Source organism: Mesomycoplasma molare, from assembly GCF_024918955.1.
Lineage (GTDB): Bacteria > Bacillota_I > Bacilli_A > Mycoplasmatales > Metamycoplasmataceae > Mesomycoplasma_A > Mesomycoplasma_A molare.
On sequence record NZ_CP103423.1, the window covers coordinates 807,400 to 865,070 of the forward strand.

At 24.7% G+C, this 57,671-nt stretch carries 44 protein-coding genes and 1 pseudogene (1 of these 45 running past the window's edge); 14 read left to right on the top strand and 31 right to left on the bottom strand.

All coding sequences use genetic code 4. The annotated features are described in order from the left end of the window. Together NX772_RS03700 and NX772_RS03705 are read left to right on the top strand one after the other, a co-directional pair. Positions 1–234 carry the 3' portion of an ABC transporter permease gene (locus NX772_RS03700; protein WP_259429368.1) on the top strand. The gene continues 7,575 nt to the left of window position 1, outside the view, so only the last 234 of its 7,809 coding nucleotides appear in the window; its start codon lies off the left edge, out of view; it ends in the stop codon at positions 232–234. Continuing rightward, complete coding sequence (locus NX772_RS03705) at positions 234–1,049, top strand: ABC transporter ATP-binding protein (RefSeq protein ID WP_051542216.1); 816 nt, start codon at positions 234–236, stop codon at positions 1,047–1,049. The genes NX772_RS03700 and NX772_RS03705 overlap by 1 nt, the downstream gene beginning before the upstream one ends. Positions 1,050–1,080: 31 nt before the next feature. Here the strand turns inward: NX772_RS03705 and NX772_RS03710 are convergent, their stop codons facing one another. The 7 genes from NX772_RS03710 to NX772_RS03740 all read right to left on the bottom strand — a co-directional run bounded on the left by NX772_RS03710 (position 1,081) and on the right by NX772_RS03740 (position 10,727). Further along, on the bottom strand, positions 1,081–1,539 hold the full coding sequence (locus NX772_RS03710) for a hypothetical protein (protein WP_027123587.1): 459 nt from the start codon (positions 1,537–1,539) through the stop codon (positions 1,081–1,083). Continuing rightward, complete coding sequence (gene secA / locus NX772_RS03715) at positions 1,529–4,165, bottom strand: preprotein translocase subunit SecA (RefSeq protein WP_027123588.1); 2,637 nt, start codon at positions 4,163–4,165, stop codon at positions 1,529–1,531. Before secA ends, NX772_RS03710 begins: the two co-directional genes overlap by 11 nt. Positions 4,166–4,252: 87 nt before the next feature. After that, positions 4,253–5,653 (bottom strand): trigger factor, encoded by a 1,401-nt coding sequence (tig, locus tag NX772_RS03720; RefSeq protein WP_259429369.1) that lies wholly within the window; start codon positions 5,651–5,653, stop codon positions 4,253–4,255. Between the two features lie 74 nt (positions 5,654–5,727). After that, positions 5,728–6,951 (bottom strand): CNNM domain-containing protein, encoded by a 1,224-nt coding sequence (locus tag NX772_RS03725; RefSeq protein ID WP_027123589.1) that lies wholly within the window; start codon positions 6,949–6,951, stop codon positions 5,728–5,730. Between the two features lie 3 nt (positions 6,952–6,954). Beyond that, on the bottom strand, positions 6,955–8,292 hold the full coding sequence (gene dnaB / locus NX772_RS03730) for a replicative DNA helicase (RefSeq protein WP_027123590.1): 1,338 nt from the start codon (positions 8,290–8,292) through the stop codon (positions 6,955–6,957). Continuing rightward, positions 8,285–8,725 (bottom strand): 50S ribosomal protein L9, encoded by a 441-nt coding sequence (gene rplI / locus NX772_RS03735; RefSeq protein ID WP_027123591.1) that lies wholly within the window; start codon positions 8,723–8,725, stop codon positions 8,285–8,287. The genes dnaB and rplI overlap by 8 nt, the downstream gene beginning before the upstream one ends. Beyond that, positions 8,706–10,727, bottom strand: a complete 2,022-nt coding sequence (locus NX772_RS03740) for a GGDEF domain-containing protein (RefSeq protein ID WP_036450367.1) — start codon at positions 10,725–10,727, stop codon at positions 8,706–8,708. The genes rplI and NX772_RS03740 overlap by 20 nt, the downstream gene beginning before the upstream one ends. Before the next feature lie 81 nt (positions 10,728–10,808). Between NX772_RS03740 and NX772_RS03745 the strand changes: the two genes are divergently transcribed. Together NX772_RS03745 and rpsT are read left to right on the top strand one after the other, a co-directional pair. Next, positions 10,809–12,392, top strand: coding sequence for a DUF31 family putative serine protease (locus NX772_RS03745; protein ID WP_027123593.1), 1,584 nt, complete (start codon positions 10,809–10,811; stop codon positions 12,390–12,392). Positions 12,393–12,461: 69 nt separating this feature from the next. Then, positions 12,462–12,737 carry a 30S ribosomal protein S20 gene (rpsT, locus tag NX772_RS03750; RefSeq protein WP_027123594.1) on the top strand — a complete coding sequence of 92 codons (276 nt, stop codon included), beginning with the start codon at positions 12,462–12,464 and terminating at the stop codon, positions 12,735–12,737. Positions 12,738–12,774: 37 nt separating this feature from the next. Here the strand turns inward: rpsT and NX772_RS03755 are convergent, their stop codons facing one another. Both NX772_RS03755 and NX772_RS03760 read right to left on the bottom strand, forming a co-directional pair. Continuing rightward, complete coding sequence (locus tag NX772_RS03755; protein ID WP_027123595.1) at positions 12,775–13,290, bottom strand: DUF402 domain-containing protein; 516 nt, start codon at positions 13,288–13,290, stop codon at positions 12,775–12,777. Next, on the bottom strand, positions 13,280–14,761 hold the full coding sequence (locus NX772_RS03760) for an MYPU_1760 family metalloprotease (RefSeq protein ID WP_027123596.1): 1,482 nt from the start codon (positions 14,759–14,761) through the stop codon (positions 13,280–13,282). Before NX772_RS03760 ends, NX772_RS03755 begins: the two co-directional genes overlap by 11 nt. A gap of 72 nt (positions 14,762–14,833) precedes the next feature. Here NX772_RS03760 and trmB point away from each other — a divergent pair, with 72 nt between their 5' ends. The 3 genes from trmB (at position 14,834) to NX772_RS03775 (ending at position 22,016) form a co-directional block, all read left to right on the top strand. Then, positions 14,834–15,439, top strand: coding sequence for a tRNA (guanosine(46)-N7)-methyltransferase TrmB (gene trmB, locus NX772_RS03765; RefSeq protein ID WP_027123597.1), 606 nt, complete (start codon positions 14,834–14,836; stop codon positions 15,437–15,439). Between the two features lie 37 nt (positions 15,440–15,476). Continuing rightward, the gene (locus NX772_RS03770) at positions 15,477–16,841 is read left to right on the top strand and encodes a M17 family metallopeptidase (RefSeq protein WP_027123598.1); all 1,365 of its coding nucleotides are present in this window, start codon (positions 15,477–15,479) and stop codon (positions 16,839–16,841) included. 438 nt (positions 16,842–17,279) lie between these two features. Then, a complete protein-coding gene (locus tag NX772_RS03775) occupies positions 17,280–22,016 on the top strand; it encodes a hypothetical protein (protein ID WP_027123599.1) in 4,737 nt (1,578 codons plus the stop codon). Positions 22,017–22,982: 966 nt separating this feature from the next. Here the strand turns inward: NX772_RS03775 and NX772_RS03780 are convergent. From NX772_RS03780 to NX772_RS03850, 15 genes are all read right to left on the bottom strand, one after another. Then, entirely contained in the window at positions 22,983–23,666 is a 684-nt protein-coding gene (locus NX772_RS03780) for a winged helix-turn-helix domain-containing protein (RefSeq protein WP_036450371.1), read from the bottom strand. 168 nt (positions 23,667–23,834) lie between these two features. After that, on the bottom strand, positions 23,835–23,996 hold the full coding sequence (locus NX772_RS03785; protein WP_156925623.1) for a hypothetical protein: 162 nt from the start codon (positions 23,994–23,996) through the stop codon (positions 23,835–23,837). A gap of 2 nt (positions 23,997–23,998) precedes the next feature. Continuing rightward, a complete protein-coding gene (locus NX772_RS03790) occupies positions 23,999–24,961 on the bottom strand; it encodes a carbohydrate ABC transporter permease (RefSeq protein WP_259429370.1) in 963 nt (320 codons plus the stop codon). Continuing rightward, complete coding sequence (locus tag NX772_RS03795) at positions 24,918–25,934, bottom strand: carbohydrate ABC transporter permease (RefSeq protein WP_036450373.1); 1,017 nt, start codon at positions 25,932–25,934, stop codon at positions 24,918–24,920. Before NX772_RS03795 ends, NX772_RS03790 begins: the two co-directional genes overlap by 44 nt. Next, positions 25,924–27,687, bottom strand: a complete 1,764-nt coding sequence (locus NX772_RS03800) for an ABC transporter ATP-binding protein (protein ID WP_084477580.1) — start codon at positions 27,685–27,687, stop codon at positions 25,924–25,926. Before NX772_RS03800 ends, NX772_RS03795 begins: the two co-directional genes overlap by 11 nt. A 1-nt stretch (position 27,688) precedes the next feature. Further along, a complete protein-coding gene (locus NX772_RS03805) occupies positions 27,689–28,441 on the bottom strand; it encodes a thermonuclease family protein (protein ID WP_051542218.1) in 753 nt (250 codons plus the stop codon). After that, a complete protein-coding gene (locus NX772_RS03810) occupies positions 28,441–30,666 on the bottom strand; it encodes a P68 family surface lipoprotein (protein WP_259429371.1) in 2,226 nt (741 codons plus the stop codon). The genes NX772_RS03805 and NX772_RS03810 overlap by 1 nt, the downstream gene beginning before the upstream one ends. Before the next feature lie 142 nt (positions 30,667–30,808). Then, on the bottom strand, positions 30,809–32,563 hold the full coding sequence (locus NX772_RS03815; RefSeq protein ID WP_051542220.1) for an alpha-amylase family glycosyl hydrolase: 1,755 nt from the start codon (positions 32,561–32,563) through the stop codon (positions 30,809–30,811). Then, entirely contained in the window at positions 32,538–33,086 is a 549-nt protein-coding gene (locus tag NX772_RS03820) for a hypothetical protein (protein ID WP_027123607.1), read from the bottom strand. The genes NX772_RS03815 and NX772_RS03820 overlap by 26 nt, the downstream gene beginning before the upstream one ends. After that, positions 33,086–34,288, bottom strand: a complete 1,203-nt coding sequence (locus NX772_RS03825) for an ABC transporter ATP-binding protein (protein ID WP_027123608.1) — start codon at positions 34,286–34,288, stop codon at positions 33,086–33,088. The genes NX772_RS03820 and NX772_RS03825 overlap by 1 nt, the downstream gene beginning before the upstream one ends. A gap of 1 nt (position 34,289) precedes the next feature. Further along, entirely contained in the window at positions 34,290–35,243 is a 954-nt protein-coding gene (locus tag NX772_RS03830) for a sugar ABC transporter permease (RefSeq protein WP_027123609.1), read from the bottom strand. After that, the gene (locus tag NX772_RS03835; RefSeq protein ID WP_027123610.1) at positions 35,243–38,383 is read right to left on the bottom strand and encodes an ABC transporter permease subunit; all 3,141 of its coding nucleotides are present in this window, start codon (positions 38,381–38,383) and stop codon (positions 35,243–35,245) included. The genes NX772_RS03830 and NX772_RS03835 overlap by 1 nt, the downstream gene beginning before the upstream one ends. Further along, the gene (locus NX772_RS03840; protein ID WP_027123611.1) at positions 38,384–38,872 is read right to left on the bottom strand and encodes a hypothetical protein; all 489 of its coding nucleotides are present in this window, start codon (positions 38,870–38,872) and stop codon (positions 38,384–38,386) included. A gap of 2 nt (positions 38,873–38,874) precedes the next feature. Next, on the bottom strand, positions 38,875–41,211 hold the full coding sequence (locus NX772_RS03845) for a type 2 periplasmic-binding domain-containing protein (protein ID WP_027123612.1): 2,337 nt from the start codon (positions 41,209–41,211) through the stop codon (positions 38,875–38,877). Between the two features lie 26 nt (positions 41,212–41,237). Next, positions 41,238–41,633 (bottom strand): hypothetical protein, encoded by a 396-nt coding sequence (locus NX772_RS03850; RefSeq protein WP_259429372.1) that lies wholly within the window; start codon positions 41,631–41,633, stop codon positions 41,238–41,240. Between the two features lie 349 nt (positions 41,634–41,982). Here NX772_RS03850 and NX772_RS03855 point away from each other — a divergent pair, with 349 nt between their 5' ends. The 7 genes and pseudogenes from NX772_RS03855 (at position 41,983) to NX772_RS03890 (ending at position 49,015) form a co-directional block, all read left to right on the top strand. Beyond that, positions 41,983–42,966, top strand: coding sequence for a bifunctional oligoribonuclease/PAP phosphatase NrnA (locus tag NX772_RS03855; protein WP_027123613.1), 984 nt, complete (start codon positions 41,983–41,985; stop codon positions 42,964–42,966). After that, a complete protein-coding gene (locus NX772_RS03860) occupies positions 42,953–43,918 on the top strand; it encodes a bifunctional oligoribonuclease/PAP phosphatase NrnA (protein ID WP_027123614.1) in 966 nt (321 codons plus the stop codon). The genes NX772_RS03855 and NX772_RS03860 overlap by 14 nt, the downstream gene beginning before the upstream one ends. An 83-nt stretch (positions 43,919–44,001) precedes the next feature. Continuing rightward, positions 44,002–45,378: an FAD-dependent oxidoreductase gene (locus NX772_RS03865; RefSeq protein WP_027123615.1), complete on the top strand. Its 1,377-nt coding sequence runs from the start codon at positions 44,002–44,004 to the stop codon at positions 45,376–45,378. A 171-nt stretch (positions 45,379–45,549) separates the two neighbouring features. Further along, a pseudogene (locus tag NX772_RS04055) lies at positions 45,550–46,540 on the top strand (IS30 family transposase). 346 nt (positions 46,541–46,886) lie between these two features. Further along, complete coding sequence (locus NX772_RS03880; protein ID WP_027123616.1) at positions 46,887–47,210, top strand: hypothetical protein; 324 nt, start codon at positions 46,887–46,889, stop codon at positions 47,208–47,210. After that, entirely contained in the window at positions 47,211–48,188 is a 978-nt protein-coding gene (locus NX772_RS03885) for a lipoate--protein ligase (RefSeq protein WP_027123617.1), read from the top strand. It abuts the gene before it with no gap. Between the two features lie 2 nt (positions 48,189–48,190). After that, positions 48,191–49,015: an alpha/beta fold hydrolase gene (locus NX772_RS03890; RefSeq protein ID WP_036450380.1), complete on the top strand. Its 825-nt coding sequence runs from the start codon at positions 48,191–48,193 to the stop codon at positions 49,013–49,015. 36 nt (positions 49,016–49,051) lie between these two features. On the opposite strand, the gene NX772_RS03895 is transcribed toward NX772_RS03890, so the two are convergent. The 7 genes from NX772_RS03895 to NX772_RS03925 form a co-directional block, all read right to left on the bottom strand. After that, positions 49,052–49,783, bottom strand: coding sequence for a sugar phosphate nucleotidyltransferase (locus tag NX772_RS03895; RefSeq protein ID WP_027123619.1), 732 nt, complete (start codon positions 49,781–49,783; stop codon positions 49,052–49,054). Further along, the gene (locus NX772_RS03900) at positions 49,767–50,129 is read right to left on the bottom strand and encodes an NIF family HAD-type phosphatase (protein WP_027123620.1); all 363 of its coding nucleotides are present in this window, start codon (positions 50,127–50,129) and stop codon (positions 49,767–49,769) included. Before NX772_RS03900 ends, NX772_RS03895 begins: the two co-directional genes overlap by 17 nt. After that, positions 50,120–51,103, bottom strand: a complete 984-nt coding sequence (locus NX772_RS03905) for a phosphotransferase (RefSeq protein ID WP_027123621.1) — start codon at positions 51,101–51,103, stop codon at positions 50,120–50,122. Before NX772_RS03905 ends, NX772_RS03900 begins: the two co-directional genes overlap by 10 nt. Positions 51,104–51,145: 42 nt before the next feature. After that, entirely contained in the window at positions 51,146–52,246 is a 1,101-nt protein-coding gene (locus NX772_RS03910) for a WavE lipopolysaccharide synthesis family protein (RefSeq protein WP_027123622.1), read from the bottom strand. A 20-nt stretch (positions 52,247–52,266) separates the two neighbouring features. Then, positions 52,267–54,660: a leucine--tRNA ligase gene (leuS, locus tag NX772_RS03915; RefSeq protein WP_027123623.1), complete on the bottom strand. Its 2,394-nt coding sequence runs from the start codon at positions 54,658–54,660 to the stop codon at positions 52,267–52,269. Positions 54,661–54,735: 75 nt separating this feature from the next. Then, entirely contained in the window at positions 54,736–55,884 is a 1,149-nt protein-coding gene (gene thiI / locus NX772_RS03920) for a tRNA uracil 4-sulfurtransferase ThiI (RefSeq protein WP_027123624.1), read from the bottom strand. After that, positions 55,884–57,497: a ligand-binding sensor domain-containing protein gene (locus tag NX772_RS03925; protein ID WP_027123625.1), complete on the bottom strand. Its 1,614-nt coding sequence runs from the start codon at positions 57,495–57,497 to the stop codon at positions 55,884–55,886. The genes thiI and NX772_RS03925 overlap by 1 nt, the downstream gene beginning before the upstream one ends. Positions 57,498–57,671: the final 174 nt, after the last annotated feature.

Consider the following 57,671-nt stretch of genomic DNA (forward strand, 5'->3'; position numbering starts at 1 on the left):
GTGCCTTTATTATTTATCTCTACTTTAATTGCTATTCCTATTGTTATAGGATTTATCGCCTTATTTAATGCATTTCTAATTTCTTCAAGTTCAATAGTGCTAGTATTATCATTACAATGAACCCATGTATTAATATCAATTTTTGCTCTTGCAATAGTTTATACATTAACTTCATTAATTGCTTGATTAAATTTAAACAAAATTAAAGCTATTTATTTATTGAAAGGAAAATAATGAAAGATAAAATTAAAGATAATCCTGTAATTTTAAGTAAATCAGAAATTAGGAAAATAAAAAAAGCTAATAATAAACCTAGAAAAAAAATTGGAGAAGTAATTAGCAAAAATACTAATAACAACATAATAGAAGTTATAAACGTTAGAAAATCTTATCTTTCAGGTTCTGTTATAACAGAGGTTTTAAAGGGAGTTACATTAAACATTGAAAAAGGTGACTTTGCTGTTTTATTTGGTAAATCAGGTTCAGGAAAAAGTACCCTTTTAAATATTATTTCAGGTTTAGATAGACCTTCTGAAGGAGAAGTAATTGTCGCAAATAATAATTTAGTTTATTATAAGGATTCACAATTAACTAAATTTAGAAGAGAAAATGTGAGCTTTATATTTCAAAGTTATAACTTGTTACAAAATCTTAATGGTTATGACAATGTAGAAACTGGAGCTTATTTACAAAAAAATAAAGAAAAAGTTTTGGATATTCATAAATTATTTGAAGAATTTGAAATAGAAGATATTAAATATAAATATCCCTCTCAAATGTCAGGTGGACAACAACAAAGAATTTCAATTTTAAGAGCTTTATCTAAAAATGCAGATATTATTTTTGCAGATGAACCAACAGGTGCTTTAGATGAAAAAACATCCCAAGCCGTATTAAAAGTGTTGCAATACATTAATAAACAATACGGAACAACTATTGTAATGGTTTCACACGATCCTTCTGTAGCTGAATTATGTAACAAAATAATAAAATTAAAATTAGGTAAAATAGATGAAATTAAAATAAATCAAAATCCTAAAATTTTATAATAAAACAAAAAAATCGAGAAATTCTCGATTTTTATTTTCTTGTTTTAAAATTAAATTTATTACACTTTTCTTGAAAATAAAAGTTTTGAAACAAAATAAAAGAAACATTTTCAACAATAAAACTCAAAACAATAATTTTAGGATTAAACATAAAATATTCTCGCACTAATATTCCATTTATTATAATTATTAGTAAAAATAAAGTCAATTTTGCTAAATTTATTTTATTTTTTTGTATTAATGAACAAAAATCTGAATATAATTTTATGTCTTTGATTATATGGTTTTTAAATTTTGGTAATATAAATTTAATAAATAGATAATAAAAAATTAAAATTAAAGGAAATGAAAAAATTAGTGTTCAATTTAAAAGTAGAAAATCTAATTTTATTTTATTTAATATTATATAAGTAATAATTTCTATTAAAGCTGCTAAAAAAGAAAAAAAGAATATAACTAAAAAAACATTTTTTCAAATTTTAGTTTTCATCTTTTTGTGTTTCTATACTTTTATTTTGCGATTCTAATATTCTAGCATTATGCTCATTAACTATTTTTTTTATAGTTTCTTCTGGTGTGGTTTTAGAGAGAGATAAAATACTTCCATCAACTAATTCAATTCTAACATATTCATTTGCTTCTCTTTCTAATTGAATTCTTTGCTCTTCTTTTTCAATTATTTGCTGAATTTGAAACTCATTCATATCTTTATTTAAAGTTATAAATTCACCATTTGATAATTGAACATCAAAATACTCAATTTTTCTTCCATTATAATTATTAAATAAGGCTACTATAATTTGATCAGCACTTTCATTAATAAAGACTTCAAATTTCTTTGTTGCTTCTTCTGTAAAAATTTGAAAAGGATTTTTTTGAGAGTATTGAACTAAATTAGCAGAAGATCTCAATCTATCTAATATGTCAATATGATTTTGTCATTTATGATCTAATGCGGACAAAATAATTCTTCTTTCTTCATTTAAAACTTTTTCATCTTCTTTTAAATTTTCTTTTAAATTAACTCTAATAACATCAAAATAAGTTTTTTTCAATTTTTCATTAATATATTCTATTAAATCTTCAAAATGGTATTGACTTATTTCTTCATAAGTAAAGAAAACTTTAGAAATTCTTGAAAAGTTCTCATTTAGGAAATCTGTTAAGTATGAATAATTGATTTCTTTATTTGGTTTTAATATTTGTTCAAAATTAATAAAATTATTAATCGCTCTTGAAAATATTTTTTCTATATAATGGTCTAATGTTTCAGTTTCTAAAACTATATCTCTTTGAGTATAAACAAGATCCCTTTGTTGTCTTATTACATCATCAAAATTTAAAACATTTTTTCTGTTATCATAATTAAGACCTTCAATTTTTTTCTGAGCTCTTTTAAAAAATTTATAAATTGATTTCTCTTTAATTGGTTCTTCGCTTTCGCTTCCAAATGCCTCTTTTATTTGATCGTAATGAGCAAATCTTGTAATTAATTGGTCATCTATAGAAAGGAAAAACCTAGAATAACCAATATCTCCTTGTCTACCTGAACGACCTTTAAGTTGGTTATCAATTCTTCTGGATTCAGATTTATCCGTACCTAAAACATAAAGACCACCTTTTTCCAATGCTTCTTCTGTTGGTTTTATATCTGTTCCACGACCCGCCATATTAGTTGCTATTGTTACTGATCCTACATGACCTGCTTTGGCTATAATTTCAGCCTCTTGTTCATTTTGTTTAGCATTTAAAACTGTATGAGGAATGCCTTCTTTTTGAAGCAAAGAATGAATATATTCTGACTCATCTACTTGTGAAGTACCTACTAAAATTGGCTGTCCTAGTTTATGTTTTTCTTTTATTTCGTTAACTATTGCTTTATATTTTGCTTTAAAAGAACTAAATATAAGATCTTCATCATCTTTTCTTATAATAGGTCTATTTGTGTCTATAACATTTACCCTCATGTTATAGATATCAATAAATTCTTGCTCTTCAGTTTTGGCAGTTCCTGTCATACCACTTAACTTTTTAAACATTCTAAATAGATTCTGATATGTTATTGTAGCCATTGTTTTAGTTTCAGGTTCTATTTCAATCATTTCTTTAGCTTGAATAGCTTGTTGTAGTCCCTCTGAATAACTTCTTCCTTCCATTATTCTTCCTGTAAAGGTATCTACTAATTCAATTTTTCCGTCTCTTATTATGTATTCTACATCTTTTTTCATTATTTTATGAGCTCTAAGTGCATTTTGAATGCTATGAACTAAATGAGAATTTTGAATATGATATAAATTTTCTAAATTAAAAAAATTATTAGCTTTATTTATACCACTTTCAGTTAATTTAATTGCTTTACTTTCTAAATCTATTTCATAATCTTCACTTGCTAAAGTTCTTACAAATTGATCGGCAGGTAAATAATTATTCAAACTATGTTTTTCTCCTCCCGAAATAATTAAAGGGGTTTTAGCTTCATCTATTAAAATAGAATCTACCTCATCTATTAAAATATAATTTAACCCTCTTTGAACTTTTTGAGATTTATCAAAAACCATATTATCTCTTAAATAGTCAAAACCAAGTTCTGAATGAACAGAGTAGGTAATATCAGAATTATAAGCTTGTCTTTTTGATATTTTATCCATTTGAGCTTTATTTATACCAACGCTAAGACCCATTCAATTATGAACTCTCCCCATTTCTTCTGCGTCACGTTCTGAAAGATATTCATTTACTGTTGAAATAATAACACCTTTACCTTCTAAAGCATTTAAATAAGCGGGAGCAATAGAAGTAATAGTTTTTCCTTCACCAGTTTTCATTTCAGCAATTGATCCCATGTCTAAGATTAATCCACCTAAAATTTGAACGTCATAAGGAAATTTATTTAAAACTCTTCTAGTTGCTTCTCTTATTGCGGCAAAAGCTTCTACCCTTATATCTTCTAATGTTTCTCCGTTTTTTAATCTTTCCTTAAAAAGTTTAGTTTGACTTTGTAGATCAAAATCACTCATAGAAGAATATTTAGATCTTATACTATTAATTTCTTTAAGTAATTTTTTAGCCAACTTCATCTCAGCTGATGTATTAAAAAAATGTTTAATTCTCTTTATCATAAGTATTTAAATTTTACTCTATTATTTGCAAAAATAAAAATAAAAGGTTCTTTAAAACCTTTATATTTTCTTTATTTTTGATTATTATTTAGTATTTTCTTTTTTAGCAGTTTTAGAAGATGTGGATGATTTTTTAGTTGCAGTTTTTGTTGTTTTTTTAGCGGCAGTTTTTTTAGCAGCTTTAATTTTATCAGCTATTTTCCCTGTATTATATTGAATTAATCTATCAATAACTTTTCTATTTACTATAGGAATTTGAAGTTGTTCTCTAGTTATTACACCTTCTACACCTTTTGTATCTTTAAATCCATATAATTTAGCAATTTTGGCATATTCTTTCTGATAATCTTCTTCAACAGCATTAAGTTTTTCAATTCTAGATATTTCTGCAAAAGTTAATGATGTTTTTAAATTATTTAAAGCTTCTGCTTCAAATGTCTTTTCTAAATCTTCTGAATTAATTTTTAGTAATTCTGCATATTCTTTAATACTAAAACCTTGTTCTTTCAATTTATCTTCTGTAATCTTTTTAACTCTTTTTATTTCTTCTTTAATTAAAACTGATGAAACAGGAAATTCAGTTTTACTAAATAAATAGTCAAAAATTTCTTTTTGAAATGCCATTTTTGCTTTTTCATTATTTTCTTCTGTAAGAACGTTTTCATAATATTTATTTAATTCTGTAACAGAGTGGACATTAGGTATTTTTAAATCTGCAACAAATTGATCATTTAACTCAATTTTGTTAGCTCTTTTTACATCTTTAATTTTTAATTTGAAAACAGCTGGCTTACCTGCATATTCTTTTGCGTGATAGTCTTTAGGAAAGGAAACTTTAATTTCTTTTTCATCCCCTTTTTTAAATCCTATCATAGCTTCTTCAAAACCTTTAATAAAGTTGTTAGATCCTATTTTAAGTTCAAAATCTTGTGCCTCTCCACCTTCAAAAGGCTCATCATTTATAAATCCTTTAAAATCAAAAGTTACTATATCACCATTTTTTATTTCTTTTTCTATACTTTCATATAAAGAATGAGATTTAACTAATTTATCTACAGCTTCATTTATATCTGCTTTTGTAACTTTTTTAACTTTAAATTCAACTCCTGTAGTTTTGTAATCTGCTAATTTAAATTGAGGATAAATAGGATAAACGAATTCTAATTCGAATTCTTCTTTAGAAATTGAAACAGGTTTCACTTCAGGGTGTCAACTTAAAACTTGATCGCTTTCAACTATTTGTGAATTTGCAATTTTTTGCATATTTTCAACAATTAAATTCGCTGCTTCTGAAATAATTTGTTGTTCACTTATTAAGTTTTTAGCTTTATCTAAAGGAACTTTACCTTTTCTAAAACCTGGAATTTGTAAATTTTTAATTAATTTATTCTTCCCTTTTTTTTGAGCTTCTAATCACTCTGATTTTTCAGCTTTTACTTTTACTATTAATTCTGATGTTTTCGCTGAAACTTCTCTTTTAACCATAAAAAAACTCCTTATTTTAATATTTATAAATTATAAATTATTTTTATTATTTTTTGTGTATTTGCTTTTGTTTTTTAATCCTCTTTTCAAATTTCAATTTTTGGTTCTTCATTTCTCTTATTTTCGACAACTTTAAAATAAATATTATTTAATGAATATTTAAATTTTAATGTTAATTTTTTATTTGAAATTTTTACCAAAAAATCACCTATGGTTTTGAAATTTTCATCCAATTCTATATCTAAAATGTCATTTATTTTTTCAATTTCAGTAGAATAATTTACAATAATTTTAGAGGAATCTTCTATTTCATAAATATCTAATTTATCTCTAAAATCATGTTCATCATATATTTCTCCAACCAATTCTTCTAAAATATCTTCAAAAGTTAAAATTCCAATAACTTTTTTATCATCATTATTTTTTGTAATAAAAGCGAATTGACTTTTATTTTCTTTTAATTTTTTTAATGCGATTTTTAAAAGGGAATTTGAAGATATATAAGGAACTTCAACAATGAAATCATCAATTTTAAACTCTTTATTTTCTTCTAAATAGAATATATCTTTCAATAAAATAATTCCTATAAACTTATTATTTTTAGATACCGGAATTCGTGAAAAACCTGTATTTTTAAAGGTTTTTTTAATGTTTTCTAAAGATTCATCATATGAAACGAAAGTAGTATTTTTAATTCTTATAAAATGCTTATATACCTTTATAGAGTCAAAATCTAAAGCATTTTTTGCTAATATAGATTCTTCTTTTTCTAGCACACCCTCTTTATATCCAATATTTAATATTTGTTTTAGTTCGTTTTCTGTATTAGTAATTTGATTTGGTTTTACTATTTTAGAAATCAATATAGTTACTGGTCAAAACAAATAATAAAAAAACGATAAAATTAAATAATTTTTTTTCAAAAAGTGGACTGGATACTTTTGAGCAAAGATTTTGGGAATTATTTCACCGAATATAACTATTAAAGGTGTCATAATTAACGTAGAAATTACAATTTCTAAATTATCATCAGTAATAAATTCTGTAAGCAATGATGATAATAAAATAGATGCAGCTATGTTAACAATATTATTTCCAATTAAAATCGTTGATAATGTTGAAGGGAAGAATTCATATCTTTTAATAATTATTTTTTTTCGAAACGGTTTATTATCTTCTAAGTTTTCTTCTAGTTTAGCTCTTGATACTGAAGAGTAAGCAGTTTCAGATGCTGAAAAAAAGGCTGATAATATCAATAAGAAAATGAGAATAAAAATATAAATGATTTTTTTATCCATATATTAATAATAATCTCCCTTTTCTTCCTCAAAAAATAGTCCTATTTTAGGATTAAATTGCAATTTAAGAGTTCCTAAAGAACCATTTCTATGTTTAGCAATAATCAGTTGTGTTTCTTGTATTTCTTGCGGAGATACTTCCTTATTATAGTAATTAGGTCTATATAAAAATGTAATAATATCTGCATCTTGCTCTATTGCCCCAGATTCTCTTAAATCAGAAATCATAGGTCTTTTATCTTCTCTTTTTTCCACTTCTCTAGATAATTGAGATAAAGCAATTACTGGACAATTTATTTCTCTTGCTAATTGTTTTAAAGTTCTAGAAATTTTAGCAACTTCATTTTGTCTATTATTGCCATGCCCGCCTAAATCAATTAATTGTAAATAATCTACAACTATTAAATCTATTCTTTTCATTTTAGAAAGTAATTTTTTTGTTTTTCAAATCATTTCTGATAATTTTAAGCCTGCTGAATCATCAATAAAAAGATTATAATTACTTATTTTTTCATTTAAAACTGTAGAAATCTTTACTCAATCTCTGTCAACTAATAAATTAGGATTTTTTAAATATTCTCCATGTATTCCGGATTCTGCTGCTAAAATTCTAGTTACTAATTGTGAACTCGGCATTTCTAAAGAGAAAAAAACAACAACATTATTATCTTTTTCGACTACATTTTTAGTTAAATTTAAAGCAAAAGCAGTTTTACCCATAGCGGGTCTTGCGGCTAATATCATTAATTCACCTTTTTGCAATCCTGAAGTTATTGAATCTAGATTTTTAAAGCCAGTACTTATACCTTTTAAGTTGCTTGAGCCTTTTCTACTTAAAAGATCTCTTAATATTTCTTGTGATAGTTCTCTTATTTCTTTAAAACTATTATTAACAGTATTTCTACTTATTTCTACTAATTTAGCTTCAAATTCATTTAATACATCATCCGCAGTTTTGTTTATATTTTGTAGTTGTTCAAAACTGTGTTTAAGAGCAAAAGAAGCTTTTCTTAAATTTGACTTAGAAATTAAATCTTCCATTATTTCTCTAACAGTAGAATAGGCAGGAACATTTAAAGTAAAAGAGTAGATTGCTTCAGGTCCACCGAATTCCTCTAACATATCATTATCACTTAATTCTTTTAAAATACTAACAGGATTTATTTTTTTTGAGTTTTCAAAAAGATTATTAATTACTTCAAAAAGAATTTGATTTTGTTTATGATAAAAATCTCCTTTTTCTAAAAAAGGAATCATTTTATCTTGATCTTCTTCGATTGTTAATATATATGAAAGAACCGACTTTTCTATTTCTTGTTCTAAAAATAAATTTCTACTCATCTTTTTCAACCTTAACCCTTAAATGCGCAATTACTTCTTTATGTAATTTTACATTTAAAACAGTAAGTCCCATAGATGCTATATGAACATGTTCTTCTAAACTATGCTTTGGTAGTTTAATACCTTTTTCTTCTAAAGCTTTTAAAACTTTTTTTGCAGTTATAGAACCATGAATAACATTATTTGTTTCTTTCAATTTGAAAGTTAACATAACTTTATGTATTTCTTCCATTAATTTTTCTGCAACCGCTTTTTTTGCTTGTTCTTCTTTTTCTATATTTTCTAATTTTTTATTTAAAAATAAAGTTGTTTTTTTATTTACAGGAATAGCAAAACCATTTCTTATTAAATAGTTTTTGGCATATCCATCTGAAACTTCAATTACATCGTTTACTTTTCCATCTTTACAATCTTTAATTATTATTACTTTCATTTCTCACACTCACTATCGCTTGTCTTATATTATCAACAAATTCTTCTAAAGACTCTGTTGTACTTTCTGCTGCAGCAGCAGAGAAATGTCCTCCACCACCTACCGCTTCTGCAATTATTTGCACATTTGTATTATTTATACCTCTTGCTGACATTTTATATTTTTCTTTTCCAACCACTTTCGCTATTACAAATGTAGCTTTTCTACCTTGTATATTTAACATAAAATCAGCCGCCATTGAAACCACGTCTAAATCAATTTCTTCATTTGTATAAGATAAAAAGAATCCTGGCTTTACTTCTTCGCTTTTTTGGGAAATTTTATTAATTATATTAAAAATCTTTTCACTTATTTTTAACGTTTCAATAGATTTTGTACTTTCTGCACCTCATAAACTCAATATGGAAGCTGCATTAAATGTTTTCATACTTGTAGACTTTTTAAATTGATTTGTATCTAAATAAATACCATTTAAAAGCATTTGAGCAGCAAAAGGGGATAGAAACTTATATTCTCTATTTGAATTTAATGCAATTATTTCTGTAACTATTTCGGAAGCTGATGAAGCCATTGTATCTATATAATCATTTCCTTTAGAAAGAAATTCCGGACGACCTGAAACAACTCTATGATGGTCAAAAATAAATATTTTTTTAGGATCAGCATTTATAAAAGCATTGGGATTTTCTATTCTAGTTTCTTCAGCTGTGTCTAATACAATTATTAAAGTATTCTTATTTGTATATTTATTAGCCATTGAAGGCTTTATAAACATTTTTTTATCTAAAAAATCAGAGTTGGTTTCTAAAAAATGAAATGCTGTTGAATCAAATGTAACATTCTGAATATACATATTTTTAGTTAAATTATATTTATGTTTTGCATAATTCACTAAGAACTGTCCTAGAGCAAAACAAGAACCTAATGCATCTAAATCAGAGTTTTTATGACCATATAAAATAATATTTTCAACTTCTGGGTTAGATAAAACAGCTAATAAATTTTTGGAAATATAATTCAATTCACTTCTACTTGTACTTGAGTTTATTTCACTATTAGATCCATAAACCATAGGTTTATCACCGTATTTAAAAACTGTTATTTGATTTCCTCCTCTAGTTTTAGAGTACATTATTGCATCTTTAGCTAATTGATTTAATTTAGAAATATCGTTTATACCATACACAAATCCTGCAGAAAGTGAAATCATTTGTTTTGTTTCATAACCAAAATTATTTAATTCAATCTCTTTTTCATTAAACATATTGAAGTTCTTATTTCTTAGTTTAGAAAAAGTTTCATAGTTGGTAACTACCCAAAATTTTCCTTCAATATATTGTCTGTAAGAAAAATTGTATGTTTTAGTTAAATCATCAAGAGAATTTATAACAAATGTTTTAACTTTAAATAAATCTTCTTCACCTAATGTAGAAACTAGTAATTGAAAATTATCTATTTCGATTTCTCCAATTACAATTTTTTCTTTACTGTAATTTTGTAATACATTGTCATATAAAGTAATGTCTCTAATAGAAATAGCATTTTTATCTCTATACCTTTTTAGTGAATAAACATAACCCTTATCAGAATAAATTTCTCCATCTCCTGTTATGTTTTCTTCATTTATTTTAGTTCCTTTTTTAAATACATCATCAATATTTTTACCTATTCAATTTTCTGGAAATCTTTTTTTAATAAAAGAAGAAATTCAAATAATTTTTCCATTAGTGGCGTGAAGAATTAATCCTAAGTTGTTTTCATCAATAACTTCATCGATATATTTATAAAGTGATGAATGAATTTTGGAAGTTTTATGTAAAAATTTTCATAATATTCAAAGAAGGCCTATTAAAGAACTAATTAGTAAAAAAATAAATAAACCGAATAATAAAAAACTAGAAATTAATTTTAAATGATATAAAACAATAAAAGTTATTAAAAATAACAACATATATACTAAATTAATTAAAAAATAAAATCAAATTTTAGCCTTTTTATTCATATGTTATTAAATTATAAAACAAAAATTATTTTTATTTTAAAATAGTTTTTAATTTATAATTAATCCAATATACGGAGGAAAATGAAAAAAAATGTTTTTAAAAATTTGCTACTTTCTAGCTTAATAATTTCACCTATTAGTTTAACTTCTTGCAATATTCCTTTTATTTTTAAGGAAGAAGTTAAAGAAAATTCTCAGTCAACTACTTTTATTAGCCCTAATTTTGTACTTTCTCCAGATTTTTCTAATATTGATAATAAAAAATTAGAAGTTGTAAAAAATATTTTTAATAAAAATCTTGAAAATAAAGAAAGCGTAACAGAATTTATTAAAAATAGAACTTTTCAAATAGAATATGTAAAAACTTTTTTAGAACTATATTCTGATAATCCAAGAAGAAAATTTCTTGTTTCTAAACTCGAAACAGAATTAGGTACAGGGTGAGTTTTAGATAAAGATCCTAGTGAAAGTAATAGCTATTATGTTGCAACGAATATTCATGTTGCTAATTTTATAAATAAGCCAGAAATAAAAACTAACTCTCTAAAATTACTTGCTAAAAACAATAAAAATTACTTTTATAAGCAAATTACAAAGGAAGAATTAGATAGCATTAATTCTTTAGATATTTTTTCTAGTTCCTTTGAAAAAGAAATTCCCGAAAATTATTTTAGTTCGAAAGATATTAGGGCAATTTCTTTTAAAGGAACTGAAAATTACGAAAATTATAAAGATAATTCTTACTTAATAAATGATGTTGGAACTTCATTAGAAAAGATCACTAACGAAAGGTCTGATAATTTTTACAACATTGGTACAGCAGAATTTAAAGAAGTTTATGATAACAGTAATGAAAAAAATAATATTTTTGAATCTATTGAAGTTTTAACACCTTTAAAATATCAAAATACATTTTTAAATTACTCGGAAATTGAAAATGGTTATCCTAAAAGTAGTGCATATCCTTCGGGTTCAGACTTTGCAGTTATAAAAGTTAAATTTAAAGATAATATTGTAAAACCTAAAGCTTTTGAAGTTTATGATAATAGTCCAACCTTAGTAAACGTTGCTAAAGCTTCTTTAGGAGAAGAAAAGGGAGAAAAACTTTTTTCATTTGGTTTTCCAATTTTAAAAGAATCTACAAGTGATAATGCAACAACTAAAAGATTGGGTGTTACGCTCGAAGAAAGCGAATTATTTAAAGGTTTTTATAAACCAGCTATAAAAATAGAAAATGATCAATTATTGATTGATCCAATATATTCTAAAAATATTAAGTTTTCAAAATCTCCTCTCAAAATAGAATATGCTATTGATAAAAAGCAAGATAAAGTTGAAAATATTTTCATAGCTAATCAAGATAATGATTACTTTTTCGAAGTAGAAAATGATCATAAATTTTATAAAGGTGCTTCAGGATCTGGAGTCTTTAATAAAAATAAACAAGCTGTTGGAATTTTTTATTCATCTAATTCAATTCCAATAGAAACAGATAAAAACAGCAACAATAAAAGATTACTAAATATGCATAGATTATTAGAAAAAAACGAAAGTCAATCACCACTTATTTTTTATCTAAACAATGTTGCGACAGAAAAATCTTGACTAAAACAACATTGAAATGAAATTTTATATTTTAACTATCAATTAGAAAACAAAAAATAATCATTAAAAAGTTTACTAAATTAAATAAAAAATATTGTATAATTTAAAAACAAAACATTAAGGAGAATAATGGCAAATATTAAATCAAAAATAACAAGAATCAAAACTAATGAAAAATCAAGAATCAGAAACAATGCTATTAAATCAAGAGTTCGTGGAGCTATTAAAAAAGCTAAACTTGCTGTAATGGAAAATTCTGCAAATGTTAATGAATTAATCGCTAAAGCTCACAAAGAAATTAATACTGCTGTTTCCAAAGGTGTTCTACACAAAAATAATGGTTCTAGAAAAAATTCAAGACTTGATGCTTTTGTTAATAAACATTTAAATGCAAATGTTGCTTAATTAAAATAATAAAAAAGTTCCTTTTTTTAGGAACTTTTTATTTTTCGATTTTAGTTTTAACTTCTCTTAAATATTTTTTATTAAAAATATATTTTCCGTTAGCATACAGTCCTACAACGTACTTCAATTCATCTAAAATTAAATCAATTGTTTCATTAGGATAATTCATTTTTTTAGCATTAAGGAAAAATTCTTTTTGATCAATTATATTACACTCTTTACCAGGATAAACTTTGATATCTAAATCAAAATCAATGTATTTTATTGTATTTTCTTCAAAAAAATATGGGGATGCTAAATTTATATAAATATAAAAACAATCGTTTTTGATAGTTATTAATGCATTAAAAAAGTGTTTTTTATGGAAAAATCATAAAACTTGTTCTCTAATGGTTCATTTTTGATAATTTTTTTCCATAACTTTTGTTTTTTTATTCATATTAACAATTACATGTTCTGAATTTTCTTCTAATATCTTACATCCACTTCATTGTCTATATAACTTACCATTGTATTTATAAGCTTGAATATTTATAAAGTTTTTATATTGCATCTTTCCCCTTAGTTATTTTTTTATTTCTGATTTCTAGAAAATTTTTTTTATTAATCGAAGCTAAATAACTCCTATATGAAGAAGGTCCTAAATTGCTTTCAAAATTATTTAATTTAAATAATTCTAATTCTTCTTCAATTTTACCATTTTTATTTATATCTTTTCATAACTTAGGTTCATAATCTAAATTTATCTCGTCTATATTTAACGTTTTATTTGTTTTGTAAGAATAAAAAAATTCTGGAAAAATATTATATTCTTGATCATTTATATTCTTATGAGATTTTAAATTAGAAAAATTAGTATATTCTAGATTTAATAATTCTAAATCTCCAGAAATATTTTTGAAAACTAATGAATTATATATTTCTTTAGTATACCCACTAATAAAAAGTTCTTCACTTTCTTCTTGACCTTCAATTTTATTATTTAAAAAGGTTTGATTATTTTTAGTAAAAAAAGAGCTAATATTTAAACCATAATTCATTATTTTTAAATAATTATTAAAAAAATCTTGAGTTTTATTTTTGGTCTTGATTTTTTGATCTTTGGCTTGGATGTCAACTTCAAAAGCTGTATTATTTACAAATACTTTTTCTAAGTTTAAAATATTGTCTTTTTTTTCTATATTCGCAAAAGGGGAGCACTCTGAAAAAAATAGTCTTAATATAATCGGTATATTATTGGGTTTTTCTATGTAAAAATGCCTAAATGCATCAATCGCAATTCTTTCTTCTAATGAAAAGTAATAATTGGCATCTGACGGAAAAGTTTGAAGTCCGTGTTTTATGCTATTTTTAGTTAATAAATTTTTATCATTTATTTTATCATCTAAAATTTCATTATTAATTTTTTTCATGTACAAGGACTCTGGTTTTATGAAATTAAATATATTATTTTTATCTACAAACGAAGAATCTAAAACAAAACTTTGAAAATCATTATTTTTTAAATTCAAACTATCTAAAAACTTTTCAACAAAATCTTTGTTATAAATTTTATTTTCAATTTTATATCCTTTATCATAATTAGAAATATAAACAGAGTCAATGAAATGAAAATATTCATGGAAAATTAGTTGAAAAATTGCTTCAATTTTATCATTATTATTTTTTAAATTTTTAAACCTATCTGAATTTATAAAAATTTCTTTTGTATTAGACACAAAAAAAGCGCTTAAATTTTTATTATTAAAATTATTTAATTGCCTATCAATTATTATATTATTTAAAAATTGAATCTCTGAACCAAAAAACAATGATTCTTTCACTCTTTTTTCTAATAAATTTAAATCATTTTTATCCAGAAAAAAAGCATTATTTTTATTATATTGAATAATATTAAATCCAAACTCGGTCTTGTGCTTAATATATTCATTCACTTTATAATTAATATTTTGTATATTACAAGAAGTGGATAAAAAAAATCCTGATAAACTCAAAAATAACAATAAAAAATACTTTTTTTTCATAAAAAGAACCTCCTATTTACTTATTATTATAATATTTCTTTAATAAAAAACTAAATTTAGTATCATTTTGATATGAGACTAAGAAATATTCCAAACGCTTCTGAAATTCTTTTAGAAAGCGAATATTTAATTAAAGAATTTCCTTATAAATTAAATAATAAAACTGTTTTAGAAATGGGTATGGGAAAAGGGGAAATGCTTGTAGAGTTGGCTAAACAAAACCCAGACACAACTTTTATTGGTATTGAAAAATATCCAACAGTAGCTTTAAAATCGATGAAAAAAGCTAAAAAACTTAATTTAAAAAATTTTAAAATAATAAACCAAGACATTGCTAAACTTCCAGAATTATTAGAAGGAAAAGTGGATTTAATTTGATTAACTTTTTCTGATCCTTGACCCAAAAAAAGACACTTTAAAAGGAGACTTACTTATAAGGATTTTCTTTTAATTTATAAAAATCTACTAACCGACAATGGAATTCTAAAATTTAAAACTGATAATGATAGCTTGTTTGAATATAGCATAGAATCCATTGAAGAATTTGGAGCAAAAATATTAAATTTAACAAGAGATTTTCATAATAGTGATTTATCAAAAAACAACATCATGACGGGTTATGAAAAAAAATGATCTGAAAAAGGTAAAAATATCAATTATTTAGAAATAAAATTTTAAAAAGATATTAAAATTATTTATATTAAAGGAGATTAAGATGATTAAATTTATTGAAAAAGCAACTAATTCAAATTTTGTATTAGAAGCTGTTTTTAAAAACGAAAATTTAGATAAAAATATTATTGCAAAAAAATTTGTTATAACAGAATTTATTTCTGATAAAAAAGCTGTTATTTTTTTAGGAGATAAATCAGAATTTTCAGTTAATGATTTAGATGAATTAAGCACACAATTAAGTTCATTAAATAGAACTTTCGAAGTTAACTTAGATTCTTTTGTTACTGAAAATGTTTCATTATCAGTAATTGCTTCAAGAATATTAGAAAAAAATAAATTTTTAAATGCAAAAATTTATAATGTAAAAACCAACAAAAAAGAAGAAGAAAAAGAGCTTTTTGTTTTTACAAAAAACTTAAAAGAAATTGAAAAAGAATTAAAAAATACAGAAATAATTGTTGAATCTGTAAATTTTGCTAGAAACTTACAAGCAACACCACCAAATATCTGTAATTCAGAATGAATGGCAGAAGAAGTTAAAAAACAAGTTTCTCAATTTAGTAATTTAAAAGTAACTGTTTTAGATAAGAAAGAAATTGAAAAACTAAACATGGGATTATTATTATCTGTAAATAAAGGTTCAATGTACGAGCCAAGATTGGTTGTTATAGAATACAACGGTAATCCTGATTCAAAAGAAAAAACTGTTTTTGTTGGAAAAGGTATTACATTCGACTCTGGTGGATATAACATTAAAACTGGTAGAAGTATGCTAGGGATGAAATACGATATGTCTGGAGCTGCAATTGTAGCATCTGCTCTTAACGCAATCGGACAATTAAATCCAAAAGCAAATGTTGCCGCTGTTCTTTCTATAACAGATAATAGAGTTAATGGGGATGCAAACTTACCAGACGCTGTTTGAACATCAATGAACGGAAAAACAGTTGAAATCAACAATACAGACGCAGAAGGTAGATTGGTACTAGCTGACGGAATGACATATGCAATTAGAAAACTAAACGCTACAAACGTTATAACTGTTGCAACTTTAACTGGTGCTATTTTAGTTGCTTTAGGAACAACTTATACAGGAGCATTTTCTACATCAGATAAACTTTGATCAAACATAGAACAAGCTGCTAAAAGTCAAAATGAATTAGTATGAAGATTACCTCTACATGATGATTTTAGTAAATTTATTAAAAAATCAACTGTTGCTGATTTAAAAAATACAGATTTAACCGGTAATGGTGGTTCAATTTCAGCCGCTATGTTTTTAAAAGAATTTGCTGAAGATAAAAATTTTGCTCACTTAGATATCGCAGGTACAGCTGAAACAGGTGAAAAACCAATGGGAGTAATGGTAAAAACTCTAGTTCAACTTGCTTTAAATGAAAAATAATTTAATTACTAAACATATTATTTAATTAAATAAATTTAATCCATTAGTCTTATCTAATGGATTTTATTTTAATTATTAATAAAAAATAAAATCCATCCCTGAATGCAAAATCAAGTGCAAACACTTTTTAATTTTACATTATAGTGGCGCACTTGATTTTGCATTCAGGGAAACGCTGCCTTACGACAACGTTTTTATAATGCCGCCTATTTCTACTCCTTTACCTTTTAAAAATATAGATTCAAACCGCTCACTCTGCGGTTTTTTCTTTTGACTTGATCGAATATAAATTCAGCAAAAAAGTATCTAATAAAAAAAATAGACTAGCACATTTAAATAAATTATTTTCGCCAATTTTTCGCTAAATTTTCCTTATATATTCATTAAATAAATTTTTGAACTATAATATATTTATAAATATTTAATATTGGAGGCAATATGAAAAAATCAATATTAAAAAACTTTTTAAAATCAACAGCATTAGTTTCACTTCTCGCACTTAGTCCTCCTATCTTTAATTCTTGCATTGGAAGAAATAAAAATGAAAGCAAAATACCAGCCGTTGAAGATATTTCTTTTAACTCAATCACCGCAACATCTGCATCAGTTGTTATTCAATTAAATGAACCAACATTAATTGAAAAAACTGAATCAAATATTGAATTAACAAGTATTATAAATTCAGTTCATCATTCAATAAAAGTAGATGCGAGGGGCAAACAAGTTGTTTTTAACTTTAAAAACTTACACCCAGATTCAAGATATTTTATAACTTCAATAAATATCAATAATCAAAAAATTATTATTCCTCATAAATTAAAAATTGATTTTCAAACATTACCAAAACAGAAAGTTTTGTCAATAAAATCAATTGGCTTTTTTGATATTAAACAAAATGAAGCAAATTTAAGAATAAATTATGAAAGCGATAGTGCAATTGAATTTAATAAAATGAATATAATTTTTGATAATCCAGTAAATATTTCATTTATATCTAACGAAAATAATTTAGTAACATTTAAATTAAACGGGTTAACTTCAAATACAACTTATAAATTAAAGAATATAACATTAGAAAATTACAAAGTAAATTTCAATAGTAATAACAGCAGTTTCATTACACTTAAAAATCCTACTCCCGATTCTCCAAAACCAGATACAAAACCAACACCAAATCCAAATAATAATCATAACACTGGTGTAAATGATAAAGATAAACCTAACCCAAATCCCGAAACGCATCCAAATCCACAACCCGATGAAACACCTAAAAAGCAGTTTGCAATTAAAAATATTAAACTACTTGAAATAAAAACAAATAAAGCGAAAATAAGAGTTAATTTTTCAGAACTAGAACATCAAAGTCAAAACACCATATTTTCGATGACATTGTCAAATAATTATAAAAAAGACGGATTTAACTTTAATTACGCTGAACAATATGTCGACTTTGTCTTTGAAAACTTAACACCTAACACAAGCTACAATATTGTTAATTTAAAAGCAAGTGGCAAACCAATTCTAAATAACTTTTCGTTCTCTTTCAATACAGAAGAAAACACTACCGATATAACAGATAATACAGCCGATAAAGAACACAATGATAATAATAACGATGAAGATAATTCTACTTCATTCGAAGAACCTTCAATCGTTTCAAGATCTCCGTTTTATGAAAACGAAGCAAATATAATAGAAAAAAATGATAGCACATTCAGCGATATAAAAAACGATAGTGATCTTTCTAATTACTTCACTTTTATTGAAAGATCTAAAACAACAGAACCAAATGATAATTTTCCAAAATATTCACAGAATGAAATTATTAGCCACGAAATAAAAAATAATAATTTAACAATTAAGGTGAAACTTATTGAAGATTATGGTGATAATTTTGCCTTAAAAATTCAAAAGAGTGAATCAACTCAAAAAATAAGTCCAACCAAAAAAGAAAATAATATTGCAGAATTTTTAGTTTCAAACATCGCCAATGGAGAAAGTATTAAAATTATTGGATTGTTTAATGGTGATGACGAAATTCCTAAGTTCAAAAATAAAAATTACAATATAGAAACCAAAAAGACAACCGAAGAATCTGACAAATTCAATTTTACGAACTTCACTGATTGAAAACTTTGAGTAGCGAATACTCAGTTATATTCATTTTCTATAAATGCATACAAAACAGCTTCGAATATAGAATGACCGAATGCTTTTGCTTTAAAAATAGTTAATTATGACAATCAAATCGAATATATTGATTTAAGATTCAAAAATAGATCTGAAAACAGTCCAAGAACTGCAGAAGAATATTTTGAGAAAAGTAGAGTTAATAAAATATTAGGTCTAACGCTAAAAAAAGGCAGTCAATATTATGATATAACAAACTTAAATAACAAAATAGAAAAACCTGATGTAGGACAAAGTGAAGCAGTCTCAAATTTCAATATCAATTCAATTAATCTAGAAGGCAGCACAATAAAAATTAATTATCTAAATAGTATTGACACATCAATAAATTCAGTTAAATTTCTAATAAAGAGTTTAAATCCTTTTCAACCTTGATCAAAAATTATTACTGCGAACATTGATCACGGCAACAAAACTGCAACATTTTCTAATAATGAAATAGCAAAAAATATTTCAGAGTATATTATTGTTTCAACTCAATTGAAAAATGAAGTAATAGACTATGGATTAAATCCAAAATACAAATTTAAATTTGTTTCAAATGACAAATCAATTAATTTATTAGATCTTAAAATAATCAAAGATCAACAAAATAAACAACTATTTGCCTCCGCTAAATTTGATTTAAACAATAATGATATGGAATTTTTAAAAGGCAAATGAATTCAATTTGTATTTGAACCAGAAGTTAATGCAGGTCAAGAGGAATATTATGGGCTAAACTTTGTTAAAGATTATAAAATAAATGTACCATTTGAAAACTTATGAAAATTTGGGTTAAATGGTTTCTATGAAAACACTAAATATATTTTAAAATCAATCAAAGCTATTGAGCCATTTACTCAAAATGATTATTATGATAATTTTTCTATTTCAAATAGCGACAATAGTTTCATTTATAAATTTGATTATCAAAATATTACTAACAATAAACTTATTAAAAATAATAATTTTTCAGATTCCACTTTAAGTGATTCTGATTTAATAACTCGCAATAAAAATTTAACTAGACAGGATTTAATTAATTTTTGACTATCTAACGAAACAAAATCTAAAATACCTTATTCGCCTCAAAATCATTGAGCACTAATTGAATATGAACGTTATCACTTCTATAAAAGTGCTGCCGGAGATATAAAAAGAAGAAAGAACTTTATACTAGTTGATTATAACGGCAATGAAGTTCATCTACGTTTAATTGCCGGGCGTAAAATTTTAAATAATGCAATTCCGGTGATTAGTGAAGACCATAAAAAAGTAACAATAACTGAAGACCTTGGTCAATATACCGGTTTAGAAAATATAAAAGATAGTGCTATATTTATATTTAGAATGGAACTAGATAATCAAAAGAGAAAATTGACAGAAACAACTCCACTAGATCCAGCCTCAACATCTGCAAAATCATTTGTCAATGTTGCTATTAGCTATAAAGATTTAAAGGAAAAACGCGTTATTGAAGAAGCTCCTTTTTCATTTTTACAAACTCGTGGCGATATCAGAATTCATGAAACTATATACAAACAACTAAATGACAGATTTAAATTTACTGTTCGTTTAGAAGATAATAAAATTAAACTGGAAATAATTCCTAAATATAACAATGTTTTAATATTTGATACTCTATATGATCATTATTTCTCATTGGCAAATTCAACATTCATTGGTAACATTTCAACGACATTGCACTGAATAAAATCACAAGACCATAATAATGAAATAACATTCAGAGCTACACCATTAGATAATAATATTTCACTTGATTTAGAAGAAACATTTATTGACAACACTAACAAGGAAAACGATAAGTTATTCCAAAAAGAAATAAAATTAAAACATAAAGAACAAAGTGTAAAAAGATTATATAAAAAAGACGTTGCCGATCCTATAGATAATATGCGCAAACGTTCATTTAGTTTTCATAATGGTTCTAATGGAACATGAAGTGTTTTGGGTAAAGTTAAACCAGATGACGATACTGATTATAACTATTATGTAATAAGTAACTCTCACGTTTGAAAAGTTTTTCCGCCAGCATCAGGAATTACCGCAGATGGTAATGAATATAAAATATTAAGTAATACTCGTTTTAAAATACCAGTTGTACTTGAAGAACCTGCTGACAGGAGTTTGCCACATATTCAGCCTCATTTCAACTCAATTGATACGTTAAACTTAGATGGTGTAGATTTTAAACTTGAATCAGTTGTTGATTTTGATAATGATAATTTTTATCCTAATGCCAATATATTCAAAGATACTTATGGTGACTCAATAAAAATAAGTAACGGTCATGATCCTTGATTACTTGGACGTGCCGATTTAATTGTTGCCAAAGTAGATATGAGTTTCTTTTTCAAAAACTTTAACTTGGAAACACTTGACAGTGCTTATTATAATGGACGTCCATTAAATGATAGACAAAAAGAAATAGTTAAATTTTTCTTAAATTGAAAAACATTACCAATGGAAGAAATTAGCCCTTATAATTTACATTTAAGTGAATACTATAACCTTAACTGATTTACAGCAACATACCCTGGTCTAGCATCAAATAACAAAGATTCGCTTAAAGGAAAACGTTATCGTGAATATTTATTAGGTAATACAGATTTTATATTTGATAGTGTTAATTATTTAGGCGCAACATCTAGAAATTTATTAGTAAAATGAGATACAAAACTAATTGACTCAGCTGGTGGATCATCAGGAACAACTGTATATGATTCTAATGGAAAAATAGCAGGATTTATTGTTGAATCAACTCGTGGTGCTAAAAAAGACGAAGAAGGAGTGGCTGGTATATTTGCAATTGATGGACAAAAATACAAATTCTTTGGTGATGGAACAACTCCACAAAACCCCGCGTCATTTTACGAAAGAGCTAGATTATTATCTTATCTATATCCTGAAAGATATGACGGCAAAAACTTCACTAAAAAACCTAAATTTTATAATGCAATTGAAAAAAACAACGTAAATTAACAACCAATTTAAAAGCATGTTGCTAACCTATATGGTGGCCATGCTTTTAATTTTGCAAAAATAAATATAAAAACTGAAATAGGAATTTCCGCCTATAAAATGTTTATATAATTTAGATAGATAACAAAAAAATAATAAGGACTAATTATTAAAAAACCACTACTAAAAAGTATATTGTTGATATGGATTACATCTATTTTTTACAATTAGCAACATTGCCGCATTCAAACTATACTTACACAAAAATTCTTACAAAAATCAAGATGAAATAACAAAAAGATCTATAGGAACTTTAAAATATAGCCAGCTTCAAAAAGAATAACTGAATAAAATTAACTTTTAATGAGCATAAACACTATGAAAGTGATTATTTAGGTTCCTATATTTAAAATTTTTAACGAAATAAACAAAAACAAAGCTTCCCTAACATATAAGATATTAACATTTGACACTGATTTTCAAAAAGCAACAAAAAAATTATTAACAGTGAAATAAATTTTAGAGAAAATACAAACGAACAAAATAAATTAAATTACCTAAAATCCATTTTTAAATTATTGCCAATTTTAATTGGTAATTTAATTAAAGAAACTAGATTTAATTTTAAAAAATGGTAAAATAAAAAGGTTAAATATTAATGAAATAATTGAAAATTTAAGAAAAAATAGATCTGTCGCACCCATACTTATTGGTGAAATTTTATCAATAATTGGTATATTTATAGGTATTGCGATTGCGTTAGGTGGAATTGGAGCGCTAAATAACAATTGCTACATTAAATTCCCTAGCGTTGCTACGAATCAACCAAATATAAATATTGAAACGATTAAAAATATAGACGGACAAAAAGCACTATTAATGAATAAAACAAATTACAAGGGTAAAGATAGTGATGAAGTATTTAAATTCAAAAATTAAAGTATAAAAAACCAAATTGTCTTTGGTTTCTCTAAGTTATTAAAAATTTTATAAGTTTTTTTCTGTATGGAAAAATACAAAATAATCTGGATGAACTATATATCTTGATGCAACAGAAATACCTGTATCATCATAACCCCAAGCATATATTACAACCAAATATTCAAATCCCCATTTATCTACTTTTTCATATTTCAATTTATAAGCCATTTTTCTAATTGCATTTGTTTTCTTAGTTAAATGCTCTAATATAGAAAATCTACCATCCATTTCTTCTGGTAGTTCATATTTTCTAGACACATAATGATCTGCGAACATTATTTCTTCTTTTTTGTCATTAAAATATATTTTTTTAAAAGATTTATGACCTAATAGAAAAATAATATTTAAACGATAAAATCATTGTGGTTCATCACCTTCATATCTTTCTATTTTATTAGTTTCAGAATATTCATATTTTATTAATGAAGAATATGCCTTAGCCAAACCACTAAAGTTTTCCGCTACATATCTCCCTAGTTTATTTCTTGTATAAATGGCCCCTATACCCTCTAATTGTTGATAAGCATTAATTGCTGTAATTCTAGATACATTAAATTTGTCCATTAAAAAATGTTCAGAAGGCATTAATTCATTTGGTTCTAAATGTTTTTTTTCAATCAAATCTATTAGAAAATGAATTATTTTAGCCTTTTTAGTTTGCTCATTTTGTTGATTAAATTTTTCTTTCATAATATTATTATAAAATAAAATATATCTTTTGTTATATACAATGATATTTTTTTATATATATTAAACTCTTTAAATTTTATTTTTACTTCTATTTATTGTTTAATTCATAAGATTAACTTTTAAAAAAAGATACCTCTTAGTAAAGAGATATCTTTTAATTTCTCAATTTTAATTTAAATTTCCGCTTGCTATTTCGATTAATAATTTAGTTAGTCCTCAAAAGGATAATGCAGTAAAAATTAATCCTAATAATATAGTAAAACCTATTAAAGATCATTTAATAATAGATTCTAAATTCTTTTTAATTTTATTTTTCTTAATTGTTTTCATTTTTACCCTTTAATTGTAGAACCTTGTCTAGAAATAGCATTTAAAATTCTTTTTCTAAATGAAAAGTAGGCAATAAACATAGGAATTATTGCTAATATAGAACCTGCTAATTTTACATTTTTTAATACTTTAATAGGTGATTCTATATCTGGATTGTGCCCTACGTCTAATAAATAAATATTTATTAAGGTAACTGGCGAGTCTTTTCCTAATAATAGAAGTGGTCATAATAAAGAATTTCAGGCTGCAAAAGCAGTTAATATACCAACAGTTCAAATAGTAGGCGTTACCATCGGTAACGCTACTTTAAAAAAGAAATTTATTCCAGTACATCCATCAATCATTGATGCTTCTTTAATTCTATCAGGAATTGCTTCAAAAGCATTTCTAAACATAAAACCAGAAAATACAGAAGCTGCAAATGGCATTATTAAAGAAACTGCTAAAAGCAATGTATTTCTTTCTCATTCTAATAAAATAATTGCCCTATATTGTCCTATAAATAATGCGATTTCAGGAAGAATTAAAATTGAAAGGAAAAATAATCAAGAAGCTTTTTTATATTTTCATTTTTTTATAGAAAAAGCATATCCGAAAGTTGTTGAAAAGAAGAGTTTTACTATAACAGAAACAAATGTTGTTAAAGTTGTTCACCATAAAGCAGATCAATATCCATCATTTAAAGCTAATAAAAAGTTATTTCATTCTCAACTTTCGGGCCATAAAAGAACTTCATTAACCCTACCATTAGCTTGGTCGTTTGGCGCAAACGCAATTACCACCATAAAATAAAAAGGAAAAATTATTATTACACCAAATACTAGTAACACCAACATTTTTCAAAATATTGATAGAAAAGATTTTAAAAAGGAAATATCTCTTACTTCTGTAGAAATCTTTTCGATTCTTGACTTAGCATATTTATTTGATAGGAAGTTTTGTAGCTTTAATTGTATTCAAAACATGTTTTTCTCCTAACTTATTCATTATCATTAAACTAATTTTTATAGTTTGTTTTAAAAATGTTGATAAGGCAATTCCTAAAATAAATAATATAATTGTAGCTGCCCCTGCTAAAGAATAATTTCCTTGTTTAACAGCTCCGTAAATATAAAGAATAATTGTTGATCCACCATTAGTATTTGCTGCATTTAAATCATTGTTAAAGATTGCGATCGGAAATACTTTAATACCTCCAATTATCCCTATAGTTATTAAAAAATTTAATGTTTTTGTAATTGAAGGTAATGTAATTCTAAAAAATTGTTTTACTTTTGAAGCTCCATCAATAGAAGCTGCTTTATATAACGTTTTATCTACAGCTAACATCGCTGTTGTAATAATAAGAATTTGAAATGCTAAATTCTTTCATACACCATAAATTAACATAACAAATATTGCTAAATAACTGTCACTTTGACCTGAATCTAATCATTTTGTATTAATATTAAATATTTTATTTATGATACCAAACTCTGTATCAAATATATAAGCAAAAGCGATAGAAATAGCGATTGCGCTTGTTACATAAGGTAAAAAGAAAACAGTTTGTCAAAATCCTTTAGCTCATTTTCTATATAATGAAGCAATTGCGCTAGAAATTAAAATAGCTATTATCAATGTTATTGGAAGCGAAGCGATTGCATAAATTAACGAATTTCTAATTCCAATTTGAAATGCTGTTTCTGATAAAACATCTTTAAATGATCCAATACCGTATTCTACTGTAGTTGCATCATTAGGATCTGGTAAATAAGTTACTGATTGAATAGATGCATAAATAAAAGGTATTATTGTAAATAAAATAATAATAATTAAAGAAGGAAAAAGTAATAAAAATGGTTTTCAAAAACTAACTTTTTTTTCTAAAATTCCTAATTCATGTTTTTTTACTTTAATTTTTTTACTTAAAAAATAAGTGTTTATTTTATTGAACATCACTAAGTTCTATTCTTTCTTTAGTTTCTGGATCAAATAAATGAATTTTAGATGCAGGAATATTAAATTTAATTTCTTCATTAATTTCGTATTTAATTTTGTGTTTTAAAAAGATATTAAATGTAGCTAAATTTTCAACTTTAACTTTAGCAAATATTTCTTTTCCTAAATATTCTAAAGCAATTATTTTCCCTTTTAGAGCACCATTAGCATTTTCGTGTAAATGTTCTGCTCTTATCCCAACTCTTACTTTATTTAAATTAACATTTTTACCTATATGTACCACCGGGTTGCCATTGGAAGCGAATATATGTTGATCTTTTATAAAGCCATCAAAAATAGTCATTTCTGGAATTCCTAAAAACTTCGCAACAAATTCATTGTTTGGTTTATTATATAACTCAATAGGAGAACCTATTTGTTGAATTTTTCCAAAAGACATGCAAACTATTTTATCAGAAATAGACATCGCCTCTTCTTGGTCGTGTGTAACAAAAATTGTTGTTAAACCTAATTCTGATTGAATTTTTTTAATTCATTGTCTTGTTTGAACTCTTAATTTTGCATCTAAGTTAGATAATGGTTCATCCATTAAAATAATTTTTGGCTCTCTAACTATACCTCTAGCAATAGCAACTCTTTGTTGTTGTCCCCCAGAAAGTTTGGTTGGTTTTTTGTGTAAGTTTTTAACTATCTCTACTTTATTAGCAACTTCTAAAACACTTTTTTCTATTGCTTGTTTAACTGAAATGTTTTGTGAACTTAATTCTTTATATTTTAATAATTCTTCTTCAGAAAGTTTATCTTGATTTAAAGTATATTTTTTGATTAAATCATTTTGAAAATCGTAGTATTCTTTTTTTGTTGTTTTGAAAACTAAGTTCTTATTTTTCTTTAATTTTTTTATTTCTTTTAGTTCATTACTATTTTTTATATTATTTTTTTCTAATTTAATAGCTTCTTTTAGTTCTATTTTTTGTTTGTTAAACTTCTCTTTAATTTCTTTAATATTTTGTTTGTATTCTAGTTTAATTTCTTTTATTTTTTCTTTGTTTTTTTCATTTTTAAAATAATTTAAGACTTTTTCTGTAACTTTTTTGATTTCTGTTTGTTTTTTAATAGTAACTAGTTCTAATTCAGTTTTTAATTCACTTATTTTTTTATAAATATTTGATTCTAAAGAGTTAATTTCTAAATTAATTTCTTTATAAACATCGAAAAAGTTAAATAATAAATGATTAAAGTTCTCTATTTCTTCTTTAGTAGCTCCATTTTTTGTAAATACAATTAAATTAGCATCATGTTGAGCTTTGGTTGATTTTTCTACAACTTTTATTTTTCAATTTTTATCATTAGTTAAAGGAAATGCTATGTTGTCATAAACATTTAAATGAGGATAAAGAGCATAATTTTGAAATACTAATCCAATTTTTCTTTCTTGTGGTGTATATTTTGTTACATCAATTCCTTCAAATAAAATTTGTCCACTTGTTGGTGTTAAAAGACCCGCAATAGCATTAAGAGTTGTGGTTTTACCACAACCAGAAGGACCTAATAGAGTAACTAATTCACCTTTTTTGATTTGAATATTAGCATTATCAACAGCTAATGTTTCACCATAATCAATAACTAAATCTTTTATTTCTATAGCATTTATTTTTTTCTTTTCTTGATGTCTTATATCAGAAGTTTTCTTTATATTTTCTATTAATGTTTTTACATTCATATCATTATATTCTTTTTGACTTTGCATTTTATTTTTCCTCCTTTTCCTTTCTTTTATTTTCTAAATGTCTAACTAAAATATTATCTTCTTCACTTTTTAAAAATGGTGAATGTTTTGGAACTCCTCTAGATTTGTAAATTTGTGATGATCTCTCTAATAATTCACCCTCATTATTAACACCTTCAAAAATATTTAAATGTTTATTTCATGCTTGATGAAAGGCATTTCATAATTTAATTCCTTCAGTGTATCAAATATTTTCTTTAAAACTAACTTCAGAAGCATTATCTAAATTGGGGAATGAAAGTCCTTGTCTAACTATTTCTGCTGAATAGTTTAATCAAGAATTCTCTTTATTTTTATCTTTATAAAAGATTCAACCAACTTTTCTATTGTAAGAAGTTTTAGGTTCGCTACCTTCAAAAACCAACATTACTTCACTACCTTTGGGTAATAAATTTTCTGCAAACTCAGTAGCTTTTTGTGCATATTCGTATTCTAAAGGAGTAATTTCTGTATCTTTTAATTTTTTTTCTGGTGTATCAATTCCGCTAATTCTAATTGAAAATTGTCCTTTTAATAATTCATTATCTCCAAAATCTACAATAGGAGTATCTCCATCGTTTCATCTGACTATTTTTCCAGGTATATGTTGAAAATTATTTTCAAATGCAGGTAATTTTTCACTTTCTTGTTCATATGTTTCACCACAAGAAACAAAAGCAGCTGAATAAAATAATGGAAAAACAACCAAACCGGTTGTTTTTATAAATTTTTTCATTATCTTTTAAAAGTAACTCCAAGAGCTGTTTCTAATTGTTTTAAATATTCTTCAAATGTTTCTGCTTTCCCTGGTTTTACTCTATTTGAATATGCTGAAAATGAAGCATCAATTTTATCTCTGAATTCTGAAGATCTAGAGTCTGTAGGGTCTTCGTAAATTACATACTCATCTTTATTAGCACCCTCTGTTGCAGCTTTAAATAGTTCAAAAGCTTTCTTATTAAAATTATCATAATTTGATGGAACGTCCCCTTTTAATGATTCTTTAGAAGTTATAGTATATCCTGATACAATACCAAATAATTCTAAAGCACTCACTTGTTTATAATTTGATGAAGTGTTTTCATCTTTTAAAGTGATGGTTCAATCTTCTTTTTGAGAAGAGAATCATTTAACAAAGTTTAATGTTGCTAAATTTTCTTTTTCACTTGCGTGAATACCTAATAATGAAGGCCCTTGCGCAATAGCGACTTTTTTGTTTTTATTTTCGTTAGCTTTAAAGGGAACATTTACATATCCTAATTCATTTTCTTGAAGTGAATATTCTTTTGGAACTACATATTTTCTATATCCAGTCTCTTTATCATCTTGTTTTTCAAACTTAATATCCACAAGATAATTATTGTAACCTTTAATTTGTCCGGCAGGTATAACTAAAACTTTTAATATTTTAGAATCTAGGTTACTAAAACCGGTATCACTTGAAAGTAATGCTAATTTTTCATCAGCTTGTCCGGAAGAATATTTGGATAATTTTTCTATTGCAGATTTTAGTTCAGGTGTCACTTTAAGTTTTTTTATCTTTTTATCCTTTGCATATTCAGATTCTTCATTTTCATATATGTATGTATAATTATCTTTTTCCTTAGCTGTAGTAGATTTGTATTTAGCAATGGCTCCCTTAGAAATCTCATCTGCTGTTGGTTTGTATAAATAATTTGAATACTTTGCTGAAATAGAACCTTCTATTTTTGTAGAATCGTTACCTAGAAGCGTAAAAACATAATCAACTACATCATCTTTCGTAAAGTTATGTTTATATCCCGCTGTAGAACTTACCGCAAAAACTAATTTATGATTTTTTAAACGGTTTGAAGAATAATCTGCATTTTTTTTAATAAATAATGATTTTTCATTAATTAATTTAGAAAGTTTTTCAAAAGCACTTTTGAATAATTCATATTTAGGAGAATTTGGTTTTGTTATTTCTGAATAGTCAACTGAAGTTTTATCTTTATTTAGACCAAATAAAAACTTAGTATAGTCACCTTCTACTTCTGAAAATGCCATTAAATATAATAAACTTGAAATTGAGTCTACACCAAAAACATTTTCTGCTCTATTGTTGTAATCCCCTTCTTCTGATTTAGGGAATGATTTTTTGATTCTAGAAGTTAAATCAAATAATCCATTATATGTTTGGAAAGTCTCAACTGAAAATTCATAACCACCAAATCCACCTTCTTCTTTTGTTAAAGCTACATAATCTTTTCAAATAGCTTTAACTACTTCTTCATCGCTTTTTTGTGAATCTTTTGTTTCTAGAACTTTTGCTAATTCATCAAATCAAGCTTTACTGGATTCTTTAATTGTAGCTTTTTTAGAAGATTCTAAAGAATCAGCTGTCGCCATTTTAACAATATATGCTAAAACCGGTTTATTAATTGTTAATAATTGTGTAGATCTTGCGCTAGGTATAAATCATAATGAATCTTCCTGCCCTTTTTTCTGAATTCCCGCAATTTGTTTATTATTTTCTATAAATTTTTCAGAAAAAGTATCTTTTACTCATTGACTAATTCCAATACTTTTTTCCTTTTCATTTGCTCCATTAAAATCAAGTTGCATATTATATTTAGCTAATGTACCTATTACAGAAGGGTAATTAAATGCTAAATTATATAAACTTGAAGATGCTTTCGCTTTTAATTTTTGACCTAAATCTTGAGTTAAACCATTATATCCACCATTAATAGCAAATAATTCTATTGGTAAGTATCCTTCTTGTTTAGCTTTTACTTCAGGTTTTTCATTTCATTTTTTAATAACTTCTTTTAATACTTCGGTTTGATTAGATGTCGCTGAAAATGTGTTTGCAATTTTTAGTACATTGTCATCAATTTGATCAAATTTTGTACTCGGTGCTCCACAAGAAACTAAAGTAGCAATACTCGCTGAAACAGCGGCAAAACTAGTTAAACTTAATATTTTTTTTCTTTTCATATTCTCCTCTTTTTATTATAAAAAAACCAAAACACTTGTTCTTTCATTTCTGTTAACAATTTTGTTTTAGTTTATTTAATAATTTCATAATTAATAGGTAAATTATACATTTTCTTTTTCTGTTTTTTGAAAAAAATTTAATTTATTTTATTTTAAGAATTATCATGCCTTGTTTTTCTATTTTTATTGTATTATTTTCGATTTTTGCATCTTTATTATAAATAACTTCAAATTGATTATTATTTTTAATTTTAAAGTTTTTTTCTCGAGCATCACCTAAAGAGTTTATAAAAAGATATTTTTCACTTCCATCTATAGATTGCCTTACAATTGTGTTATCAGAAGCTTCTTCTATATATTCACTAGCATTCCCTATTGTTTGTAAATTTTGCGAATACATAAAATTATGTTCTTTTCTAAAGTTTAATAAAAACTTAATTGTAGAATATACAGAATTATTGTTAGTAACTTGTTCTTCTACAAAAGGAGTATCAATAGAGAAATTAATTTTTATAATATCATTAGGATTTTTTCTTTCTTTGAATTCAACTTTTTTAGAATAATCTTTTCATTTAAAGGGTTCTCTCATTCCTGAATCACCAAATTTTTTATTTGCATGAAGCATCAATTCATCTCCGTGATAAATAATTGGAGTAGCAGGCATAACAAGTAAATAAAAATAAGCATTTTTTATGGCTTCAATATCTTTTTCTCTAAGTGGTTTATCTAAATCACCAACTTGTAAAGGTTCTTCTCCTACTGATAACCTATACGAATTTATCCATCTATCAACATCATGATTTGTTAAAAAAGGGACTCAAATAGTATTTAATTCTTCATTAATTTGTTTTAAATATTTTTTTAATTCTTCATTATCAATTGTTACAAATCAATTATTTTTTCAATGTTGGCCATCATAGACTGTGCCAAGTGCTTTTTGGTTGTCGAAACTTAAATATTCTTTAGCTGATAATGTATCATTTCACCATTCACCCATCATGAATATTTCTTGGTCTCTATTAATAGATTTTAAAGCTTCATTAGAAGCTTCCCTTAATTCGTAAAAAATTTTGCTTTCATTATAGTTATTTTTGGTTTCTCTTTCAGAGGAAAAAAATTCCACAAAAGCATCATATCTAAAACCATCTACACCTAATTTTGTTCAATAAGATTGAATATGTTTTAGTTCTTTAATTACTTCCGGATTATCTAAATTTAAATCAGGCATTCCTGCTCAAAATTTAGATGTATAGTATTTATTTGTTGCTTGTTTGTTTTTTAAATTAGGAAATAAGTTTCTTAATTCCTCTGTATCCTGATTTGTATCTGCTATTTTTGTATCGTAAAATCTATAGAAGTTTTGATACTTTTGATCACCTGAAAGAGCTTTTTGAAATCAAGGATGTTCAAAAGAAGTATGATTAAAAATTAAGTCTAAATAAACTTTTATCCCTCTTTTGTGCGCTTCTATTAAAAACTCATTAAAAGCTTCTTTACCTCCTAGTTCTTCCGCTACATCAGTATAATCTATAACATCATAGCCATGATAAGAACTGGCAGGATGAATTGGTGATAAATATAGTTGATCAATACCTAAATTACTAAAGTAATCTAAATTATTTTTTAATCCTATAAAATCCCCAATTCCATCATTGTTTCCATCAGCAAAAGCATATACTAATACTTGGTAAATTACAGAAGAAGTTTTTTCGGTTTTAGAAAAAGGCGCAATAAAACGCGCCTTTTCATCATCTTCTGAATAAGTTAATTTACCAAATTCTTTATAAAATTTTTCATCTCCTCATGCGGATGTTTCTTTTACATTTGCACAAGAAATAACACTTAATGGTGCACAAGCTAAAAACGCTTTGCTAAACCAGAAGATGTTCTTTTTCATTTTCTTTATTTTCTCCTTTAATATTTAAATAACCATAATTTTTAAAAGTTAATAAACCGTAAAATGCATTTAAAACTGAAAATAGAAAAATTAATCATCCCGCTAAATAATTTGGTGGATAAAGAATATTTTCTATATCTGTTTCATCAATTATAGGTTGGAATGAAAGTAAGAAAGAAATTGCAATTATTGAAAAAATAAATGTAACAATATTTATTTTTAAAAACATTATTCCTGTATTTTTTTCTTTTTTGTAATATGTAATTGCAATTAATGAGTTTGTTATTATCACAATTCAGCAAAGAATTGAAAATGCTCATAGCGCATATACTATTGGTAACTGTGGTAATACTTTAGAACCTTCTAAAAATTCTTTTTCGCCTTTAAAACGTGTTTTTTCTAATTCTAAATAATCAGTAATAGAATTGTAAAACAAGAAAAATAAACCAAAACACACTAAAGCAATAATTATGCTTAAAATAAAGAAAATTTTTCTATATCTAAATGTCTTAAAAAAATTCATTAATTTAATCTTTCTTCGGTTTGTTTATCAAAAATATGAATTCTTGATTGGTTAAAAGTTACTCATACATATTGATATAGTTCAAAGTCTCTATTATTTAGCACTGTTGCTACTATTTCAATAGAATCTGAAATTTTTACAACAATAGATAATTCTTTTCCTAATGATTCAATATTGAAAATTTTTCCTTTAATTGAATTTTCAGTTTCTTGTTCATGAATTAAAACATCTTCTGTTCTAAAACCGATTATTAATTCTTCTTTTGTTTTTAAGGTTTCTTTTAATTCACTAGGTAATGCTAATTTAAAGTTGGTATTTTCCAAATGAAATTCATTATTTTTGTTTGTTCCGTTTAATAGATTAATGGTTGGAGAACCGATAAATTTAGCAACGAATATATTAGCTGGTCTAAAGTAAAGATCTTTACTTGTTCCATTTTGTTGGATTTTTCCTTCGTTTAATACAACGATTTGATCACCCATTGTCATAGCTTCTAATTGATCATGTGTAACATAAATTGAAGTTGTATTTAATAATCTATGAATTGAAACTATTTCTCTACGCATAGATTCTCTTAATTTAGCATCTAAGTTAGATAGAGGTTCATCCATTAAGAAAATAGAAGGTTTTCTTACTATAGCTCTTCCTATAGCTACCCTTTGTCTTTGTCCTCCAGATAAATCTTTTGGTTTGTTATATAGATAATTATCAATTTTTAAAATTTTAGCAGCATCTTTTACTCTTCTATCAATAATATCTTTTCTCTCTTTAGCTATTTTTAAACCAAAACTCATGTTATTATAAACATTCATATGAGGATAAAGAGCATATGATTGGAAAACCATGGCAATATTTCTTTCTGAAGGAGAAAGATTATTAAATCTTTTTCCATTAAATAATAAATCACCTTTTGTTATGGAATTTAAACCTGCAATCATTCTTAATAAAGTAGTTTTACCACAACCAGAAGGTCCTAAAAAGATACAAAATTTACCTGCTTCAATTGTTAAATTAATATCTTTTAAAGTTCATTTATCATTTCCTTCATATTTTTTAGATAAATTCACTAATTCAATTTTCCCACCGGAAGATTTTTGCCCCACTTCACCAATTTCATTTAAAAATGTATCAAAATCTTTATCATATGAATTAATGTCTTCAATGTTAATATTTTCATAATTTAAATTTGAATCTTTTTTCATTTTATCCTTTCACCGCTCCTTCTGATAATCCTCCAACTATATGTCTTTGTGAAAACATAAATAATACAAATGGAGGTATAGAAGCTAATAAAGCACCAGCTGAATATGCTCCTACATTTATCTCTTTATCTTCGGTTGAAATAAATGTATCAAGTCCAACAGCTAATGTAGTTTGTTCTAAGTTTGTAATTGCAAATTTAGGTAATATAACATCGCCAAATGGGATTAAAAATGATCATAAAGATATAATTGCAATCATTGGTCTTGCCACTGGTAATAATATTTTTGTAAATAAAGTTCAATTACCACAACCATCAATTTTAGCTGAATCATCTAACTCACGAGAAATAGAATCTAAGTAACTTTTGAAAACAAAAGTATTTCCCGCAATTGCTCCACCTGAATAAATGATAGTTAATGTTACCCTTGGATCTATACCAAATGAATCTCTACCTAAAGCTACTATTATATATAAAGAAATTAATGAAGCTGTTGAAGGAATCATTTGTAATAACATAATTACCGAAAGGGAATGTTTAGAACCTGCAAATTTGAATCTAGAATACGCATATCCATTAAATGCTACAAACACTACTGTTATTAACATTGTAGATAAAGCTATTAATACTGTATTTAAATATCAATTTGTATATTTACTTCTAGGGCTTGTAAATAAATAATTAAAGTTATCAAGACCGAATTTATAAAATTCTGGAGATAAAGAAATATATTTAGGGTTAAAAGTATTAAAAGAAGCTAGTATCATTGAAACCACAGGGAATAAAATAATCAATGTTCAAACTATTAATAATATATAGTTAAAAAATAGAAAAATTCCCTCTGCAACAGTTAAAGGTTTAGAATCTGAAGTATGAATTCTGGTTTGATTATTTTTAAAAGATGAAAATTTTAGTTTTTCATGTTTTATTTTGCTTTTTAAAGAATACAAATTCATTATTTCCCCCCTTTCGCTGCACTTTTAGCAAATCCATAAGCTGCTATTGATACCGAGAATACTGATGCTAATATTACTAACGCTGATGAAAAGGCAATATTACCATCAATTTGTACAGTTGTTGTTAATTTATAAATTCAAGAAATAATTATATCTGAACCAGACTCTTGGAATACAGTTTGTTCAGAATAATTAGGACCACCATTTGAAAATAGTGAAATTATAGTAAAGTTGTTAAACATAAAAGTGAATTGACCTATTAATAAAGGTGCTAATGATGAAAGTAAAATTGGTAATGTAATGTGTTGAAATAGTTTAGAACGTTTAGCTCCATCTATTTCTCCTGCTTCATAAATATCTTTAGGTATTGACTGTAAATTACCTGTAATTAATAAGAAAATATATGAATGCCCTAATCATGTTTGAATAACAATTAGTAAAAATCTTACTCAATATATACTTCCGAAGAAGTTTATTCCATCTTTTATTATTCCTAATTTTATTAGTATGTAATTTATTAAAGAATTAGAATCTCCTTGAAAGGCTGATTTTAAGAAAATTATTGTAACAAAGGCTGGTATAGCTCATGGAATAATGTAAATTAATCTAAAGAATTTTTTAAATTTAACTTTTTCACTATTTACTAAAATTGCAAAAATGGTTCCTGTTACTATAACACTTATTGAAGTTACGAATGTTCAAATTAATGTTCAAGAAATAACTCTAGATAATGAAGTTAATAGTCCATTAGACCTAAAAATTCATCATTTTCCATATTGAGTAAATCCTACTCAATCTACAATTTGTTGAGGAGGAGTATGTTGGAATCCTGTATTTGATAAAGAAATAAATAATGAAGTCATTAAAGGAACTAGAACAATAAATGCTATTAAAAATCACCCAGGAATAGAAATTAATCAAGGGAATCCTTGTTCTGATAATCATTTTTTAGTTTGAGTTCAGTTTTGTGGTCTTAAACCTTCTTCTAATAACTTACCTTGTCTATAAGCCCCTACAGCATTAGCTATAGTAAAACTAAAGGTTAATGCTAAAAGTATTAAGGAAGCCGCTGCTCCAAACATATAAAATCTTGCATCAGGTAATATTCCTAAAGAAAAATCGTGAATAGATGCTCCTAAATCAATGATTCCCTGAATACCACCAATTTTATTTCATGTTAATCCAAATGAAAATGGAACAAATAATCCATATAAAATTAAAGAAATTAATAATAATAAAATTCCTTTTTTAATTTCTTTAAATAAGAATAATTGTGCTAAACCAGGAAGCAATAAATTTAAAAATAAACCTTTGTATTTTGCTCCCTTTTTGTTTTCCATCGGAATTTGTTTAATTGATTCTACTACTTTTGATTCATAGATTTTTTTAAATATTTTTAGTTGTGAACTTAATCTACTATATTGTGTTTTAACTACAACTTTGTGTTTTTCTTTTTCGTTATTTAATTTTAAGGACACAATACTTTCTTTTAAAAGAATTTTTTCTTCTTTTAATTTAAATAAATAAGCTTTTTTAGTAATATCTTTATTTTTATAACGAAGCTTTAATTCATTAATTTTTTTCTTATAGTTTTCTTTAATTTCTTTGATGTTATTTTTAAATTCTTGTTCATAATCCTGCGTAGGAGAATTTTTTATTTTATTTAAAATCAATTTAGATTTTTTAATCTCATCCGCGGAATAATTTAATACTTTATTTGTATCTTGTGCATATTCAAATAATGATGATGATTTACTAATTAAAAAGTCTCCATCATACGAATGATCTTTTTTGCTATTTCCTAATTTTTGTAAATATTTAGATTTAGCAAATCTTATAGCATTCGCTTTATATTTTCATCTGAAAATTAAAGGTAAATTAGATGACATGTGTATTTTAATTACATTTTTCTTTGCGTCATCTGTGTTTTTATAACTTAAATATATTTTTTTATAAAGTGAATTGAAATGATATTTTGTTAAACGTAAAATATCTTTGTTATATTCATTAGTATTGATATATTTATTTATTATTTGTTTTTTATAAAGAGAATAATAGTGCTCAATATAATTTCTTTGTTTTAATTTTAATATTTTGTTTATTACTAGTAATTTTTTATATTTGTTAAATATTTTTTCTAATTCTAAAGATAATCTTAATTCTTTTTTATAGGTATTAAAGATTTCTTTTTCCTCTAGTTTTTTAGTTTGTTTGTATTGTTTTAGTTTTTCTTCTTTTTCAATAGATAATTTTTCTATTTCTTCTTTTCTTTCTTTAACTTTATTTTTTCTTTCTATTAAATTATTTTTTAGTAAAGAAAGTTCTTCATCATATTCTTTATTATAAGAAAATTCTGCTTCTAAAATTCTTTGTTTGTAATTAGCTTTAAGATTTTTAACATCTTCTTTTAATTTACTTAAAGATGCTTTTTTAATTTCAGGAATTTCTTTTTTAATTTCTTCTTTTTGAACTAAAAGTTTAGCTTGTTTATTTTTTAATCTATTAAATAGTTTTATAACCCTTTCTTTACCCTCTGATAGATAAAATGTATCAATTTCTATTGTTTTAAAAATAGATGGGGTTTTATTTAATAATTCTTCTAATTCAACTATATCTAATTCATTCTTTTTTGTGTATTTTAAGTATTTTAAAATAATTAATAAGTAAATTTTATTTAACAACAAAATCTTTTCATCTGACTGAGCTTTATTTAAGATAGAAGTCATATTTTCTTCTTTAACGGAAGCTTCATCTGCGGTTTTTAAAAGCATTTTGTAATAATTACTTACATACTGAGCTGATTCTAGATTTTTTTTATCTATTTTTTTTATTTCGAATTGAATTAAAGAAATTAAACTATTTGCTATTTTTAATTGTTTATAAGTTTCTTTGACCACTTGCAATTGATTTTTACTAGAAATTTTTAATGTATCTAAAGATCTTTTTTCTTCATCTAATAAATTTCTTTTAGCTTTTACAAAAAGATCTTTATTAATTTTTTTCTTTAAATCTAAATTTCTTTTATCACGATCGTAAACATTTTGAACCTGATTTAAATAATTAGAATAAGATAATTTAGAATCATTGATTTTTTTATCAAACTTTTCGCCATATCAATTTCACATTTTAATTTTTTCCATCTACTTACCTCCTTTATAAAATTTTATTTTTTCATAATAATAATTTTGTCTCTTTATTCTTAAGTTAAACATAATTTTAACTATACATATTATTAACAAAGGAAAAACAAAAGATCAAATAATAACGATTGTTAATCTAATTCAATTTTCTGTTAATGATCCACTAGAAAAATAAGGAACTAATAAAATACCTATAAACAAAATAATTCAAATAATTCCAAACAAATAACCTACTCCTTGTTTTTTAGAAGTTAAAATATTTACTAAAAAAGCAATAAGTAATATGGAATTACTAATATATCCAGCATATCTTAATATTATAAAATTATTAATAGCAGTGATTCTTTCGTTTTCTAAAAAGTTATCAAAAGCTGTTGTTCCTAATATTAACCCATCTAAGAGTCAAAAAATTAACAATATATTAGAAATAGAAAGAAGAATAATTAGTAAATAAAACATTCTTCTTTCTATTTGTATTTTAGGTTTCATTATTATTTAATGTAATCTAATGCATTTGAACTATCTTGTGCTTTAGCAGTATCAGCAAATACATTACTTAATTTTTTAACTAATGATGCTTGGAATTTTTCTAATGTATCATTATTATTTTTATCTTTAGCTAAATCTTCGTAGAATTGTTGATTCCCTCAAGTTTTATCATTTCAGTTTCCTCAATAAGAACCGAATTGTGGATTACCTCTATCTAATCTTTCTTCTTGAAGTTTTAGTGTTCCGTATCCACCTTGTGTTAATGAAGTTGTTGAAGAAATAACATCAATAACTTTTTTAGCTACTGAAGATCTTCTTGATTCTAAAATAGCATCTTCTACTTCTTTTGCTGTTGCTGTACCATTTACTTCTGTTCCATCTTCTTTAGGGAATAATTGTGAAGCTTTTTGACTTTCAAATAATGTTTTATATTCACTTTGTCATTTTAATCAATCTGATTGATTAATAAAGTTATTGAAATATAATTCTGCTGCTTTATTAATTACATCATCTGAAACAGTAGTTTTAGCATATGTATTTGAGAATTCTTTTGCTTTTCTCTTCACTTCTTCTAATTTAGCTGTTCTTTTAGCTTCTTCTTTAATTTCTTCAGCGACCGCCAAGAATGCTCCTTCATCTGTCTTAGCTCCGAAAATCGCTGCTTCTATGTTTCTAACATGCGCATTATTTTCGTTAAATTGGTATTCTTTTGGTCATGATCCTGTTTTGCTTAATGTGTTTGCAACTTGTCATTGATCTCCAGCTGTACCTTTAAGTTCATCTAAATTGGTTAATCCTAATAATGCTGCTATAACATTTCTTAATGCTGCTGCTTTTTTTAGGTCTGGTAACTTATTAAATACTTCATCTGTAATATATACATATTTATCTTTTGTTTTATCTACAGTTTCAGTGTAAAGATTTGCTTCATTTAATAAATCAGTTTTATTTGTATCTTGAGATCATGATTTATCTCTACCATACACTTTTGATAAAGCTTCATTTACACCTGATAATAATTTATCGTATGCTTTGTATAAAGCATCTGCGCTTGAATATTTTGATTTTGTTAATATGCTTTGGAAGTTTGTATTTCCTGTAGCTGCATCTTGATCTGATTTAGCTTGTAATTCTTTTTGAACTTTGTTAAATAAAGGAACTTTTGTATCACCTTTAAAGTATCCATAATATGAATCTACTTTAAAAATTAATTTTAAAACTTCTCCTAAAGCTTGTTTTCTTTTATCGCTTGATCCATTATTTCTTGAATTAATTGCTCATGATCATGTACCAGGTGCTTGTTTATAATCATATTGTCCTTTTAATTTAGGCGCGTGGAAGAAGGTATTAATACCTAATTTCGCAGCATTTCCAAAGTCTCATGAACCAACAAAAGCATAATCTAATTTACCAGCTTCTAATAATTCGAAAACTGTTTTTTGAACAGCATTTTGATCATTTCTTAAAAGATTTTTTAAATCTGCTTGAGTTATACCTTTAGTATGTCATTTAGTTGATTGGAATTCTGTTTCACTTTTTAAATAAGCAGCTTCAAATACTGGTCAAATTAATTCTGCAGCTACATTAACTGCTTCTTTGAATTTTGCGTGATTTGGATCTGTAGTTATAAATCCTGAACTTCATTTATTTGTTTCAGCATTTTTATAAATAACTTTAGACATTTCATCTTTTGTTAATACTCCACCAAATACTCCGTTTCCGTATCAACCATCTTGAATTCTGAAGAACGCTTTCCCTTCTTTTACTAATTCTACCATTTCATCTGTAGCAGTATTTGATAGTTCTGTTTTTACCTCTTCTAGAGGTTTTTTAGACATAACAACTATTCCTTCTTTGTTATGTGCAAAGTTATAAAATCCTTTTGCATATTTAGGATTTCTTGAACTAAAGTAACCAAAATCAGAAACTTGTTTTTTCTCTTCATCTGAAGCTTGAACTACGTTAAAAATTTCTTCTTTTAGTTTATCATCTCAAACAGCAATTGCTTTTTTAGCTAATAAGTCAGTAATTCTATCGTTTGGAGCGTAAATTAAATCTGGAGCATTTTTATCTGTTGCACCAATTTGAGTAATAACATCGATGGCACCAAAGACGTCTTTCTCAACAGTTTTAATTCTGTATCCTTCTTTATATAATTCTGTTTTTTCAAATTCAGCTTTAACAGCATTTCAAAATTGAGTTTGTTTCCCTTCTTGTGCAACAATAATTTCTTTAGAACCAGCAAATTCATTTGTTCCAGCAGGCGATCCACAAGAAATTAATGCAGCTAAAGGAGATGCAAAAACTGTTAATCCTAATATTTTTTTAAACTTTTTCATAAATATTCCTTCTTTTTAATTGAAATTTATTCAAAAACAATTTCGTTATATTTTAAACAAGCGAAAGAAACTAATATATTAAACGGAGATAAAACAAATAATATTAAAAATGTTATTTCTAAATAAACTAATAAATGCCCTTGCTCTGTTTTGGGTAAAATAATAAATAATATTATAGAGTATAGAATGTTAGCTAAAAAAATAAAAACAAAAATAGCAATAATTAATCTAAATTCTGTTTTGTTTAATAAATTAAAAAATTTATCAGCAATGGTTTTATTATTATCAAATATAAATAACACTATTAATAAAATTAAATTTACACTAAAAATTATTGCTGAAAACAATGAATATAAATGTTCAATAACTTTAGGTAAATATTTTCTCCTAATAGGGGGTTTTCCTAATATAAAATCTTTCATCTTTTTTTATTTCTATCATATTTTGATGCAAGTAAATTAAAACTTACTTAATAATTATAATATAAAACATTTTTTTATTTGTTCATGTTTTATTAATTTTTATGAATTTTTAAGTATAATTTGTGATTTTTTGCCTATTTATAGGCATTTTTGCTTGATATAAAAAGAATATATATCAAGCAAAAATATTTGGATATATAGTGCTTTTTTTAGAAAAAGAATCTTTCGATTTTTTGTAAAAAAAATAAATTTGTTCAATTTTATTAAACTTAAGTAATGATTTTATTTTTTTAAAATATATTTATTAAAAATAATATAATTATGAAAAATAATAAATAGAAGGACTAAAATGAAAAAAGGAACATATAAAATTATCTTGGAAGCAATAAAACAACACGACAATATTTTTATTTTTCACCATATTAGACCTGATGGAGATTGTTTAGGTTCACAATTCGGTTTAAAAGAACTTATACAAGAAAATTTTCCTGACAAAAAAGTTTTTTGTATAGGTGATTCTAAGGGGATATTGTCTTTTTTAGAATTTAATCATTTTAATGAAGAACAATTAAAAGATAAAGATTTTAATAATTCTTTAGGAATTGTTGTGGATGCTTCTAGTTCAGATCGACTTGAAAAAAAAGAAATTATTTTATCCAATAAAATAACACATATGGCTAGAATTGATCATCATCCTAATGGCGCAGATATAGAATATAAATATAATTGAATTGACTCTTCTTATAGTGCAGCAGCCGAAATGGTGGCTTATTTTGCTATGAAGGCAAAACTAAAAATTAGCGAAAAAGCTGCTCAATACATTTATACAGGTATTTATACAGATTCTGGCAGATTTTACTATAGTAATACAAGTAAAAGAACTTTTTTAGTTACACATAACTTAATTAATAAATCAAATTTAGATATTCATTTTATCCACAGTTCTCTTTCAGGAAGAACTATAAAAGAAATTAAATTTCAAGGTCTTGTACTTTCTGAATTTAAGTCTCAGGATAAAGTTATTTGATTTCATGTAACTAAAAAAATTCAAGAAAAACTAAATTTAGAATACGAAGAAGCTAACCAAGTGAATATTCTTTCTAATATTGAAGATAATAGAATTTGAATCTTCTTTATTGATCAACCTGATGGAACTGTAAGAGTTAGATTAAGATCTAATGGACCTAAAGTAAATACTATAGCAAGACAATATAATGGCGGGGGGCACGATAATGCTTCTGGAGCTATTATCAAAAGAAAAAATAAAATTCAAGAAATAATTGAAAAATCAATAGAACTTGTAAAGGAATATGAATCTAATGAAAATAGGTAATATTAAAGATATTATTAAAGAAATAGAAAATCATGAAAATATAGTAATTTTTCACCATATTAGGCCTGATGGAGATTGTTTAGGTTCACAATTCGGTTTGAAGGAACTTATACAAGAAAATTTTCCCAATAAAGTTGTTAAAACTGTAGGAGATTCTAAAGGAATATTATCTTTCTTAAAATTTGAGTTTGAAAATGATCTAAATGATGATTTTTTAAAAAAATCTTTAGCAATAGTAGTTGATGCTAATTTTAAAGAAAGAATTGAGAAAAGAGAATTATTAGATAAGAATTTATTTAAAAGCGTTATTAGAATTGATCATCATCCTAACGATGATGACTTGAATGCAAAATTCAAATGAGTTGACTCTAGTTATATTGCTGCCGCAGAACAAATTGCTAATTTAGCAGTAGAAGCAAACTGAACTATTAATAAAAAAGCAGCAGAATATATTTATACAGGTATTTATACAGATTCAGGAAGATTTCTTTTTTCAAACACAACTTCTAGAACTTTAAAATTAGCTGCTAAACTTTGAGAAACTAAAATTGATGTAGATTATTTACATACAAATTTAAATAAAAGTAGTGAAAAAGACATAAAATTTCAATCTTTTGTTCTAAGTAATTTTAAAACCTTTAAAAACGTTATTTACTATTCCATAGATTTAGAAACTCAACAAAAATATAATATGAATCCAGCAAGTTCTACTAGACCTAATTTATTATCAAATATTGATAATTATAGAATTTGATTATCATTTACACAAGAAGAAACAAATAAATGAAGAGTTGAATTTAGATCTAATGGACCTATCATTAGAAATGTAGCACTAAAATGAGGTGGTGGTGGTCACGAGAGAGCTTCGGGTGCTATAATTTCAAATCCACAAGATATTCAAAAAATTGTTGAAGATTGCCAAAAAGAATATGAAATTTGAAAAAATAATTAATATTTATGCATTTTAATGATTATTTTATTAATACAAAATTAAAAAAATAATATAATTATATTATTAAAAAATGGAGGAAACTTATGAAAATTATATCAATTGGAGCAAATCACGCTGGTACTTCTTTTTTAAGAACAATGAAAAAAGTATCTCCAGATGCTCAATTAGTAGCTTACGATAGAAATACAGATATTTCATTTTTAGGATGTGGAATTGCTCTGTGAGTTGGGGGGGAATTTTCAAATCCTGATGGATTATTTTACTCAAGTGTAGAAGAATTACAAAACATGGGAATAGACGTTAAAATTTCTCATGAAGTCATTGAAGTTAATAGACAAGAAAAATATGTTGTTGTTAAAAACTTAAACACAGGGGAAACCTTTAAAGATTCATATGACAAACTTGTTTATGCAGGAGGTACATGACCAATTATTCCTCCTTTTGAAAATGTAAACTTAGAAAATATTTTAGTTTCAAAAATATTTGCTCATGCAAAAGAAATAAAAGCAAAAGCAGAAGATAAATCAGTAAAAAATGTTGTAGTTATTGGTGCTGGTTATATAGGTATAGAGTTAGTTGAAGCTTTCCACAAATATGGTAAAAAAGTTACTTTAATTGACATGCAAGATAGAATTATTCCAAATTATTTCGATGAAGAATTTACTAAAAAAATGGAATTCGAAATGGAACACCATGGAATAAACATGAAACTTGGTGAAAAAGTTCAAAAATTTGAAACACAAGATGGTAAAACAGTTTCAGCTGTTGTAACAGATAAAGGTACTTATGAAGCTGATTTAGTTATTTTAGCTATTGGATTTAAACCAAATACTGAATTAATAACAGATGTAGAAAAAACAGCTAATGGTGCTATTAAGGTTGATCAATTCCAAAGATCATTAAGCGATGAAAATCTTTATGTAATTGGAGATTCGGCTTCTATGATTAATAGTGCTACAAAAGAATATGCACATATTGCTTTAGCAACAAACGCAGTTAAAACAGGTATTGTTGCAGCTTTCCACTTAGCAGGTAACGAAGGAATTCCTTTCCCAGGATATTCAGGAACAAATGCAATAAATGTATTTAACTTTAACTATGCTTCTACTGGTTTAACTGAAGTAGTCGCTTCTAAAACAGAAGGAATAAAAGAATCATATGCTGTAGAATATTTTGAAGATAATGATAGACCAGAATTTATGAAACATCACTATCCAGTATGATTCAAAATAACATATGATAAAAATACTTTAAGATTATTAGGTGCTCAAATTGGTTCACAAGGTAGAGCGGCAAACCATACAGAAGTTATGTATATGTTATCATTAGCAATTCAACAAGGATTAACATTACCACAAATCGCTTTAATGGATTACTACTTCTTACCACACTTTAATAAACCATTTAACTTTATAATTCAAACCATTTTAAATACATTAAATTTAAACTATAAAAAATAGTTAATAAAAACTATAGAATAGATCATTGATCAAATATCTATAGTTTCCCTGAATGCAAAATCAAGTGCACCACTATAATGTAAAATTAAAAAGTGGTTGCACTTGATTTTTTAAATAAAAAAACTACCTCATAAAAATTTAAGACAACATACTTTTTATTGAAAGGACCATATGAATTATAATACAACAAAGCATTATTCCCATTTAAATGCTGAAAAAGATTTTTAATAGAGAAATTGTTTTATAAAAATATTCAATTAGACAAATTGCTAATTTTCTTAATATCAATCATTCAACAGTGTCAAGAGAATTGAAAAGAAATTCAAATTTTTACGGATTTTACGATCATTTGATAGCAAATGAAAAAGCTAAAATAAGACATAAACATAAAAGATTGTTTTTCTTTTCTCAAATGGATGATTATAAAGAATTTAGTAAACTTATTAAAGACAATTTTAACAAAGCAACATGCGGAATAAAAATGACTTACAACTTAATAAAAGAAGGAGTCAAAAACATTAAAATCCCTTCACTAAGGACTGTTTTTAATTGGATTAATACAGGAAAATGAGTATTAACTAATAAAGATAGATTAAGAAAGCACTATACAAAAGGCGGAAAAAGAAAAATAATGTTATTGAAAGACTTGTACAATCAAATTATGTTTTTCCTATTTGAGCTAGACCAAAACATATTGATTTAAGAGAAACATTTGGGCATTGAGAGGGTGATTTAGTTATAGGTAAAAATCCGCAGGGCATTCTAGTCTTTTAACTTTAGTTGAGAGAAAAAGCAGATTAGGAATAATTGTGAAAGTATCAAGTAAAAATCCTTTTTACATTAATAAAGTGCTTTATGAAAGAATAAATACACTAGAATTACCTGTTGAAAGTATTACTTTTGATAATGGAATTGAATTTAATGCGGTTGGAATATTAGCGAAAAAATTAGGAATTAAAATTTATAAAGCCGATAAATACGCTTCTTTTCAAAGAGGAACCAATGAAAATTTTAACGGAATTGTAAGAAGGGTTTATAAGAAAGGAACTGACTTTAATAAAGTTTCTAGAGAAGAAATATTAAATCTTGAAAAAGAATAAATTTTATGAATAGAGACATACTAGAAGGAAAATGCGCTTTGACGTATATGAAGAAGAAATAGAAAAATTAAACAAATATTAATTAAAACTATTAAAAATTACGAGATTATTACAAGAAAATAATGAAAGGGTCGAAAAATTTCGCCCCATAATTTTTATTAACTTCATTAATAAAAACCGCTTTACAAGCGGAATTAAAAGAAGGGGATATCCCCCTTCACCCCTTAATAGTAAGTAGGGGTATAAAATATTATAAATTGTAGTACAATGTTTTTATAATAAAAACTACTGGTGCACTTCAATTTGCATTTTAGGACTATAGAATAGATCATTGATCAAATATCTATAGTTTTTTTTATTCTGCAATTTTAATTATTCTTTATTAGTTAAAAGTTATATAATTAAAAAATGAAAAATAATTTGCAAACGAAAAAAAGTCAAGAATTAGATTTATCTTTTGATTTAGAAATATTAAAACACGAGAATAGAATTATTGATATAAAAATAAAAGGAATTATAAGAAATATTAAATTCAACTCAAATTATTTTAATTGATTTATAGAGGATCTATTATTTTTATTAGATAACAATGGATATCAAAAAAGATGAGATTATGGACAAATTAACATCCAAGGAATAAAAAATTTAAATTTAAACGAACAAGAACAAGAGCTATTCATTAAAGAATGTAAAACTATAACTAATTTTGATTTATTAATTAAGGAGGAATAAATGAAAATTTATATCAGTAAAAACTACTCACCATTTTTTAATTTAGTATTAGAAGAGATAATGGCTAAAGATGAGAATAATAATGAAGATATTATTTTCATCTATCAACATTCTAATGCAATAATTATTGGGAGAAACCAAAATGCATTTAAAGAAGTAAAACTAGATATACTAAAAGAAGAAAAAATCGAACTATACAGAAGGTTATCAGGGGGTGGCGCTGTTTTTCACGATTTAGGTAACATTAATTTTTCTTTTATAACAAAAAAAGATGAAATGGGATATCAAAAATTTTTAAAACCAGTTTTAGAATTTTTAAAAACTTTAAATTTAAATGCTGAATTTAAAGGAAGAAATGACTTAATGATAAATGGTGCTAAATTTTCTGGTAATGCTCAATTTATACACAAAGATAAAATAGTTCATCACGGAACAATGCTTTTTGATGCAAATTTAAGTAAACTTGCAAAAGTTTTAAATCCAAGCAAATTAAAAATTCAGTCAAAAGGAATTGAAAGCATTAGACAAAGAGTAACTAATTTAATCAATGAATTAGAAACCAAAATAACAGTAGATGAATTTATTAATAAATTTGCTATATTTTTAGAACAAAAATATGATGCTAAAATATTAGAAATTCCAAATCAATATATCAACGAAATTGAAAAACTCGCAACTTTAAGATCATCTGAAGATTGAATTTTTGGAAAGAATCCTGAATTTTCTATTTTTAATGAAGAGAAAACAGCGGGAGGAATTTTACAAATAAGTAGCGAGATAAAAGAAAATAAAATTCAAAATATAAAATTTGAAGGCGACTTTTTAAGTAAATTAAATACTGGAGAAATTTCAAACTTATTAATAGGACATAATTTCAACAAAGAATCAGTAGAATATGTTTTACAATCTATTAAAAATATTAATGACTATTTCGGAAATATAACTATAGAAGAAATTCTTAAAGTAATGTTTGGATAATAATGGAAAAGAAAAAGATAAATTTATTAAATGAAGAAATTATATATGTAGAAGAAAATACCGGAAAGCCAAAAGTTTTATTTTTACACGGTTTTAATTCTTCATATAATTTTGCAAATCAAGTTTATAGATTAGAAAATAGAAATTATGATATTGTTGCCTTTGATTTTCCGGGATGTGGTGAGAGTTCTAATAATAATGAAATTTCAGTTGAACTTTACCAAAAAATTTCTGAAGAATTCATTAAACAAACTAATATAAACTTTGATCTTGTTATTGGCCATTCTTTAGGAGGGGCAAGTGCTCTTTATTTATTGAATAAAAATTATGTTAAAAAAGCCTTATTAGCGGCTCCGATAAATTATAATATCTTAAATACAATAGCCAAAGAAACTATAAATCAATCCATCGAAAGATTACAGAAATGACTATTGCCTTCTAACATAGAAGATGCAACTGATAGTAGTAATAATTTAGTTTATAAAGAAAAAAATAATTACAAAAAAAATATTTCTAAAATAGCTAGTGTATTTTTAAAATTAAGTCAAAACAAAGAAAAATATTTTGCAAAAATTGTTAGACATCAAATAATTAATCCTGAATTTTTAAAAAAAGAAATCAAAAATCTTTATAAAGAAAATAAAGATTATGAATTTATAACTGGCATTAATGATCTTTTTGTACCATTTTTATCAGTAGCAAAAATCGCTAATGAATATAATAAAAATATTATTGGTATTAAAGACTGTGGACATGCTCTATTTTTTGAAAAACCTCAAGAAATTAATGATAAGATCAATTCTCTTGTATATCAATTAAATGAATAAAATTAGTCAAAAACAAAACCTCTTTTTAAAAAGAGGTTATTTTTTATTTAAATATTCTTCTAGTTGTTCTGGAGTTCCTAATGAAATATAATTTTTAGTTTCTATGTTCATTCAACCTATTTTTTCTTTTTTCTCAATCATTAAGTTATAAATATTAGAAAGATAAAATTCATTCTTTGTCTTTTGATCGTAAATATGAAGCGATATACAATAATCTATAAATTTTTTTCCTGATTTAAAAAAATATAAACCAGATATTGCTTGATCAGAAACTACTTCTTTTTCTTTGGTTTCTAATACTAAATTATTTTTATATTTTATGTAAGAAAATTTTGCTGAAGAAGAATTAAAGGTAGAAACTGCAGCATCAAATTTTTGAGCAATTGAGAAATCTAAAAATTTTTGTGCAGCCTTTTCTAAATAAAAATTATCAACATCCGCAAATATAACTGGTTTTTTATTATTAATTTGTTTTCATATAAATAAAGCTGTAGATGCAGCTCCTGCTGTCATTTTATCTGTAGTAAAAATCTTTATTTTGTATTTTTTAGAAACTTCTTTTATTTCATCTTTATATAAAGATAAAAATTCTTTTTTCATTACAAGAATGAAAGAATTATTTTTATGAAATGATTCTAATGTTAATTCTAAAAAAGTTTTATTATCAACTTTAATAAATGGTTTGTCTGTAGTGTAGCCTTTTTCTTTAAAACGACTACCATTACCAGCCATCAATATAACAATTTGTGCTCTATCTTTTTTTTGCATATTTCATTAAATACTCTTCTGAAATTTTATCTCAACCATCAAAATGAACTGAACGATCACAAATTGTTATATCGCCATTTGGTTTACCAAAAAATATTTCATCATATTCTATTCCATTATCTCTTAATCATTCTAAAGTTACAAGTCCAACATTTTTCATAACTTTTCCTATGTTATGATCTTGTGTTTGCATATTTCTAGCAGTATTAATTACTATTGTATGCCCTTTTTCTTTCATCTCTTTAATAAATTCTTTAGCTCCCGGTAAAACTTTTACTTCAGAATAACTTTGATTATCTTTTTTAATTTCACAAATAGTGCCGTCTAAATCAATAACTATTCTCATTCGTCTCCCTTTTCTATTAATTCATTAAAAATTTCTAAAGATTTTAAATAAAATATTTTTTGGTGTATTAAAGATTCTTTATGTAACGGAATCATAGTCAAAAATAGTAAACCTTCTATTAACCTAATATTATCAAAAGAAATATTAAATTTTTCAATCATATTTTTTTTGAAATGATTCATTATTTCTTTGTTTTGTTTTTCGTCTAAAAATGTATTTTCCTTTAAAGAAAAATTATTTTTATCTTCTATAAATTCAAAATTATTATTAACGATTCAATCGTATTTCCCTATAACGCTATGACTTAACTTAGCTAAATCATATCTAATGTCACCTATTATATCCCTATAATAGCTAAAACGCCCTCTAGGATCAACTAATTTTATTTTATTCTCTTTTTCATCAAATAAAATATTTCCAAAGAAAAAATCACCATGGACTACAGAAGTTATTTCACTATTTAATAACTTTTCTTCAATTAAATTTAAAACTTTTTGTTTTATTTGGAAAAATGGTTTGATTTTTTTAGAATTAAATATTATTTCTTTTTCTAAATCTATTAATTCTTCTTCTTTGATATTTTTTATTCTATCATGAGTTTTTGTTAGATATATGAATTCTGAAAATTTTTCATTATTTTTTTTAAATTCTGTATTTTTAAAATCTAATAAAACATTAAATAAAGTGTCTAAAATATTTATATAATTTTTTAAACTAGAATTATTTTCTAAAAATGTGTAAATATTTGATCAGGGAACATAATCCATAAGTATATAACTAGATTCTTGAGTTTCATTATATGAATAAACTTTAGGAGTATATTTTGATAAATTTGAAGGTAATTTAGTAAATCAATAATATTCATCAAGTATTTTATTTTTTTCTGAAGATGTTTTTTTAACTAAATTATCAATTTGTTCAATGCTATTAAAATACCTAGTTAAAAATTTACTATTATTTTTCTTGTTTTTCATATTGTATACTTTACTTTTCTTTATCTTTAAAATAAAATTATACTATTTTTTGCTGTTTTTTTCTTTATTTTCTCTAAATTTTAGTAAATTTTTTTTTCCAAAAACAAAAAAGATTTTAAATAAATGTTGGGTTAAAAGTTCTTTTATAAAATTTAAAAAAACTATAAAAGTTAAATAATATAAAAATAATCCGGGTGTTTTAGGAGCGTTTTTTTTAGGTAATGGATGATTATTTTCTTTTTCAAACTTATTTCTAGTTTCTATAGTTCATGTATTTTCGTGCCTTAAAATATAATATCTTAAAAAACCTATATATTTTTTATTTAGTAAACAAAAAAAATTAAATATTTCGCTTTTTGTTGATAATCTATATTTTCTTTTTAAAATCCCAAACCCTAATGCTTTATTTCCTAATAGTAAAAAGTTTTCGTAAAAATATTTATCTGATTCTTTTTTAATATTTTCATCTTCTCCGTGTCACTCTGATAAATTTAAATTTGTCTCGTTAGAAAAAACAAACCTTGGTAAATATGTTTCCGGATGCTCTTGCACTGAAATTAAATTATTAGGATTTTTATTCGCAAATTCTTTTAAATCCGGAACTAATTCAATAGGTTCTCAATATTTTTTAACATCTTCTAATAATCCAAAATGAAATCAATCAGATATTGAAAAATATTGATAATCAATTTTACCTATACTACAAATATTAAATTTACCATTAACATATTCTGATAAAATAATTCTATTTTTAAAAATAGAATAATTGTCGTCTTTTTTATGAAAAACGGAAAAATAATCATTTAATAAATTATTATTAAAGAAAAATAAGTCATTTCTCATTCTAACTACATATTTTGTTTTAACTTCTTTAAGTCCGTTTTGTACAGCAACTATTATTCTGTTTACATTAACTCCATAATTTTTTCAATACTTGTTACTTATATAAAAACCACCAGGATCTTTATTTAAAATAAATTTATCTACTTTTTTATTGTCATCTATAACATCATTTTCTCAACAAGAAACAAAAATTTGAGAATTAGGAAAATGTTTTTTTATAGAATCTACACTTTTTTTGGTATTTTTATCATATCTGCCATTTAATAGGAAAGTTACATCTTCATCTTTAATTCTATTCATAATAATATAAAAAATAATTATTAAATATTAATAATAATTATTTTATCCTTTACATAAATTTTCTTTTTAATTACTTTATTTTCTATGTATTTAACAACATTTTTTTCTTCTAGAGCTTTTGCGAAAAGAGTTTCTTCACTATCATTTTCTTCTTTATCTATAATGGCTCTAATTTTTCCGTTTACTTGAACTGGTATTTTTAACAAATTATTTATAATTAAATTCTCATTAAATTGAGGTCATGTATGATCTTTAATTTGTTTTTCATCGATTTTTTCTAATAATTCTTCTGAAATGTGTGGTGCAAAAAGCGATAGCATAATTAAAAAATCTTTCAAAGGTTCTAATGAAAAAATAAAATTTAATTTATAAAGTCCATTTACAAAAACCATAAGTTTACTAATAGCTATATTAAATTTTAATTTTTCTATAGCATCGGTCACTTCTTTTATTGTTAATTGTCATAAAGAAGTGAATTCATTATTTTTTTCTTCAACTTTTATTAATGTTTTATTTTCAGCAAATTTAGAAATTATAACCTCGACTCTATCTAGTCATTTTCTTATACCTTTTATTGTGTCGGTATTTCATTCTTTTGTGTCTGTTAAAGGACCCATAAACATTTCATATACACGAAGCGTATCTGCTCCTAATTCATTTACAATATCATCAGGATTTATAACATTACCTTTACTTTTAGACATTTTTTGTCCATCAGTTCCTAAAATCATCCCTTGATTAACAACTTTTACAAATGGTTCATCTATAGGTAAAATTTTAATATCATATAAAAATTTATGTCAAAATCTTGAATATATTAAGTGGCCAACAGCGTGTTCTTGTCCACCTATATATAAATCTACAGGTAATCATTTTTCAAACCTTTTATAAGCTTCTTTAGAATCTATATCTATATATGTTCCATCTGCGTTCTTTAAAATATAAGCTAAAAAGTATCAAGAACTTCCTGCTCATTGTGGCATTGTATTTGTTTCTCTTCTATATTTTTTTCCGTTTTTTTCAAAATGTAATCAATTACTATTATTAGCTAAAGGAGATTCTCCTGTTTTAGATGGTTTAATATTTTCCATATATGGAAGCTCAACGATGTTTTCTTCTAAATATACATTGTCATTTTCATCAAAATAAACCGGAAATGGTTCTCCTCAATATCTTTGTCTTGAAAAAATTCAATCTCTTAATTTATAACTGATAGTTTTTCTAGCAATATTTTTGTATCTTAAAAATTCAACAATTTTTTGTTTTGCTTTATCTAGTTCTAAAAAAGAAAAAGCATCAGAATTAATTAAAATATTTTTATTATCTTGTCTTTGAATTATATTTATGATTTCTAAATTATATTTTTTAGCAAATTCCAAATCCCTTTCATCTTCTGAAGGGACCGCCATTACGGCACCTGTTCCGTATGAATTTAAAACATAATTGGAAGTTCAAATAGGAATAATTTTTTTAGTAATTGGATGAACTGCATTTATTCCTGTATAAACACCGACTTTATCTTTTAAGCCAGAAACCCGATCTCTTTCACTTATAGTTTTTGAATATTCTAAAAACTCTACTAATTCTTTATTTTTTTCAATTGAATTAATTATTTCGTGTTCTGGGGCTATGACTAAAAATGAAGCACCAAAAATAGTATCTATTCTAGTTGTAAAAATTTCTATATATTTATTTGAATTTTCAAGTTGAAACTTTAGTGTATAACCTTCTGATTTTCCGATTCAGTTTTCTTGTAAACTTTTTAAAGATTCTGGAAAATCAACCCTTTCTAATCCTTCTAAAAGCTTTTCTGCATATTCTGTTATTTTTAAAACTCATTGTCTCATTGGTTTTTTAATAACAGGAAAATTACCTCTTTCGCTAACCTTGTTACCGTTTTCATCGGTTATTACTTCTTCGTTAGCTAAAACTGTACCTAAACCTTCGCATCAATTTACATCTATTTCCTTAATTTCTGCTAAATTATTTTCATAAAGTTTTTTAAAAATTCATTGTGTTCATTTGTAAAATTTAGGATCTGTGGTGTCAATTTCTTTATCTCAATCAAAAGACATTCCTAAGCTTTTTAATTGTTTTTTAAAACTATTAATATTTTTTTGTGTAAAATCTGCGGGATGATTTCCTGTATTTAAAGCATATTGTTCTGCTGGTAAACCAAAAGCATCTCAACCAATAGGATGTAATACATCAAAACCATTTAAACGTTTGTATCTAGCGATGATATCAGTTGCTGTATAACCTTCTGGATGACCAACATGTAGACCTGATGCAGAAGGATATGGAAACATATCTAATACATAAAATTTTTTGTCATTTTTATCTGTAGTTTTAAAAGCATTAGTTTTATCTCAAATTTTTTGTCATTTTTTTTCTATTTTTGTGTGATTATACATAATTATTAAATTATAACTAATTTTGTGTTTAAATAAAGATATTTAATGGTTCTGGAGTTATTCAATCAATATTATTTATTGTAATTTATTTTTAAATCTTTTAACTGACATTTTATTGCTAATTGCTTCTTTTTCTAAAGGAATTAATTCATTTAATTCTAGTTCTAAATTATTTGCATGTTCAAAGGTTGGTTTTATAACCGGATTTTTAGGTGCAAATAATTCACAAGCTTCATTTGCTTTTTCTATAGAAATTTGATATGTTCCTATTATTTCTGCTAATTTAATAGTGTCGATTTTGTTAAAAGTTAGCAGTGGTCTATAAATTTGTAAAGAGGTTTGGCTTCCGATAACATCCATTGATTCCATGGTTTGTGAAGCTACTTGACCTAAGTTTTCACCGTTAGAAATAGCTAAATAACCTTCTTTTTTTGCTAGTAAATCTGCTATTCTATAAAAACTTCTTCTCATAAGATTTATTTTGTAAGATTGATTAGAAGTTAGACCAATATAATTCATTAAATCTGTATAATTGATTTGAAAAAGTTTAGCTCCTGCTTGATAATTCGCTAAGAGTTGAACAATTTTTTCAACTTTTTCAACTGTTTTTTCATCAGTATGAGGTGGTGTAATAAAAGATAAAAAATCTACCCTCACTCCTCTTTTCATTAATTCAAAAGCAGCTACAGGGGAATCAATTCCTCCTGAAATTAAGTGCAGTGCTTTTCCGGAAACACCCACAGGAAGACCATCTAATCCTTTAATATTTTTAGAAAAAACATATGAATATTTTTCTCTAACTTCTATATTAATCTGTTGCTCAAACTTGGTTAAATCTACTTTTAGATTTTCTTTTTTATCAAATAATTCTGAAGCTACCTCTTTAATAATTTCTTGAGAAGTTAGTTCAAATTTTTTTCAATTTCTATGGCAATTCAGTCTAAAGGTCTTTAAATCATCATTAAATTGATTTAATACTTCTGTTTTTATATCATTTATATTTGTATTCACTCTTTTAACAGGGGAAAAGGATGAAATGCCGAAGACAAATTTTAATCTTCTCATGTTATCTTCGTTATATGTTAAATACATTCTATCAAAACTAACTTCAGGCATTTCTCCTGTTATTTTTAATATATTTTGTTTTAAAGTATTAATAAATAATTTTCTATTTCCTCCCTTTAAAACTAATTCACCATATCTTATTAATATTAAATCGTACATTATTTTATTTCCTTTTCTAAAAAGCTCATTATGCTAATAAAAGAGCCATAATAATCGCCTTGCGATTTTAAATCTTCACTTATTTTTAATGCTGCATCTAATTTTTGGTTTGATGTTCTAAAAATGTTCATATTTTTTTCAATATACAGTAATAATTCTTTACTTAAAATGTTTAATAATAATTTTTTATTTTCAACAAATAATTCTATTAATTTTATCAAAATTTCTTTTTTTTCATTATTTTGAATATTTTTTTCTTCTAAAATTAAAATTACCTTAAGAATTTCTTTTTTTAAACCTTTTGATTTTTCTATAATAAAATCATCTTCTAATTCATTTAATCTTACAACAAAGTCAGTTAATATTTCTTGTATTAGATCTAGTCTATTTATTTGCAATAATAAAGTTCTTTCTTGAATTATTTGAATCTCTTTTAAAGCGACTGAATTTTTAAAATTTTGTAAATTTAAATAAAAATTATTTAAATCAATAATTTTTTTAGAAAACGGCTTATCTTGTATTTTTAAGGCTAATAAGCTTCTTTTTAAAAAATTAATTTGTTTAATAAATTCACTATCCTTAAAAAAGTAAAATTCTATTTTTTTTTCTCAATTATTAATTGTTTTTTCAAAAGATAATATATATGTTTCAAAAAAGATTTTGGCGGCTTTTTCTTTTTCTATAATATATTCAATATTGAAAAAAATTTTATATATTTTTATTAAATTATTTTTTACATTATCAAAATTTAAATCTTTGTATGATTGAGATAGTTGAGAAAAATAATCATATATTTGCTTTTCTAAATCTTTTAATGAAAAAATGACTTTTAACATTAAAGAATTATCATCTAAAATCATTGCTTTCAATTTTGTAAATTTAAGATTCAATTCTTTTTCAATTTCCATTTTTAAAATAATAGAATTATTTAATAGTTGAAATAAACTTATAATATTTTTTTTATTTTTTTCTAAAAGTTGAGTATTTCTTTCTATTTCAGAATCCAAATGATAATTTTTTAAGATATAGTTATTGCTTTGCTTAATTTCTTCAATTATTTTTTCTGCTTTTGCAAAAATAAACCCCAATTTATCTTTATATTTGTGATAAAAATTTATCGCTTTATATAAATCCTTGGTAATAGAACTTAAAGAATTGAGAATGAATTTATTATTTTCTAAAATATGTTTATATTTACTAAAAATACTTTGATATATTTTTTCTCTTTCTGTATAGAAATAATCTAATTCTTTACTTAAAAAAACTAATTCTTTTTCAGAAATTTTTCTATTTTTCTTTAATTTATTATTTATCAAGTCATTTTCTAATTCATCTATTTTTTTAATTTTATTTAAATTGTTTTTCAAAATCAATATATCTTCTTGTTTCTGATCAGATGCTATATTTTCTTTATTAAAATAATTATAAAGTTGTTTTTTTATTATGTTCAACTTATTTTTAATAGCTAAATTTTTTTCATTTTTTATTAAATCATTAATTTTATTGCTTATTTTTATTCTTTGTTTTTTTTTAAAAAATATTAGTAAAATAGAAATTATTAAAAATAAACTTATAATTAATATTCCTAATAAAAAAGATAAAAAATACTTCATTTACTTTTAATTATATAAAATTATTGTAAAATATTTAAGCAATAAACACAGCTAAATAATATATATTAAACTTTTTTAAATTTGTTTTAAATTTGTTAGTAAGCTTGCTGTACGCCGAAACCATTAAATTTAAAAAACTAATATAGAATTATTAAGACAGTTTTTGCAGAAAGA